Annotated in this window: 50 protein-coding genes (1 of these 50 cut by a window edge); 15 read left to right on the top strand and 35 right to left on the bottom strand. The window is 65.9% G+C overall.

Going from position 1 to position 56,695, the window contains the following annotated elements:
- From AC3A6B_RS27560 to AC3A6B_RS27600, 9 genes are all read right to left on the bottom strand, one after another.
- A partial coding sequence (locus AC3A6B_RS27560) for a transposase (protein ID WP_487839817.1) occupies positions 1 to 618 on the bottom strand: 618 nt, incomplete at its 3' end.
- 76 nt (positions 619 to 694) lie between these two features.
- Positions 695 to 1,507, bottom strand: coding sequence for a 4-hydroxy-tetrahydrodipicolinate reductase (gene dapB / locus AC3A6B_RS27565; protein ID WP_487839818.1), 813 nt, complete (start codon positions 1,505 to 1,507; stop codon positions 695 to 697).
- Positions 1,508 to 1,890: 383 nt separating this feature from the next.
- On the bottom strand, positions 1,891 to 3,243 hold the full coding sequence (locus AC3A6B_RS27570) for a TolC family outer membrane protein (RefSeq protein ID WP_487839819.1): 1,353 nt from the start codon (positions 3,241 to 3,243) through the stop codon (positions 1,891 to 1,893).
- Positions 3,244 to 3,260: 17 nt separating this feature from the next.
- A complete protein-coding gene (locus AC3A6B_RS27575) occupies positions 3,261 to 6,320 on the bottom strand; it encodes an efflux RND transporter permease subunit (protein WP_487839820.1) in 3,060 nt (1,019 codons plus the stop codon).
- Positions 6,317 to 7,426 carry an efflux RND transporter periplasmic adaptor subunit gene (locus AC3A6B_RS27580; RefSeq protein ID WP_487839821.1) on the bottom strand — a complete coding sequence of 370 codons (1,110 nt, stop codon included), beginning with the start codon at positions 7,424 to 7,426 and terminating at the stop codon, positions 6,317 to 6,319. Before AC3A6B_RS27580 ends, AC3A6B_RS27575 begins: the two co-directional genes overlap by 4 nt.
- Positions 7,413 to 7,898, bottom strand: a complete 486-nt coding sequence (locus tag AC3A6B_RS27585; RefSeq protein ID WP_487839822.1) for a hypothetical protein — start codon at positions 7,896 to 7,898, stop codon at positions 7,413 to 7,415. Before AC3A6B_RS27585 ends, AC3A6B_RS27580 begins: the two co-directional genes overlap by 14 nt.
- 44 nt (positions 7,899 to 7,942) lie before the next feature.
- Positions 7,943 to 8,392, bottom strand: a complete 450-nt coding sequence (locus tag AC3A6B_RS27590) for a hypothetical protein (RefSeq protein WP_487839823.1) — start codon at positions 8,390 to 8,392, stop codon at positions 7,943 to 7,945.
- Positions 8,389 to 8,574, bottom strand: a complete 186-nt coding sequence (locus AC3A6B_RS27595) for a hypothetical protein (protein WP_487839824.1) — start codon at positions 8,572 to 8,574, stop codon at positions 8,389 to 8,391. The genes AC3A6B_RS27590 and AC3A6B_RS27595 overlap by 4 nt, the downstream gene beginning before the upstream one ends.
- Before the next feature lie 48 nt (positions 8,575 to 8,622).
- On the bottom strand, positions 8,623 to 11,844 hold the full coding sequence (locus AC3A6B_RS27600) for an AfsR/SARP family transcriptional regulator (protein WP_487839825.1): 3,222 nt from the start codon (positions 11,842 to 11,844) through the stop codon (positions 8,623 to 8,625).
- Positions 11,845 to 12,290: 446 nt separating this feature from the next.
- Between AC3A6B_RS27600 and AC3A6B_RS27605 the strand changes: the two genes are divergently transcribed.
- Positions 12,291 to 13,406 (top strand): AraC family transcriptional regulator, encoded by a 1,116-nt coding sequence (locus AC3A6B_RS27605; protein ID WP_487839826.1) that lies wholly within the window; start codon positions 12,291 to 12,293, stop codon positions 13,404 to 13,406.
- Here AC3A6B_RS27605 and AC3A6B_RS27610 read toward each other — a convergent pair.
- The 6 genes from AC3A6B_RS27610 to AC3A6B_RS27635 all read right to left on the bottom strand — a co-directional run bounded on the left by AC3A6B_RS27610 (position 13,366) and on the right by AC3A6B_RS27635 (position 20,203).
- Positions 13,366 to 14,346 (bottom strand): D-2-hydroxyacid dehydrogenase family protein, encoded by a 981-nt coding sequence (locus AC3A6B_RS27610; RefSeq protein ID WP_487839827.1) that lies wholly within the window; start codon positions 14,344 to 14,346, stop codon positions 13,366 to 13,368. The genes AC3A6B_RS27605 and AC3A6B_RS27610 overlap by 41 nt on opposite strands.
- A 64-nt stretch (positions 14,347 to 14,410) precedes the next feature.
- Complete coding sequence (locus AC3A6B_RS27615; protein ID WP_487839828.1) at positions 14,411 to 15,778, bottom strand: vanadium-dependent haloperoxidase; 1,368 nt, start codon at positions 15,776 to 15,778, stop codon at positions 14,411 to 14,413.
- Between the two features lie 635 nt (positions 15,779 to 16,413).
- On the bottom strand, positions 16,414 to 16,974 hold the full coding sequence (locus tag AC3A6B_RS27620) for a nucleotidyltransferase family protein (RefSeq protein WP_487839829.1): 561 nt from the start codon (positions 16,972 to 16,974) through the stop codon (positions 16,414 to 16,416).
- 106 nt (positions 16,975 to 17,080) lie between these two features.
- Positions 17,081 to 17,308, bottom strand: a complete 228-nt coding sequence (locus AC3A6B_RS27625) for a hypothetical protein (RefSeq protein ID WP_487839830.1) — start codon at positions 17,306 to 17,308, stop codon at positions 17,081 to 17,083.
- 240 nt (positions 17,309 to 17,548) lie between these two features.
- On the bottom strand, positions 17,549 to 18,031 hold the full coding sequence (locus AC3A6B_RS27630) for a hypothetical protein (RefSeq protein ID WP_487839831.1): 483 nt from the start codon (positions 18,029 to 18,031) through the stop codon (positions 17,549 to 17,551).
- 60 nt (positions 18,032 to 18,091) lie between these two features.
- Complete coding sequence (locus tag AC3A6B_RS27635; protein ID WP_487839832.1) at positions 18,092 to 20,203, bottom strand: carboxypeptidase regulatory-like domain-containing protein; 2,112 nt, start codon at positions 20,201 to 20,203, stop codon at positions 18,092 to 18,094.
- 141 nt (positions 20,204 to 20,344) lie between these two features.
- On the opposite strand from AC3A6B_RS27635, the gene AC3A6B_RS27640 reads away from it, so the two are divergent.
- The 3 genes from AC3A6B_RS27640 to AC3A6B_RS27650 all read left to right on the top strand — a co-directional run bounded on the left by AC3A6B_RS27640 (position 20,345) and on the right by AC3A6B_RS27650 (position 24,083).
- The gene (locus AC3A6B_RS27640) at positions 20,345 to 21,067 is read left to right on the top strand and encodes a LuxR C-terminal-related transcriptional regulator (RefSeq protein WP_487839833.1); all 723 of its coding nucleotides are present in this window, start codon (positions 20,345 to 20,347) and stop codon (positions 21,065 to 21,067) included.
- 50 nt (positions 21,068 to 21,117) lie between these two features.
- Positions 21,118 to 22,911 (top strand): sensor histidine kinase, encoded by a 1,794-nt coding sequence (locus AC3A6B_RS27645; RefSeq protein WP_487839834.1) that lies wholly within the window; start codon positions 21,118 to 21,120, stop codon positions 22,909 to 22,911.
- 200 nt (positions 22,912 to 23,111) lie between these two features.
- Entirely contained in the window at positions 23,112 to 24,083 is a 972-nt protein-coding gene (locus AC3A6B_RS27650) for a class I SAM-dependent methyltransferase (RefSeq protein WP_487839835.1), read from the top strand.
- Between the two features lie 70 nt (positions 24,084 to 24,153).
- Here AC3A6B_RS27650 and AC3A6B_RS27655 read toward each other — a convergent pair whose 3' ends face one another.
- The 3 genes from AC3A6B_RS27655 to AC3A6B_RS27665 all read right to left on the bottom strand — a co-directional run bounded on the left by AC3A6B_RS27655 (position 24,154) and on the right by AC3A6B_RS27665 (position 26,547).
- Positions 24,154 to 24,963, bottom strand: a complete 810-nt coding sequence (locus tag AC3A6B_RS27655) for a DUF3943 domain-containing protein (RefSeq protein WP_487839836.1) — start codon at positions 24,961 to 24,963, stop codon at positions 24,154 to 24,156.
- Positions 24,964 to 25,025: 62 nt separating this feature from the next.
- Complete coding sequence (locus AC3A6B_RS27660) at positions 25,026 to 25,391, bottom strand: hypothetical protein (protein ID WP_487839837.1); 366 nt, start codon at positions 25,389 to 25,391, stop codon at positions 25,026 to 25,028.
- Between the two features lie 250 nt (positions 25,392 to 25,641).
- A complete protein-coding gene (locus AC3A6B_RS27665) occupies positions 25,642 to 26,547 on the bottom strand; it encodes a LysR family transcriptional regulator (protein ID WP_487839838.1) in 906 nt (301 codons plus the stop codon).
- Between the two features lie 312 nt (positions 26,548 to 26,859).
- On the opposite strand from AC3A6B_RS27665, the gene paoA reads away from it, so the two are divergent.
- The 7 genes from paoA (at position 26,860) to AC3A6B_RS27700 (ending at position 33,225) form a co-directional block, all read left to right on the top strand.
- Positions 26,860 to 27,501, top strand: coding sequence for an aldehyde dehydrogenase iron-sulfur subunit PaoA (gene paoA / locus AC3A6B_RS27670; RefSeq protein ID WP_487839839.1), 642 nt, complete (start codon positions 26,860 to 26,862; stop codon positions 27,499 to 27,501).
- Positions 27,498 to 28,448 carry an FAD binding domain-containing protein gene (locus tag AC3A6B_RS27675; RefSeq protein WP_487839840.1) on the top strand — a complete coding sequence of 317 codons (951 nt, stop codon included), beginning with the start codon at positions 27,498 to 27,500 and terminating at the stop codon, positions 28,446 to 28,448. Before paoA ends, AC3A6B_RS27675 begins: the two co-directional genes overlap by 4 nt.
- A 2-nt stretch (positions 28,449 to 28,450) precedes the next feature.
- Positions 28,451 to 30,661: an aldehyde oxidoreductase molybdenum-binding subunit PaoC gene (paoC, locus tag AC3A6B_RS27680; RefSeq protein ID WP_487839841.1), complete on the top strand. Its 2,211-nt coding sequence runs from the start codon at positions 28,451 to 28,453 to the stop codon at positions 30,659 to 30,661.
- Positions 30,662 to 30,698: 37 nt separating this feature from the next.
- Positions 30,699 to 31,562 (top strand): alpha/beta fold hydrolase, encoded by an 864-nt coding sequence (locus tag AC3A6B_RS27685; RefSeq protein ID WP_487839842.1) that lies wholly within the window; start codon positions 30,699 to 30,701, stop codon positions 31,560 to 31,562.
- A gap of 56 nt (positions 31,563 to 31,618) precedes the next feature.
- Positions 31,619 to 32,656, top strand: coding sequence for a VWA domain-containing protein (locus tag AC3A6B_RS27690; RefSeq protein WP_487839843.1), 1,038 nt, complete (start codon positions 31,619 to 31,621; stop codon positions 32,654 to 32,656).
- 67 nt (positions 32,657 to 32,723) lie between these two features.
- A complete protein-coding gene (locus AC3A6B_RS27695; protein ID WP_487839844.1) occupies positions 32,724 to 33,014 on the top strand; it encodes a DUF1330 domain-containing protein in 291 nt (96 codons plus the stop codon).
- A 61-nt stretch (positions 33,015 to 33,075) separates the two neighbouring features.
- Complete coding sequence (locus tag AC3A6B_RS27700; protein ID WP_487839845.1) at positions 33,076 to 33,225, top strand: hypothetical protein; 150 nt, start codon at positions 33,076 to 33,078, stop codon at positions 33,223 to 33,225.
- A 2-nt stretch (positions 33,226 to 33,227) separates the two neighbouring features.
- Here the strand turns inward: AC3A6B_RS27700 and AC3A6B_RS27705 are convergent, their stop codons facing one another.
- The 14 genes from AC3A6B_RS27705 to AC3A6B_RS27770 form a co-directional block, all read right to left on the bottom strand.
- Positions 33,228 to 34,592 (bottom strand): cytochrome b, encoded by a 1,365-nt coding sequence (locus tag AC3A6B_RS27705; RefSeq protein WP_487839846.1) that lies wholly within the window; start codon positions 34,590 to 34,592, stop codon positions 33,228 to 33,230.
- A 35-nt stretch (positions 34,593 to 34,627) separates the two neighbouring features.
- Entirely contained in the window at positions 34,628 to 35,107 is a 480-nt protein-coding gene (locus AC3A6B_RS27710; RefSeq protein ID WP_487839847.1) for a carboxymuconolactone decarboxylase family protein, read from the bottom strand.
- A 139-nt stretch (positions 35,108 to 35,246) separates the two neighbouring features.
- The gene (locus AC3A6B_RS27715; protein WP_487839848.1) at positions 35,247 to 36,266 is read right to left on the bottom strand and encodes a TetR/AcrR family transcriptional regulator C-terminal domain-containing protein; all 1,020 of its coding nucleotides are present in this window, start codon (positions 36,264 to 36,266) and stop codon (positions 35,247 to 35,249) included.
- Positions 36,247 to 36,885 (bottom strand): TetR/AcrR family transcriptional regulator C-terminal domain-containing protein, encoded by a 639-nt coding sequence (locus tag AC3A6B_RS27720; RefSeq protein ID WP_487839849.1) that lies wholly within the window; start codon positions 36,883 to 36,885, stop codon positions 36,247 to 36,249. Before AC3A6B_RS27720 ends, AC3A6B_RS27715 begins: the two co-directional genes overlap by 20 nt.
- A 16-nt stretch (positions 36,886 to 36,901) precedes the next feature.
- Entirely contained in the window at positions 36,902 to 37,909 is a 1,008-nt protein-coding gene (locus AC3A6B_RS27725) for an HlyD family secretion protein (protein WP_487839850.1), read from the bottom strand.
- A gap of 57 nt (positions 37,910 to 37,966) precedes the next feature.
- The gene (locus AC3A6B_RS27730) at positions 37,967 to 39,532 is read right to left on the bottom strand and encodes an MFS transporter (RefSeq protein ID WP_487839851.1); all 1,566 of its coding nucleotides are present in this window, start codon (positions 39,530 to 39,532) and stop codon (positions 37,967 to 37,969) included.
- A complete protein-coding gene (locus tag AC3A6B_RS27735) occupies positions 39,529 to 41,025 on the bottom strand; it encodes an efflux transporter outer membrane subunit (protein ID WP_487839852.1) in 1,497 nt (498 codons plus the stop codon). The genes AC3A6B_RS27730 and AC3A6B_RS27735 overlap by 4 nt, the downstream gene beginning before the upstream one ends.
- Positions 41,026 to 41,046: 21 nt before the next feature.
- The gene (locus AC3A6B_RS27740; RefSeq protein ID WP_487839853.1) at positions 41,047 to 41,910 is read right to left on the bottom strand and encodes a hypothetical protein; all 864 of its coding nucleotides are present in this window, start codon (positions 41,908 to 41,910) and stop codon (positions 41,047 to 41,049) included.
- The gene (locus AC3A6B_RS27745; protein WP_487839854.1) at positions 41,904 to 42,512 is read right to left on the bottom strand and encodes a peroxiredoxin-like family protein; all 609 of its coding nucleotides are present in this window, start codon (positions 42,510 to 42,512) and stop codon (positions 41,904 to 41,906) included. Before AC3A6B_RS27745 ends, AC3A6B_RS27740 begins: the two co-directional genes overlap by 7 nt.
- 198 nt (positions 42,513 to 42,710) lie before the next feature.
- Positions 42,711 to 43,121 (bottom strand): cupin domain-containing protein, encoded by a 411-nt coding sequence (locus AC3A6B_RS27750; protein ID WP_487839855.1) that lies wholly within the window; start codon positions 43,119 to 43,121, stop codon positions 42,711 to 42,713.
- A gap of 233 nt (positions 43,122 to 43,354) precedes the next feature.
- Entirely contained in the window at positions 43,355 to 43,579 is a 225-nt protein-coding gene (locus tag AC3A6B_RS27755; RefSeq protein WP_487839856.1) for a hypothetical protein, read from the bottom strand.
- 275 nt (positions 43,580 to 43,854) lie between these two features.
- The gene (locus AC3A6B_RS27760) at positions 43,855 to 44,355 is read right to left on the bottom strand and encodes an Ohr family peroxiredoxin (protein ID WP_487839857.1); all 501 of its coding nucleotides are present in this window, start codon (positions 44,353 to 44,355) and stop codon (positions 43,855 to 43,857) included.
- Positions 44,356 to 45,111: an SDR family oxidoreductase gene (locus AC3A6B_RS27765; protein WP_487839858.1), complete on the bottom strand. Its 756-nt coding sequence runs from the start codon at positions 45,109 to 45,111 to the stop codon at positions 44,356 to 44,358. It lies immediately after the preceding gene.
- 106 nt (positions 45,112 to 45,217) lie between these two features.
- Entirely contained in the window at positions 45,218 to 46,219 is a 1,002-nt protein-coding gene (locus AC3A6B_RS27770; RefSeq protein WP_487839859.1) for a LysR family transcriptional regulator, read from the bottom strand.
- Between the two features lie 381 nt (positions 46,220 to 46,600).
- Between AC3A6B_RS27770 and AC3A6B_RS27775 the strand changes: the two genes are divergently transcribed.
- The 3 genes from AC3A6B_RS27775 to AC3A6B_RS27785 all read left to right on the top strand — a co-directional run bounded on the left by AC3A6B_RS27775 (position 46,601) and on the right by AC3A6B_RS27785 (position 50,453).
- Positions 46,601 to 46,921: a hypothetical protein gene (locus AC3A6B_RS27775; protein WP_487839860.1), complete on the top strand. Its 321-nt coding sequence runs from the start codon at positions 46,601 to 46,603 to the stop codon at positions 46,919 to 46,921.
- A gap of 76 nt (positions 46,922 to 46,997) precedes the next feature.
- Positions 46,998 to 47,459, top strand: coding sequence for a nuclear transport factor 2 family protein (locus AC3A6B_RS27780; RefSeq protein ID WP_487839861.1), 462 nt, complete (start codon positions 46,998 to 47,000; stop codon positions 47,457 to 47,459).
- A gap of 39 nt (positions 47,460 to 47,498) precedes the next feature.
- A complete protein-coding gene (locus AC3A6B_RS27785; RefSeq protein WP_487839862.1) occupies positions 47,499 to 50,453 on the top strand; it encodes an ATP-binding protein in 2,955 nt (984 codons plus the stop codon).
- Here AC3A6B_RS27785 and AC3A6B_RS27790 read toward each other — a convergent pair.
- On the bottom strand, positions 50,422 to 53,304 hold the full coding sequence (locus AC3A6B_RS27790) for an ATP-binding protein (protein ID WP_487839863.1): 2,883 nt from the start codon (positions 53,302 to 53,304) through the stop codon (positions 50,422 to 50,424). The two genes, AC3A6B_RS27785 and AC3A6B_RS27790, sit on opposite strands and share 32 nt — an antisense overlap.
- A gap of 272 nt (positions 53,305 to 53,576) precedes the next feature.
- On the opposite strand from AC3A6B_RS27790, the gene AC3A6B_RS27795 reads away from it, so the two are divergent.
- A complete protein-coding gene (locus AC3A6B_RS27795; protein WP_487839887.1) occupies positions 53,577 to 54,611 on the top strand; it encodes an RNA methyltransferase in 1,035 nt (344 codons plus the stop codon).
- 22 nt (positions 54,612 to 54,633) lie between these two features.
- On the opposite strand, the gene AC3A6B_RS27800 is transcribed toward AC3A6B_RS27795, so the two are convergent.
- Complete coding sequence (locus tag AC3A6B_RS27800) at positions 54,634 to 55,593, bottom strand: Bug family tripartite tricarboxylate transporter substrate binding protein (RefSeq protein WP_487839864.1); 960 nt, start codon at positions 55,591 to 55,593, stop codon at positions 54,634 to 54,636.
- Between the two features lie 157 nt (positions 55,594 to 55,750).
- Positions 55,751 to 56,695, bottom strand: partial view of a CaiB/BaiF CoA transferase family protein gene (locus AC3A6B_RS27805; protein ID WP_487839865.1) — the 3' portion only. It continues 264 nt past the right edge of the window; the window shows 945 of its 1,209 coding nt (coding positions 265-1,209); the start codon falls outside the window, past its right edge — the gene reads right to left on this strand; it ends in the stop codon at positions 55,751 to 55,753.

Here is a 56,695-nt window from a genome sequence, read left to right on the forward strand (position 1 = left end):
CGGCGGCACCTGCGCGCAGTGACGCTCCCACCAGTGCGCCCACTCGCGCCCGCCGATGATGATCTTCGGGCGCAGGTTGTGCAGCACCAGCAGCGAGCCGATGCGGTTGGTGTGCGCGATGCGCTCTCGCGCCAGTCGCTCCAGCTCGCGGTGCAGCCGGCGCGCGTCTTCGTCCTCGGGCGTGGGCTCGTGCAGCACCGACCACACGCGGGCTTCGCCCGCGTGATAACGCAGCAGCATCGCCAGCAGCTTGTCGCCATCGAGCCGGTCGGTCTTGGCTCGCCTGGCGCGTCGGTTGACCTCGATGCTGGCAGAGTCGACCACGATGCTGTCGATGCCTTGCCCGACCAGCCAGCGATGCAGCCACCAGCCATCTCGTCCTGCCTCGTAGCAGGTGTGCACCTTCACTTGTGCTCCGAGCTTGCAGCGCTCCTTGGCCTTGCGCAGGCAGTCAACAACCGCGGTCGTGTCGCCGGCATCTACCGTGTATCGGCTCGCGCTGTGGCGCCCATCGCCGGTGGTCAGTTTCCACTTCTTGTCGCCCAACTCGAAGCTTATGTACAGGGCGCCCTGAATCGCCGTATTCTTGCCTCGTAGGACTGTCTGGGTCGTCGTCATTTCCGTCTCCTTTGCCTAGAAGTTGGAAATCCCGTTTTAGCTAAACGGGGGTGACTCGGGTAGTCCTACATAGCATCTAGAGTTCCATGACCTTGTCCAGCCCGCGCAACACGCCAATGTGCCCTGCCACCTTGCGGATTGCCAACAGGGCTCCGTCGACATAGGGCTCCGCGCTGCTGCCGGCTTCATGCCGCAGGTGCAGGCGCTGGTCTTTCATCCCGAAGATGGCTTCGATCCCGAGGACGAAGCCGGGCACGCGCACCGCGTGCACCTGCACGCCGTTCACGGTCGCGCCGCGCACTCCGCCCGGGCCGTTGACCTTGTCGAGCGGCACGCCAAGCGCAGGCTGCCGCACGTTGCCAAGGCGAAGCGCCAGCTCGCGCCCGGTGCCGGAGGGCGCGTCGGGCTTCGAATCCTTCGCATAGTCGATGAGCTCGAAGTGCGGGATGTAGCGCGCCGCCAGTTCCGCAAAGCGCTGCAGCAGCACGGCAGTCAGGGCGAAGTTGCCGCAGGCCAGCACCCCTCGCTTCGCATCATGCGCGGCGGCGTCGATCCGGGCGTAGTCTTCGTCGCTCAAGCCCGAGCTGCCGATCACCACATGCGCGCCTTTTGCCAGCGCCGAAAGGATGTTGGCCTGGACGGTGGCGATATCGTGCGGCTTCGAGTACTCCACATAGACATCACAGCCTGTCGCCTGCGCCAGTGCGTCCGTGGCAGTGGCGGAGACCAAGCCCGAGAGTTCGGGAACTTTGAGCACCTCGCTTAAGGACCGGCCTGCGCTTCGCTGCCCGACCGCGCCGACGAGCTGCATATCGGCCTGTTGCGCGATGCCTCGCGCCAGTGCCGCGCCGGCCCAGCCGCTGGCGCCGGAAAGAATCACTCGTTGCATCGCTGCTTCCTGCGTTCAAGATGTTGAAGGCCGCACCGATGCGGCCTCTGTGTTGCGGACGATACGCCATGGACTGATGAAGGGCATCGAGGCCATGCGCGCCCCGAGATCTTCGGCGCAAGGCAGGCCGCCGGCAGTCGGCCCAGGAGCCAAATCCGTGCCGTCGCCGCGTCAGCTCCTTTCATCCATCGGCCTCGCGTTGCGCTGCATGTTCCCGCTCGGTGGCCGGCGATGGCGCAAGTGCATACGACGCGCGGTCCGAGGGTTGCGGCGGCAGCCCCGCGCAGCCCGCCGCCAGCACTGCGGCGAGCTCGAGCAGCCATCTGCAAAGCGACCCGCAAGCACGGCCGGCTCCGTGCGAGGAGACAACGCGATATCCATGATCAATCTCCCGGTGCAAGGTAGGTGTTGAGCTCGCGCAGGTGGTCTTCGCGCAACTCCCCGGCCGCCGACGCGAGCCGGATGCGGCCCAGAAGGTAGTCGTTGGTGGCCTGCGCGAGGTCGAGCTCGGCTGCGAAGAGCCGCTGCTGCGCGTCGAGCACGTCCACCTCGGTGCGGCTGCCGACGTCGCGGCCCAGCGTGGTGGCTTCGAGCGCGGTGCGCGCCGACAGCACCGACTGCTCCAGCGCGGCGATGCGCGCTACGCCGGTCTTCACTGCGAGGAAGGCGTCCTGGACCTGCAGGCGCGCGTCGCGCTGCGCCGAGCTCAGTTCCTGCTCGGCCTGGTTTTTCCTGGCGATGGACTCGCGCTGGCGGGAAGTGATTGCGCCGCCCGTGAAGAGCGGGATGTTCAGCTGCACGCCGATGGCCGCGCCGCGGGCGCTGTCCGGCGAGACCGCGGGCGAGAGGCTGCCGTTCTGGCCCTGCCGGCTCAGGCTTGCCACCAGGTCCACCGTCGGACGAGCGCTGAGCGTGTACTTGCCGATCTCTGCGTCGGCGATCGCCAGCTCGCCGTGCTTGATCAGCACGCGGGTGTTGCGGTCCAGCCCTTTCGACTGCCAGGCCTGCAGGCTGTCGGGCTGCGGCGGCACCGGCGCGAAGCCGCGGCGAAGCGCGGCCAGTCCTTCGGCCGGCGCGCCGGTCAGCTCGCGGTACTGCGCTTGCCGCAGCGCCAGCGTGCTCTGCGCCGAGACTTCGCGCGCCAGCACGCTGTCGTAGCGCGCCTGCGCTTCCTGCAGGTCGGTGATCTTGCCGCGCCCGACGTCGAAGCGGGCCTGGGCGCGGTCGCGCTGCATCTCGACCGCGGTCTTCTCGGCCTGCGCGACGCGCAGGGATTCGCGCGCCAGCAGCACGTTGAAATACGTTTCGGCGACGCGCTGAACCAGCTCCTGCTGCGCATCGCGATGGCTGACCTCGGCCAGCTCGGTTTGCTGGTGCAGCTGTTTGCTGTCGGCCTTGGCCTTGGCGTTGTAGAGCGGCTGCACCAGTTGCACCGCCACCTGGCGGACGTTGCCCGAGGTGTCGGACTGGCTCGTGCCGGCGGCCGTGCTGACCGTCGACTTCTCGCTGACGCGCGTGAGGCCGGCCGTGAGCGAGACCTGCGGCTTGAAGAGTGCGCTGCCCTGCACCGCCTTCTCGCGGCCGGCGAGTACCGCCTGGTCGGCGGCGCGGATGGCGGGGTCGACGGACAGCGCCTTCTCGTACGAGCCGATCAGGTCGAGCGCGAAGCTGGCGCCCGCGAGGCATGCGAGGCTCGCGGCGACGGCGGCCTTCATGGACATGGTGATCCTGTTCATCGTCATTCTCCGAGGGGTCATGCAGCCAGCGGCCGCTTCGCGCCGTACCAGCTGGCGTAGAGGGCGGGCAGGAAGAGAAGGGTGAGCAGGGTCGCGACGAACAGCCCGCCCATGATCGACCAGGCCATCGGGCCCCAGAACACCGAGTGCGTGAGCGGCACCATCGCGAGGATGGCCGCCAGCGCGGTGAGGACGATCGGCCGCATGCGGCGCACCGCCGATTCGACGATCGCGTTCCACAGCGGCACGCCCGCCTGCACGTCGTGGTCGATCTGCACCACCAGGATCACCGAGTTGCGGATGATCATCCCGGCCAGCGCGATCACGCCCAGCATCGCGACGAAGCCGAAGGGGATGCGGCAGGCGGCGAGCGTCAGCGACACACCGATCATTCCGAGCGGCGCGGTGAGCAGCACCAACGCCATCTTCTTGATGTCCTGCAGCTGCAGCATCAGCAGCAGCAGCACGGCGGCGAGCATCAGCGGCATCACCGCGAAGATCGAGGCCTGCGACTTGCCGCTCGATTCGAAGGCGCCGCCGACGTCGATGCCGTAGCCCAGCGGCAGGCTTTTCGCCAGCTCGTCGAGCTTGGGCTTGAGCGCGAGCGTGACGTCCGGTGCTTCCGCGCCGGCCACGTCGGCGCGCACGGTGAGCGTGGGCACGCGGTTGCGCCGCCACAGCACGCTGTCCTCGCTGTCGAGCGAGAGCCGCGCCACCTGCGAGACCGGCACGAACCTGCCTTCGCGCAGGTAGATCTTCGCGTCCTTCAGGTTGTTGAGGTCGGTGCGCTCGGGTGCGATCAGGCGCGCGACCACGTCGATGTCCTTGTCGCCCTCGCGGTACTGCGTGATGCTGATGCCCGACAGCGAGCCCTGCAGCGCGCTCTTGATCTGCCGCGAGCTGATGCCGAGCGCGCGCGCCTTGTCCTGGTCGACATCCACGCGCACACGCTTGAGCCGCTCGCCCCAGTCCTGGTTGACGCGCCGCACATGCGGCTCGGCGCGCAGGATCGCGCCCACCTGCTCGGCGATGGCGCGTACCTGCTGCGGGTCCTGCCCGAACACGCGGAACTGCAGCGGATAGCCGACCGGCGGCCCGTTCTCCAACCGGTTGACCCGGCCGCGCACCAGCGGGAAGCCGGCATCGAAGAGCTGCTGGATCTTGGCCAGCACGCGCTCGCGCGCCTCCCCGCCCTTGGTCATCACCATCAGCTCGCCGAGGTTGAGATTGGGTGTCTGCACGTCGAGCGGCAGGTAGAAGCGCGGGCTGCCGTTGCCGACATAGCTGGTGACCGCGACCACGTCGGGGTCGTTCCGCAGCTGCTCTTCGAGCGCCTCGACCTCGCGCTGGCTGGCCTCGAAGGTGGCGGCCTGCGGCAGCCACAGGTCGACCATCAGCTCGGGCCGGTCGGAGGCCGGGAAGAACTGCTTGGGCACCAGGCCGAAGAGCGCGATCGAGCCGGCGAAGAGCAGCGCCGTGACGCCGATCACCCACCGGCGGTGCGCGAGGCAGAGCTCGACGAGGCGCCGGAAGCGCAGGTAGAAGCCGCGCCGGTAGATCGCGTCCTCATCGGCGGCATGTGCCGCGCCGTGGTGCTCGCGCAGCAGCTTGAATCCTATGTAGGGCGTGAACAGCACCGCGACCACCCACGACAGGATGAGCGAGATGCCGACCACCTGGAACAGCGAGAACACGTACTCGCCCGCGCCCGACCTGGCGAAGCCCACCGGCAGGAAGCCGGCCGCGGTGATCAGCGTGCCGGTGAGCATCGGGAAGGCGGTGGCGGTGTAGGCGTAGGTGGCGGCGCGGAACTTGTCCCAGCCCTGCTCCAGCTTGAGCGCCATCATCTCGACGGCGATGATCGCGTCGTCCACCAAGAGGCCTAGCGCGATGATCAGCGCGCCCAGCGAGATGCGCTGCAGCTCGATGCCCAGGACGTACATGACGAGGAAGGTCAGCGCCAGCACCAGCGGAATGCTGAGCGCCACCACCAGGCCGGTGCGCAGTCCGAGCGAGAAGAAGCTCACCACCAGCACGATGGCCACGGCCTCCAGCAGGCTCTTCTTGAACTCGTGCACCGACTCAGCGACCACGCGCGGCTGGTCGGACACGGCATGGATCTGCACGCCCACCGGCAGGCTGGCCTGGATGCGCTCCACGGTGGCCGTGAGTTGCTCTCCGAGCCGGATCACGTCGCCGCCCTTGCGCATGCTGACCGCGAGGCCGACGGCCTCCTGGCCATTGAAGCGCATCTTGGAGGTGGCCGGGTCGACCAGGCCGCGCCGCACCTCGGCGATGTCGCCGAGGCGGAACATGCGCTCGCCGGCGCGGATCCCCATGTTGCGGATGCTGTCGACCGAGTCGAACTCGCCGCTGACCGTGAGGCGCAGCTGCTCGGTCGCGGTCAGCACGGTGCCGGCCGCCTCGACCGTGTTGGCCGCCGCCAGCGTGGAAGCGATCAGCGCCGGGTCGATGCCCAGCGAGGCCAGCTTGGCGTTCGATGCCTCGACATGGATCTTCGGGTCCTGCACGCCCGCGAGCTCGACCTTGTTGACGTCGGCCACGCGCAGGAACTCGTTGCGCGCCGCGTCGGCGAAGTCGCGCAGGTCCTCGGCGCCGAAGCCGTCGCCGGTGATGGCGTAGAGGTTGCCGAAGGTGTCGCCGAACTCGTCGTTGAAGAAGGGGCCGCGCACGCCCTGCGGCAGGGTGTACTGGATGTCGCCGAGCTTCTTGCGCACCTGGTACCAGACCTGCGGCACCGCGGCCGGCGGCGTCGCCTCGCGCAGGTTGACCTTGATCTGCGTCACGCCGGGCTTGGCGTAGCTGCTGATGTAGTCGATCTCGGCCACTTCCTGCAGCTTCTTCTCGAGCTTGTCGGTCACCTGCTCGGCCATCTGCTGCGCCGAGCTGCCCGGCCAGGAGGCCTGCACCACCATGGTCTTGACGGTGAACTCGGGGTCTTCCTTCTGCCCGAGCTTGCCGTAGGCGAGGACGCCGCCGAGGCCGAGCATCATCAGCAGGAAGGCGATCATCTGCGGGTGGCGCAGCGCCCATTCGGAGAGGTTGATCCTGCTCATGGCTGCACCCCCTGCGCGGCGACCATCTTCACCTTCTGTCCGGCATGAAGCATGTGCACGCCCGCGGTGACCACCGTCTCGCCCCCCGCGAGCCCGGCGGCAACCTGCACATGGTCGTCCTGCGCGCTGCCGAGTTCGACGGCGCGCGCGGCGACCTGCGAAGTCTTGGCGTCGACCACCCAGACCTGGGCATGCCCGTCCTTGTGAAGGATGGCGCCGAGCGGCAGGCGGATGGCCGACTTGCCCTCGACATCGGGCGTGAACACCGAGGCCGTCATGCCCAGCATCAGCGCGCTGTCGGCGTCCTTCACCGAGATGCGCGCCGAGTAGGTGCGCGTCACGCTGTCGGTGTCGGGCGCCAGCTCGCGCAGCGCGCCCTGGTAGCGCTTGCCGGGCCGGGCCCAGACGGACACCTGGAGGTTCTTCGCGCGGCGCAGCTCGTCGACGCGCGATTCGGGCACGCTCACCAGCACCTCGCGCTCGCCATCGGCGGCCACGGTGACGACCTGCTGGCCGGCGGAGACCACCTGGCCGGCCTCGGCGTGGATCGCGGCGACCACGCCGTCGCGGTCGGCGAAGAGCTCGGTGTAGCCGCGCTGGTTGACGCGGATCTGCTGTTGCGCCAGCGCCGACCTGAGCTGCGACTCCGACTCTGCAAGTGCCAGGCGCTGCTGGTCGACCTCGGCCTGCGAGGCGAACTTGCGCGCCAGCAGTTGCTCGGTGCGCTGCAGGTCGACGCGGTTTTGCGCCACGCGGCTCTTCGCCGCGTCGGTGCTGGCCACCGCGGCGACCACTTGCAGCGCCTCCTGCGCCGGGTCGAGGCGCATCAGCGGCTGTCCGCGCCGGACATGGCTGCCGACCTCGACCAGGCGGGCGACGATGCGGCCCGAAGCCTGGAAGCCCAGCTTGCTTTCGTAGCGCGCATGGACCTGGCCCGAGTACGTGGCGCCGACCGAGCCGCTCGTCGCGCCGGCCACCACGCTGCGCACCGGGCGGATTTCTTCATGGGCCGGCTCGGCCTTGCGGACGCATCCGGCGATCAGCAGGGCGCCGGCCAGCAGCAGCAGCGGGGCGGCGCCCGGCTTCATGCGTTCAGCGAAGGACATAGCCCCGCCCCTCCATGCAGGCCTTGAAAGCGCGGTCGTACCCTGCCTTCTGCTGGGCGCGCACGGCCTGTTGCTGCTGCGCGGCCTGCGCCGCCTTGATGCGCTCGCGCACCGCGATGCCGACCATGCCCGCCGCTGCGCCATGCGCCGGGTCGTGGTCGGTGGCCGCGGCGAGGGTGGCGCCGCCGGCGGCGCCTCGCAGGAGCCCGCCCGGCGGCATGCCTGCACCCGGCGCCGCGGCCTGCTGCGCCTGCGCGGGATCGAAGCCGGTCTGGCCGCGGGCCCAGCCGTAGCAGGCGTACTTGTCCTGGTCCTGCTGCTTGGCGCTCTGCCCCTTGGCGGGGTAGATCACCGGCGTGGCCGAGCCGGCCGCGTGGGCAGGCGCAAGGCCGCCGGCAAGGAAGATCAGCGAGGCCGCGTGGGCCGCGATGCGCGCGCCGAAGGAAGAGGAGGAGGTGATGGTGTTGCTCATGGGGATGTCTCTCTGTCGAGGTGGTTGGGGGAAACGGAAGGGGTTCAGAGCCCGAGCTGGAGCCGGAACGCCAGGCTCGCGAGCCACAGCGTCGCAATGAAGGCGTGCAGGTAGAAGCCGGCGCCGCTGGTGGTCAGCGGGTTCCAGCGCGAGGGCGTGGGGAAGGGGCGGAAGCGCAGCGCCTGCGCCAGCTCGTTGCCGCGATCGCGCAGGCCGTGCCAGTACGAAGTGGCGCGGAATTCCATCACCAGGAAGGCCAGGCTCACGACGAGCCCGCCGGTCTTCAGGATCTCGGCGCGCGCGAAGCTCACGCGCACGGCGTTCGACGAGAGCGCGGTGATGATGCTGCCGGTGGTGCCCAGGAGCAGCGCGAGCTGGTAGAAGCGCAGCGTCGCGTAGAGCCGCATGAAGTCGCAGACGCTCTTGTATTCCTCGGCCGGGTCGCTGGAGACCGGCGCCGGCTGAGGCGCGGTGAGACTTTCGCCCGCCTTCATGGCGCGCTCCGGCGGCGCACGGCGCGCCGCGCGAAGGGCTTGCGGCCGCTCAGCACCTCGCACAACTCGGCCAGCGACTGGAACGGTGCGATCCGGCTGCTGCGGACATCCTCGACCACGCCGGCCACGACGGCCGCGTCCTGGCGGTAGACGCGGATCAGGTAACTGCGTATCTCTCTCACGGTGACTCCTTTCTCGATGGGGAGTCAGCGTAAGAAGAGGCCGGCTATTTATTGGCTACTTATTCGCGGATCGGCGGCGTCCAGGCGCAAGCTTCGATAGAGCTTCTCCGTCCCAGCCGACGGCGGCAGGCTGAGCGTGACCGACAGCGTCTGCTTCAGCCGGCGGTAGGCGCTGACCGCTTCGGGCAGGCGGTCGAGCCGGTGGTAGCAGCGCATCAGTCCCTGGTAGAAGGGCTCGACCACGCTGTCGGCATCGAGCCCGCGCAGGTACCAGGCGACGGCTTCCTCGTCGCGGTGCGCGGCTTCGAGCCGGCCGGCATGGCCGGCGACGGCCTGGATGAACTTGCCGCGCAGCCGCTCGCGCAGCGCCACCGGCCAGCTCTCGCCTTCCTCCTCGGGCAGGAAGGCGCCGCGGTAGAGCGCCAGCGCCTGCGCGATAGCGGCATCGTCGCCGCTCGCGGCCTCGCGCGCTGCCGCGAGCGCGCGCTCGAAAGCCCAGGCATCGACCCACACGCAGGCGCGGTCCAGCGACAGCTGGCCGCCCTGCTGCACGACCGCATCGCCTTCGCCCAGCAGATCGCGCAGGCGACGGACCGCGGCGCCGAGCGAGCGCGCGGCGGCGTCGCCCGTTTCGTCGGGCCAGAAGGTGTCGATGAGCGCGCTCTCCGGCGCGCTGCCGCCGCGCGCGACGATGGCCTTCAGGAGCGCGAGGGTTTTCTTCGGCGCCTTGCGGCCGAACTCGATCGGCCGGTCGTCGACCAGCAGCTCGAAGCCGCCCAGCGTGCGGATCCGGATCGGCCAGGGCCACCCTGCGATCTCCTCGGCCGGCGGCGCGATGCGCCAGCGGCGCACGAGATGGCGCGCGAACCCGGGCTCGAGGCCGTCCTCGAGCGCCAGTTCCAGCAATATGGGCTTGCGCGTCACCACGCGATGCACATAGGCCGCGCGCGTGCGATCGGCAGCGCCGAGCGCGAGCCCTTCGGCCAGCTTCGAAGAGGCGAGCGCCGTATCGCCCTGAACATGGGCGATGTAGGCCTCTTCGAGCAGGAGCTGGGCGTCCATTGCCTCCAGGTAGCTGCCGCGCGACAGGCGGCGCGCGCTCGCGACGATGTCCTGCGCGCGCTCGAACTGGCCGGCATCGGCGAAGGCGCTGGTGAACAGCACCGGAAACACCGCCTGGAAGTAGGCTGCGCCGACGCGGTCGACCGCCTTCAGGCCCTGCTGCGCGTGGTCGAGTGCGGCCTGTACCTCGCCCTTCAGCTGCGCGAGCATCGTCCGCGCGACGCAGAAGTTCATCTCGGCGTCGGGGTTTCCGCGCGCCGGGTGGACCTCCATGCGCGCGAGCCGGGCCTGCGCCTCGCCGGTGCGGCGGAAGCTGAGGTCCAGGTAGGCGCGGAACTGCAGGGCGGCGAACTCGGCATGGGCCAGGCCTTCGCCGCGCGCCAGGTCCTCGGCGCGCTGGAAGCGTGCGGCTGCCGCTTCGTAATTCGCCTGCCGGAGGTCGTGCATGGCCCGGAAAACGAACCAGAAGGCGCGGTTGAGCGCGCTCGCGGGCAGCGCCTCGACTGCAGCATCGACCTTGGCCGCGAGCTGCATCGCGAGCTCATGCTCGGCCGCGTTGTGGAAGTAGGTGATGAGGTGCGTGGCCGTGGTCAGCCGCTGGTTCCAGTCGATCGCGGCATCGTCGATCAGCCCCAGCAGCTTCGGCCCCAGGCGCCGCACCGCCGGATGCCCCGGCCGGCAGAAGGCGAGCGCTGCGTGCAGCGCCGACATGCTCAGGAGTTCCACCGCCGCGGTGGGAAAGCGCAGGTCTTCGCGCATCAAGGGTTCGAGCCGGTCGACCCAGGGCGTGATCTCCGACCAGCCCAGGCGCGCATGCCACAGCGTCTGCACGATCGCGGCGCCGCAGGCGAGCTGGCCGACCACGTCGGCCTCCTCGGCGAAGCGCCGGTGGTGCGCCTGGAAGACCTGCAGCGCGCGCTCGGGCGCGGCCGCCATCAGCGCACGGCCTTCCCAGTAGCCCAGCCAGGGGTCGCCCTCGCGCGCGGCCTCGGGCATGCGGCCGATCCATCCAAGCACGGTCTGGCGCCGGCCTTGTTCGAGAAGGCCCTCGGCGTGCACGGCCACGAGGCCGGCATAGGCGTCCCAGTCGGCTGCCTCGGCGAACAGCGCCTGCGCCTGCTCCCAGTGACCCGCGGCGTCGAGCAGGCGGCCGGCGCGGCGGCTGATGTCGCGGATCGCGGCTGCTTCCATGCTCTCACGCGCCTGGTGCTGCAAGAAGGTGCGGAACAGCGCGTGGAACTGGAAGACGTAGGTTGCCGCCGGCGCAGCGACGCGCCGCCGGTCGGTGAACAGGTGCCGCTTGTAGAGGTGGTCGAGCAGGCGGCCCGCGTCTGGGAGGCCGGTCAGGTTCTCGGCCAGCTCGACTGTGATCAGCGGCAGGAAGGCCAGCTGCATCAGCGCCCGGCGATGCTCAGGCACAGTGCCGTCGAAAACCCGCTGCGCGAAGTAGCCGAACACATGTTGCAGCGATTCGGACTCGTCTTCCTCATCCTGGCCGACATGCCCGCGGGTGCGCGTCAAGAGAAGGGTGAGGCCCGCGGCCCAGCCATGCGAGCGCTCGTGCAGCGCCTCGATCGCGGCGTCGCTCGTGATGCCCCGCTTGCGCGCAATGGCCTTGGTTTCGGCGAGGCTCAGCCGCAGCTGCTCGCCGTCGAGCACGGCGAGCGCGTCGGCGGCCAGGAGCGGCGCATAGTCCGCGGGCGGCTCGAGGCGGCTGATGACGACGATGTTGACGCCCTCGGGCACCTGTTCCATGCCCTCCGCCATCACCCGGTGGAAGGCGCAGGCCTCGGGCACCTCCTGGAAATTGTCCAACACCAGCAGCGCGTCGGGCCCGAGGCTGTCGAAGAGCTCGCGGAAGAAGCGCCGCGCGAAACCGCGCAGGTCCTGCAGGTACTCGGGTGTCAGCAGCGGCAGCCGCTCGGGCGCCTTGAGCGCGCCGGCGCCAGTGGCCGCGAGCCGCAGGTGGTAGATGAAGGAGGCGGGGTCGGCATCGGCGGCATCCAGCTGATACCAGATGCAGGCGCGCTTGCGGGCTTCGAGGTGGCTCGCGAGCAGGGTGGTCTTGCCGGCGCCGGGCTGTGCGCTGAGCCAGACGACCGGTCGCCGCAAGGCCTTATCGAGCAGGCCGAAGAGGCGCGTGCGCGCCAGCACATCGTGCAGCCGGGGCCGCGAGATCTTGGCAAGGGCTACCTGTTTGCCGGACATGCGCTCTACCTCGCGCGCATGATACGGCGCGCCGGCACCAGAATGATGTGGAGTCTTCACTTGCTCCACGGTCGGCGAGTGCCTCAGAGAACCGCCCTCAGAAGACTCAGCGGCCGTCTGATCACGCCGGGAGACGCTTGCGCGTCGTCTGCCCTATTCGGTGCCAGTCGGTCCTCAGCCCTGGGCGCACGCGTTCGCCCTCGGCCATTCGGGGGATTCCCTCGATTTCTTCACTGCGTATTCTTGAGGAGCAATGGCTCGCTCGCGGATGGGAGCTGATGCAGGCGAGCGACCCGGCCGCGGCGTGCGTTTTCAGCCGGGCGAGCATCTAGCTGCTCAGGTGCACAACTCAAGATTCATCCCGATGGAGGGCAACGGCACTGGCGATGGGTCGAAGATTCTGCCGCAGTGGCTTCGGCCATTCTCGAATTCACTTCGAAGCCGGCATGTCAGTGGAGATCACGATGAATGAGACGAATGGTCGGCACGCGGAAGCTCCGGTCCGAATATCCGGCCAACCGCCGGCGGCCGATGCACTGTCGGACGTGCTCAGCCAGGTTCGACTGACGGGCGCCATGTTCCTCAACATGGAGCTGTCGGCCCCATGGCTGACCGAATCGCCCCCTTCGCATGTGCTTGCCCAGGTATTGATGCCTGAGGCCGAATTCCTGATCGAGTATCACCTGATCGTCGGTGGCAGCTGCTGGATCAAGCTTCTCGACGAGGCTCCCGTCAGACTGGAGGCTGGCGATGTCGTGATGTTTCCGCACGGCGATCCGCACCTGATGGGCAGTGAGCTGAAAGGCGAAGCGATATCGGCGCAGAACCTCGTCACCCCGGAACTCGGACTTCTGCCGCGTCGGCACTACGGCGGCGGCGGCGCGATCACCAAGGTCGTGTGCGGCTATCTCGCGCTCGACCGCAGTGTTTGTGCCTCGCTGTTCGCCTCGCTGCCGCGCCTGCTTCGTGTCAGCGCGCGCGACGGCGACGTCAGCGACTGGATCCGCAGCTACGTCCGGCTGAGCATGGGGGGGCGCAGTGCCGAGCGATTGGGAGGCGCGTCGGTGTTGGCAAAACTGTCGGAGCTGCTGTTCGTCGAGACGATCCGGCGCTTTGTGGAGAGCCTGCCGCCCGAGCAGGCCGGGTGGCTCGCCGGAGCGCGTGATCCATTCGTCGGGCGGGCGCTTGCGCTGCTGCATTCGAACCCCGCCAGGCCATGGACCGTGGAATCGCTGGCCCAGCAGGTGGGACTGTCGCGCTCCTCCCTCTCGGACCGCTTTCTACACTTCATCGGACAACCGCCGATCCAGTACCTCACGCGGTGGAGGATCAGTCTCGCGGCCCAGCGACTGCGCAGCACGAACAAGAGCTTGTTCGCGATCGCCGATGAAGTCGGCTACGAGTCAGAGGCTGCGTTCAACCGGGCATTCAAGCGCCACTTCGGCTTGCCGCCTGCAGCATGGCGCAAGAAAGCAGCATCGCCGCGCGTCGATGCCGAGTCGCCGACACCGGCTTTGCTTCTCATCGACGCCGACTCAGGACCTCAGGGTTCACCACGTTGATCGGGTTGCCGCCGGCGTACGCAACGATCTGGTCGAAGACGTCGGTGAACTGGACTTCGTACTCATCGCGCGACACGTAGCCGATGTGAGGCGTGCAGATCACGTTGTCCAGTTGCAGCAGCGGATGGCACGGATCCAGCACCGGTTCTTCTTCGTAGACGTCGACCGCAGCGCCGCCGGGCCGGCCGGCCTTCAAGGCGGCGACCAGCGCCCCCGGCGCGATCAGGGCGGCGCGGCTGGTGTTGACCAGCAGCGCCGAAGGCTTCATGCGCGCCAGGTCCTCGGCCCCGACGATGCCGCGTGTGCGGTCGACCAGGCGCAGATGCAGGCTCACGACATCGCATCGGCCGAAGAAATCGGCCTGACTCTCGGCCACGCGATGGCCGTCCGCCCGTGCGCGGGTCAGCGAGGCTTCACTCGACCAGATCAGCACCTCCATGCCGAACGCCCTCGCGTAACGGGCAACCTCGCTGCCGATGCGGCCGTATCCGAAGACGCCCAGGGTCTTGCCTCGCAGCGTGGTGCCCACGCCGATCTGCCAGCGTCCGGCCTTCATTGCGGCCACCTGCTGGGGGATCTGGCGCGCCGCGGCAAGCACGAGCGCCCAGGTCAGCTCCGCTGCGGCGTAGGAGGGCGTGCCGGCATGCTGGCTCGACGACACCACGATGCCAAACCGGGTGCAGGCATCGACATCGATATGGGGATACACGCTGCGCTGGCTGATCAGGCGCAGCTTCGGCAAGCGCGCGAGCAGCGGTGCGCGGATCTGGGTGCGCTCGCGAATCAGCACCAGCGCCTCGGTGTCCTGCAAGCGCTGCGAGAGCCCTTCGTCGTCCTGCACGTGGTCGTTCCAGACGGTGACCTGATGGCCCTCGAGCTTGCGGAAGCACTCCAGGGTGCGCAGCGTGTCGAAGTAGTCGTCGAGGATGGTGATCCGCATGGCTGGGCTCCAATCGATGGCTGACGGTTCGCCGGCGACGCGCGATGCGCTCGAGCGCAAGAGGTTAGCAGCTCGTCGTGCAGAGCTTCGCCTGCACCAACTGCTCGTCGGCGGGCCGCGTGAACGTCTCCACGACATGGCGGCCGATGTTGCGGCCGAGCTTCAGGCCCTCGTTGGTCGCGAAGCGGAAGTGCAGCCCGGCGCGCACGCGGGAGTCGGCGTTCTCCTGCGCGGCCTGGCTGAAGCTCTTGAATTCGCGCACAGGGTTCGTGGGCAGCGCCGACGACGATGCAAAGCTGAAGCGGACGTCGTCGCGACCGAAGGCATGCGCCAGCACCGTGGCCGCAGCGGCGCCGAGTGCGCTGTGGGTCGACGGATAGTCCTGCACCGGCGGTGTCGGCAGCATCGGGGTGAAGGCGGCATCCGCCTCGGTGTGTGCATTGCCGTCCTCGGCGCCAAGCCGAATTGCCGTCACCGGGCGCCAGAGGTTGTAGTGCATCTTGGAGTCCCAACCCGCCACGTAAGCGTCGGCCATGGCCACGTTGAGCATCGCGAAAGTGCGTGCGCGCTCCACCAGACGCTGCTTGTTCTTGCGAGCCACCGTGCGGGCGATGCGGTTCCAGCCGATGTCCGAGAACTCGTACCAGAACGCCGCGTAGTGCGTTTCGTCCGGCGTGCGCCTGGCGTCCTTTCGATCGCTGCCGACACGCTGGACCTCCTGATACGCCCTGGCGTATTCGTCGCTGTGGAGCGCGGGCGGCGCCGGCACTCGGAACTGGCTCGGCGAAGTCAGTGCGAACGGCTTGATCTTGCGCCAGTGCGGGCTGAACAGAAGATCGAAGCCCGGCGTGAAGCGATACTCGCCGGGCTTCGAACCCGGTTGGTACGGCTCGCTCGCTGCGCTTCCGTCATCTGTGCGGCGCGACAGCACCTGCTGCGCCGCGGCCTTGCCCACTGCCGCGCCGACAGCGGTCGATTCGCCGATACCCGCATCAACGAGCGAGGCCTCGAGTGCCGCCGCCAGCAGCCCGTCCTGCTGCTTCGGGTAGATCGCTGCCAGGACATCGTGGGCGGCATGGGCCGCGGCCACTGCGGCGTCCGCTTCCTTCTGCGCACGGCTCTGCGCGGGTGCCGAAAAGGATCGGGTGCTCGCCGCCTCATGCATCGCCAAGTGCATCATGGCAAGCGCCCGGGACGCGGCGAGCGGATTCTGGTAGCCGTCGGCGGCCTTGATGACCTGGTACGCGGTGGCGTTCCAGTCGATGACCACTTGATCGCAGTGATCGGCGCACCACGAGATCGCGCGATGTTCGGAAAGCCGGGTGGCGGCAAGCGCGGAGCCTGTGGCCGCAAGCGCGGAAACTGCAGCCAGGCCGATGGCGATCGACATGGCCAGTTTGCGCCGCTGCGAGAGATTGAAACGGTTGGACATGGAAAGCTTCCTTTCGTTGACGGACTGATCTCAGACATGCGGCGGCACGCGCTGCGGCGATGAGATCGCCTGCAGCCGCCTTGGCTACATCGCTTGGCTTCACTGATCGGCTCACGAGTCACGCTCGCAGAAATGAACTCGCGCGTGGCCGCGATCGAGAAGATCAGAATGTCGAGCGACGAGTCGCGGGCCCTGCCAATCGCCGCCGCATCCTGGATTCGATTCCCTCAGTGCAGGGCTGCAGTTTGAAAGTGACGATGCGTGCGGTAAATGATCGACACGCTGAGTCTGTTGATCGAGCGTCCAGGCCGCGCACCAAATGCAAGTCGCAGGCCGCGCGAGCGATCCGATTTCACGCAGCGTCTCGACATCCAGCAGCCCGCACGACACTTTTCTGGCTGGGCGCTCAGGGTCGTCCAGCGCCCTGTTGCAGGCAAGTACGGCCTCGCGAGTTGCCGCTTCACGATGATGTCAACGCACGTTTTGCGAGCAAGGCCCCAATGGTGGTCTTCCCGGCTCCGCCGGAGCCAACGAGGTGAACAATGGCTGTCATTGGCTGCGCACGATGCCCGGCTCAAAGTTAGGCGCCGGCCGGACCCGAGCGCTGTCGCCCCGGAGCTATCGAAATGAGTTGCCTACGGGACGATAGTGAGCCAGGGCCAGCGCGCTTTGTAGTCGTGCGCCTTGCGACGGAACAGGTCCGGAATTGGGTGGCGAGGATTCATTCGCAGGACCCCGGAAGCCAAATCGTCCAAACCGTCGGGTGCGTATAGCTTTCGACTGGTCATGTCGATACCAACGCAGGTGCAGGAAATGAGGTAGCGGTCAATTCCATCGCGAGTGGACGTGAGCTGCGGATATCGAACTCCAAAGCGCTGTTCGTACCAAAGATGCACCCGCGCTTGATTTCTGACCTCAACGTTGACACCGAGGTCAGCGACGCTTCGCTGGACGAGATTTATGACCGCGTCTTCGGCTTCCCACGACAAATCGGTGTCGTCGAAATAGAAGACGTCGTAGTCTTTTACGCCCCATTCTTCTCGCTGTCCTGACAAGGAGTTCCACGTGGCTTGAAAAAGGCAGCCGGCCGTCAGAAAGCATTGGCTCAAACCGAGATGTGGCAAACGAGAAGCAAGTTCCGCGTTCACAGGATTTCTCAGGGCGGCATCGATGAAATGGATTGATGTCAGCTTCATCGTGCTAAGAGCTTGTGGGGCCGCATTCTGCCCAAGTTTCGAAAGACCACTTCTGCCCGAGCTTGCGTGCACACGGGCCCCCTGCTCATCGGCGGCTTGCTCGACATCAGCTCGGGCGCTCAGCGACGATATGGGTTGTGTGGACGGCGGTCGTAACGGTCGGGCACGCCATCGCGGTCGCTGTCCCGGCGTGCGTGGCGGTAGTAGGCACGGCGGTCATGCCGATAGGAGTCGGCGCGGTGGTCATGACGGTGGTGATGGCCATGCCGTGTGACGTGATGCGGCGGGGGCGGCGGAACAACGACCACGTGAGGGCGATGGCCGCGGTCTCCATGGTGCGGCTGTGCTTGAGCAGGAGCGCTCAATGCGGCCAATGCGACCACGGCTGCAGCGCCGACAGCGAAAAACATCTTCTTCATGGCAGCTCCTTCGAGCAGTTGTTTTCAGGAGCTCCGATACTGAGCGCGAAATGTGAAGGACAGGTAAGGCCGGAGCGAAATTTCGATGAACGTTCTGCGGGCCATCCTGACGCGTTCAGGAGCTGCTCTGTTCGCCCTGGTGGGCTTCAACGAGTTCAACTCAAATCAGCGTCGAAGGAATGGCTGCACTTAGGGCAGGCGATCTGCACATGTGTACCGAGTGGAGCACGCAACCGCTGCGAACACGTCGGGCAAGGCAAGACAAGCAGTTCGCCCGCGGGGGCGTCCAGCTTGAACTGCTCTTTGGCAAGCCGTCTCAGCTCCATCAAGGGCCCCTGTACTTCGTACCGGAACTGCGCCTTTGCCGTTTCGGCGATGGCGAGGTACTTGGCAACGATCCTTCTGAACCGCCAGGACCCATCTACCGGCAGGGCTTTGAGTCGCTCGACGACATAGCTCAAAGCAATGTCGTGATCCGTCGGCCGATAGTGCGCCAACGTCGCCCCAATTTCCTGCACGCGCTGGTTCAACCGCTCGTCGTACGGAACACGGTATTCCAGCACAAGTAACCGCACGGCGGCAGCGGTGGTCCTTCCACGGCGCCAGCCCTGCAGCAACGAGTTGAACAATCCAGTCATAGCATCCTCATCAAAGAAAAACAGCCCCGAGCGGGGCTGTTTTGGAAGCCGCCGCGGCTGCTACTGGAGCTTGTAGAACCCGATCTTCTTGCTGATCTCGACCTGGCGCGCATTGCGGGCCCAGAGTTCGACAGTGTTGATCGATGTGCCCTCGGCGTATTGCTGGCCGAAGGTGTTGTCGCAATGCTTGTCGCTGATGCCTTGCGTCGAGCAGAACACCATCCCCCTGCGCGCCGAACTCGCCACGCCGGCGCTGTCGTTGAATCGCGCGCCCGGCTGGCCGGCGGTGGTGCTGCCGAAGGGCGCACGACCGTACACGGCCAACGAGGTCGGCGCCAGCGCGCCCTGCGGCACGGTCCAGGCGTCCAGCTGACCGTCGGTGCTGAAGTCGACGTTGTTCGGGTCGTTCTGGCTGGGCGCGCCGAAGATGCTGGCGCCGTTGGTCGCGATGTCGGTATCAGCGAGCAACTCGGCACGCATCGTCGCCGTGATGTTCGCAAAGGCGAGCTGCCGGATCTCGGCGACCGACTGCGCGCGGGCCAGGGTGCGGTACTTCTGCGTCGCGATGCTGGCGTTGCTGGTGTCGAAGAACTCCAGCGTCCACACGCTTTGGTTCTGCAGCGCCGCGATTTGCGCGTCGGTGTACTGTGTGCCCACGAAATAGAGGCCGAGCTCCTTGTCGGCCGGGTTGCCGGCAGTGGCCGTGTTCTGGTAGGCGCCGGCGAGCCGAACGATCGGGCTGCCGCTCGGCGTCACGCCGTCGTCCTTCATCACCACCAGGTATGACAAGCCCGACTGCGGCACGAAGGTGCGCACCACGCCGTCGGGCGCGGTCACCAGCACCTTGCTGAAGATCGGGTTGCCGCTGCCGTCGGTCCTGTTGTCGATGTTGATGTTGTAGCCGGTGGTGTAGGAGCTGAAGTTCGGCGTAGTGATCAGGTCGCGGTGCTCCGAGAAGGGGCGCACGCTGGCGCTGTAGTCGTAGCCGTTGCCTGCGAGCTTGAGCGTGCCGCCGACATTGCGCGCAATGAGGGTGTCGCTCTCGGTATTGCCGGCCGTGTCGGTCCAGCGGTAGCTGAACACCAGGTCGCCGTTGGCGCGCACGAACTCGAAGTTGCCGCGGTCCCATACCAGGCCGGTGGGGCCGGGCCTGAACAGGCTGTTGAATGCGCCCCGGTTGCTGGCGTTGCGGCCCACGGTGTTGCCGTTGCTGTAGTAGGTGGACGGGTCGTCGCCGACAAACAGCGTGCGGCAGGCCGGCGCAATCACGTCGGCCGGACCGCCTGTGACGGGGGCCGTGTCGTTCGGCGCGTTGACCCGCTGCGACAGCGGGAGCGCATAGCAAGCCGTGAGGCGCGCGAAAAGGTCAGCTACCGTCGCCGGCGAGGGCGTATTCGTCAACGCGCTGGCTTCGATGGCGGGCAGCACCGGAGTGGTGGCGCTGCCGGTGCTGTAGCTGATGGACAGCGGCGAGCTGCCATCGGCCGAGGGCGTGGCCTTGACCGTGATTTCGATGTTGGCGGCGGTGCCGTCGGGCAGCACGCTGACCGAGATCGAATCGAGCACCTTGTCCTGGCCGGTGCCGTCGGCCGCGAAGCTGCCCGAGATCGGGTCGATCGCCCCCTGGCCCAGAGCCGACAACAGCGGGGCGATGGCGGCTACCAGTTCGTCGGTCTGCTTCTTGATGGTGTCGGCCGTCACAGCGCTGGGATGAGTCTGGATCGCACCGGCCAGGCTGGCGGGGTTGCCGTCGGGCGAGAGCTCGGCCACGATGATGGTGGTCAGCGGAGTCACGTTGGCGGTGCCGCCGGTCGCGCTGGCCGTGGTGCTGTAGAAGGTCTGGTCGTCGCGCACGGCCTTGATGACCAGCGGTGCCTTGGTGCTGGCCGGCAAGGTGCAGGCATAGGCGCCGGCGCTGTCGGTCTGGGTGGTGCAGACCGTGGCCCCGGTCTGGTCGACCACGGTGATCGTGGCGCCGCTGAACGCCGCGCCGGTGGCGGCCACGCCGCTGAGTTTGGCAGCCGTCGTGGTGCCGCCGGTGTCGGTGCTGCCCGTGCCGCCGGCGGCGATCGGGAATCCTCCTCCACCTCCTCCGCCGCCTCCGCAGGCGGCCAGCGAGAGCACCAGTGCCGCGGCGCAGCCGGCACGGATCCTGGGGGAAATGGATGTCATGAAAAGAACTCCTCGTGGTTTTGGGTTGTTTGACAAGCGCTTGCGTGAAAAGAAGCGACGCGAGTGTCGAGGCAGGGTCTGCGAGAGCGCATCCCATGAACGAGTGAGGCGAGGGCGGCCTGCGGCGGGTTCTGTGGCTTTATGCTCACCGCCATGCAAACAGAGGGATCCGAGGCGGCGACGGCGAGCCGTTGGAACGTGCTGGTGGTCGAGGACGATCGCAATGCGCGCGCGTTCTTCGAGGCCAGCGTGCGGCGTTGCCCCCAACTGCGCTGGCTGGACGGCCTGGGCACGCTGCGCGAAGCGCTGGCCTGGCTGGCCGACACCGACGAGATCCCCGACGTCCTGCTGGCCGACCTGGGCCTGCCCGACGGCAGCGGGCTGGACGTGATCCGCACCGCAGTAGCGCGCTTTCCGGAATGCGAGCCGCTGGTGGTTTCCGTGTTCGGCGACGAGGACAACGTGCTCGCCAGCATCGAGGCCGGGGCCGTGGGCTACATCCACAAGGACGCCGCGCCCGAGGACATCGCCCACACGATCCTGGAAATGAAGGCGGGCGCTTCGCCGATCTCGCCGATGATCGCGCGCCGCGTGCTGGCCAAATACCGCAGCCTGCGGCTCGGGCGCGACGTCCCGCAGCCGGCGCTGCCGGAAGCGCCGCCCCTGCTCTCGGCGCGCGAGCAGGAGGTGCTGTCGCTGATCGCACGCGGCTTCTCCTATGCCGAGATCGCGCGCCTTCACGGCCTGAGCGTGCACACCGTTCAGACGCACATCAAGAATCTCTACGGCAAGCTCGCGGTGCATTCGAAGAACGAAGCGGTCTTCGAAGCCATGCGCCTCGGGCTGCTGCGCCACCCGGGCTGAGCGTGGCGATGCGGGCCTGGCTGAGTCGGGGTGTCCATTGGGGCTTGGCGATGTTGCTCTGGCTCGCCTTGCCGTGCGCCTTCGCGGACCAGAAGCTGCTCACCTTGAACAGCGGCACGGTGACGACCACCGTGGACGGCCTCACGCAGGTCGAGCCGCTGCGCTTGCCCTACCACTGGGACCGACAACAGGCAGGGCGGCCCGGCGTCGCGAGCTTCGAGCTGCCTTTCACGCTCGACAGGGTGCCCGAGGGGCCGTGGGGAATTTTCATCGCCCGCATCGGCACTTCCTTCGAGATCCAGCTCAACGGCGAACTGCTGCAGGTCAACGGGAGCCTGACGCGCAGCGATGGCGGCGACTACGCCAAGGTCCCGCGCTTCATCGCCGTGCCGGCCAAGCTGCTGCGACCCGGCGACAACCTGCTGCAGATCCGCATCCGCGCCGATACCGGCCGCCGCGCCGGCCTGGCCCCGCTTGTCCTCGGGCCGGCCAGCACGGTTCGGGGTGAGCTGTTCGCCGACGCCTACGCCTCGCGCTTCACCGGTTCGGTGCTGCTGTCGGCCTTCAGCATGGTGGTGGGCGTCACGGCGTTCGCACTCTGGCTGACGCAGCCGGCCACCAGCGCGGGCGTGGGCGAGCGCCGCGAGGGGATGTATCTCTGGGCCGCCGTGGCCGAGTTCTGCTGGGCGCTGCGGGTGGGGGACGGCGCGATCGCCAACCCGCCGCTGCCCTGGATCGCCTGGGGCATGCTGATGACCGCGTGCTATTCAGGCTGGGCCGCTTCGGCCATGCTGTTCTGCCACCACGTGGCCGGCTGGCACCGTGATGCCAGCCTGCGCTGGATGTGGCGCGCGATGGCGGTGATGGTGCTGGGTTCGGTCGCTGCAACCTGGCTTTCGCTGTCGCGCGGCGAGCCCTGGTGGCTGACAGGATGGCTGTCGATAGAGATCGTGGGCATTGCGCTCTACATCGGCGGGTTCGTGCTGGCGACGGTGAAAAGGCCCAACAGGGCACGGGTGCTCCTGTCCAGCGTGGCGGTGCTCGCCGTGCTGATCGGCGTGCGCGATTGGCTGGTGATCCGGGTGAGCAATTCCTATGGCGACACGACCTGGATACGCTACACCTCGGTCCTTTTCGGCATCGCGCTGCTGGCGATCGTGGTCAGCCGCTTTCGCGCCGCCAGCGAACAGGCGCGCGACCTGCTCGCCACGCTCAGCGCCAAGGTGGCCGACCGCGAGCGCGAACTGGCGCTGACCTACGGGCGGCTCGAGCAGGCTGCACGCGAGCAGGCCACCATACGCGAGCGACAGCGCATCCTGCGCGACATGCACGATGGCGTAGGAACGCACATCAGCTCGGCCATCCGCCAGCTGCAGGCGGGGGAGGGCAGCCAAGCCGAGCTGCTGCGTACGCTGCGCGATTCGCTCGACCAGCTCAAGCTCACCATCGATTCGATTCACCTGCCCGACGGCGACGTGGGCGCGCTGCTGGCGGCCCTGCGCTATCGCCTGGCGCCGCGTTTCGACGCCTCGGGCATCGCCCTGGAATGGGCGGTCGACGAGCTCGTGCCGGTCGAGCGCCTCGACGCGCAGGCCATGCGCCATCTGCAGTTCCTGCTGTTCGAGGCGATCTCCAACGTGCTGCAGCATGCGCAGGCCACGGTGCTGCGCATCGAGGCGGCAATGCTGGGCACGGCGGTCCGGCTCTGCGTGATCGACGACGGCCGCGGCTACGACGTCGCGCGCGCCCCGCGGTCGCTCCACGAGCGCGCCAAAGCGATGGGAGTCCAGCTCGTGCTCGAAAGCCGCCCGGGTCGCACGGTCGTTCAGCTCGACATGGCGTGACTGGCGGGAGCGGCGAGTGGCCGGCGCGTTCGCGGCGGGGCCAGGTAAGCAAAAAACAACAGATGTACGACTTTGTGCAGTGCAGCACAAAACGCGCCCCGACGTCTAAACTGACCTTTGTTGCCTCTCGAGCGTGTACGGGCTGTTCGACGTGCGAGATCAGCTTGCGGCGCACGCCCCCTTGTGGACGCCGCCTTGGCTTGGCAACGGACCCGACCAGCGCGCGCGGCGTAATTCGCGCGCGTCTTGCAGTCGCTCTGAACCACCTCACCAACTTCAAAGGTCATCCAATGGGTATTGGTTTGCACGAGTTCAACTTTTTGCGCTACTCGAAGCAGCAACGAGATTTCGACCGGACGGTGACGCTCGGGAGGCAGGAACTGCATGTTCCTGAATCGACCGTACGGGATGCACTTGCACTGAGTTCTGAATATAAGAACGACAAGTATTGCGATCGACTTTTGAGAGACCAGTTTGGTGCTGGTCACGTTGACTCTATTGATGTTTCCGAGTACGAAGATGCATCAATTGTCCACGACATGAATTTGCCCTTGCCTGAGCATGTCGCACAACGCTATGACACCGTCATCGACGGCGGCTGCCTGGAGCACATCTACAACGTACCGCAGGCGCTGCTGAACTGCTCCAAGTTTTGCAGGCCTGGAGCCCAGATATTGCATATGCTCCCAGCTAGCAATTGCTGCGGCCATGGTTTCTGGCAGTTCTCTCCAGAACTGTTTTTTTCGCTTTATTCCAAAAAGAACGGATATAGCGATACGGAAGTATTCCTCGCGGATCTGTCAAAGACGTCTAAATGGTTCCGAGTTAAACCCCCTGGCTCCGGCGAACGGATCAATGTACATTCGATTTCTGAGACATATGTGCTTGTCAGAACGGTATTGAGGGAAAGTGGCTTTAGTCATTCGGGAGTTCAGCAAAGTGACTATGTATTTGAATGGGAAAACTGTGGTCCGCCACCCGAAACTGCCCGCGCGCCGGGCCCCAGGGGCGGGATTGCTCGATTTCTAAAGGGTTTTCCTGCTTTGCACAAAGTGGCCGCTTGGGCATATCACTTGTACCGACCTGCGGATTCGATGTTGCAACTCAGTTTGCATAATCCACATTTAGAGGAATTGCCGGTATCGTCCTTAACCAATCGTGCGACGCATTGAGTTCAATCTGGTGCGCGCGGAAGCATTGGCAAGCAGGCCCTGCCTTCCAACGATCAAAAAAGTTCGATCGCTACCAGCGCACCTGCAGTTGCAGGCCCCAGCTCACCGCTCTCGGGCTGGTGCGGTGCGGCCCTGGCCAGCTGCCCCGGCCTTCGGCGAGCGCTGCCACCGCCGTAGGTCCTGACGGGCCGATCGGCCGGATCGGCGCCAGGCTGATCTGGGTTTCGAGGCCGAAGATCCGATCGGTCAGGCCATTGAGCGCGCCCAGAGGGTCGGTGAGGACCAGTGCGACCTTGTCCATGGTGTCGGGCTCGCCCGGCTTCGCCTTGATCGACTCGCGGATGGGCGAGAACACGTACTCCCCGAGCAGCCAGCCCGCTAGCGGCGTGATGACGAGGTCCTGGTAGGAGACGGGCTCGAACAGGGCCTCGGCGCCGAATTCGTAGACCACCGAGAGCAAGGCGGAGTAGCCCAGGGACTGCCAGCGGTCCAGGCCGCGCTCCCGGGCCCGGATGTAGTACGCCGCACCCCAATAGGGATGGAGCACGTAGTTGACGAAATGATCGTCCTTGTCCCAGGCCGGGTTCGTGACGTTGTCGCGCCACTTGCCGTAGCTCGCGCCGCTGCGGTCGAAACGCGTCTGCTCGGCCGGCATCGCGTTGAGCACGGCGACCGTGGCGGCCTGATAACCCACGAAGTACCAGGTGTCGCGCCGCAGGCCTTCCCAGTCCGCGCGTGCGATGACGGGGGGCTCCGGCGCGGCCGGGAGTTCGAGGGTCTCATCCGCGGTCTCGGCGGGGGCGCAGGAAACCGACCTCGCAAGCCATGTCGATAGCGCGAGAACGGCAAGAACGGCGAAAGCGAAGGGGCTTCGCGACATTCAGGATTCAGCACGAAGTATGGCAGTCGCGCGTGGAGGACAGCGACCCGCGACGCTTCAGGTTAGCAGGCGAGCGGGTCTTGTTCGGCGTACTCCCGGTCGAGCAGGGAGCCGGTCGCCTTGAACCAGCAGATCGAGTCGTGCGCGGCGACGACCGCCAGCTTGATCTGCTCGGACGCACCCGGGTCGGCCAAAGCCGCCCACTTGGCGCTATCGGCCGCCTGCTCAAGCTCGAATACGGCCTCGCGTTGGCCGGGGGCAGGGTCGCCTTCCACCGCGGACCGCGTTTTCGCAAACTTCCGCCGAAACTCCGCAACGACCGCCACCAGAACTGGACATGCTATGCCGTCAGCCGCTAGCGTGGCTTCAGCCGCGGTCAATCGGCTGTCGAGCTGGGAGCAGACCTGTTTCGAAATCGTTGTCGTCATGATGCTCTCCCAGTCAGGCCGGCTGCCCACTGAAAAACACCCTACGGCCTTTCTGCGCGGTTCTCCCGCCGCCACGTGCTCGCGGCCGGGCGCTGTGCCGGGAACGGTGCGTGCGTTTTGGCTGTTGGCCTATAAATTGTAGTCAGGCAGTTCGACCCCGCAAGGAGCAGGCCGCCGCGCTCGTGGCTGGCGCCTCCGGCCAGTTGCGCAGCGCAGGACACACCGGACGGCACGGCATGGCCCAGCGCATCTATGGATTGCTTTGTCGCTCAAACCGCAAGGCCTGGAGCACCAAGGAAAAGGCCGGGGAAGTCTGTCGCCGGCTAGGGTAGTACAAGTGATAGCCCGAAAAGAACGGGCACCAGTCTTCCAAGACGCGCACAAGACGACCGGCTTCAATGTGGTCGGCAACCTCGTCTTCTGGAAGCAACGTGATGCCAAGGCCCGCGAGCGCGGCGTCGACCTGCGGCGGGGACGTATTGAATATCAACGGTCCGTCCACCCGGACGTTCACTTGCTTGCCCTTGCGCGCGAAGTCCCAGACGTAGAGTCCGCCGGACGTTGGCATGCGCTGGTTGATGCAGCGATGTGCCATGAGGTCATGCGGGGTCTTCGGGGCCGGGCGCGATGCGAAGTATTCAGGTGACGCGACCACTGCCATGCGCAACCGCGGGCCAATGGGCACAGCGATCATGTCCTTGTCGATGGTGTTGCCCAGGCGTACCCCTGCGTCGAAGCGGTCGGCCACGATGTCGCGAAAGCCGTAGTTCATGTCGAACTCCAGCTTGATATCCGGGTACTGTTGCAGCAGCGGTGCGAGCTTTGGCAGCAGAACCGAATGCAGGATGCTGTCACCACAGGTGATTCGAACAGTGCCCGCCGGCTTGTCGCGAAGCTCGGTGAGAGCGTCGAGCTCCTCCTCTATCTCGTCAAAGCGACGACCGATCGCATGCATCAATCGCTCGCCTGCGGACGTCGGCGAGACGCTGCGGGTCGTGCGCATGAGCAGACGGATTCGCAGCCTTTCCTCCAAGCCGCGAATGGATTGACTCAAGGCGGACTGCGTGACTCCCAGCACGGCGGCAGCGCGGGTGAAGCTGCCCTCCCGTGCGACGGTGACGAAGGCCAGCAGGTCATTGAGATTGCGTCTTGCCATACGGTTCTGCACCCAATCCAGTAGCAGAGCTAATAAATGTTTTAAGTATTCATTATCTAGTCAGGATCGACCTGCGTCAGCAAACTGCCATGCCACGGGGCGGCGCATCCGCGACCTGCCGATCACTCCGCAGAAGCTGCTTTTGAAAGCAAGGCGACGTGCAATCGCTCTTCGTCGTCGCCAGGCCTTCGCGCCGGCGATTCCGCTGGCGCTGGCCGGCTGACTCACGTGCAGCCGGTGCAAAAGAATCCGCCTCCCGCGTCTGCAAACAGTGCTCATCAACGCAACGGAAACTTTTCTTCAGGAGCTGACATGGACAGTCCCACGACCCCCTTGATCTCGCGACGCGACGCACTCATCGTCGGCGCCGCAGCCGCCGCGGCGGTTTCGTCTTCTGCGCCCGCCGAGGCGGCGCAGCCTGCGCCCTCGGCAGCGGCTGTACCCCGAATGAAGCTCTCACTGAACGTCAACGGGCAAGTTCATTCGCTCGAGCTCGATACGCGGACGAGCCTGCTCGATGCGCTGCGCGAACACCTGCATCTGACCGGCACCAAGAAAGGCTGCGACCACGGCCAGTGCGGCGCCTGTACGGTCATCGCCGACGGAAGGCGGATCAATTCCTGCCTGACGCTCGCCGTCATGCACGAGGGCGCGCAGGTCACGACCATCGAAGGACTGGGCACGCCGCAGCGCATGCACCCGATGCAGGCCGCGTTCGTCAAGCACGACGGCTACCAGTGCGGCTACTGCACGCCCGGCCAGATCTGTTCGGCCGTCTCGGTCCTCGACGAAATCAAGCGCGGGGTCCCGAGCCACGTGAGCGCGGATCTCACGGCGCGTCCTCTTCTGTCGGCCGAAGAGCTGCGCGAGCGCATGAGCGGCAACATCTGCCGCTGCGGCGCCTACTCCAACATCGTCGATGCCATCACCGAAGTGGCGGGGAGCAGATCATGAAGCCGTTTACCTACGAGCGGGCGCACTCTCCGGCGCAGGCTGCGGCGGCTGTCGCCCGCAGCCCGGGTGCCAAGTTCATCGCCGGCGGCACCAACCTGCTGGACCTGATGAAGCTGCAGATCGAAGCGCCGACGCACCTGGTCGACGTGAACGGTCTGGCCCTGGACAAGATCGAACCGTCGCCCGACGGCGGCTTGCGCATCGGCGCCCTGGTGCGCAACACCGACCTGGCCGCCGACGAGCGTGTGCGACGCGACTACGGCGTGCTGTCCCGCGCGCTGCTGGCGGGCGCCTCCGGCCAACTGCGCAACAAGGCAACGACGGCAGGCAACCTGCTGCAGCGCACGCGCTGTCCCTATTTCTATGACACGGACCAGCCCTGCAACAAACGCCAGCCTGGGAGCGGTTGCAGCGCCATCGGCGGTGTCACTCGCCAGCATGCGGTGGTCGGCGCGAGCAAGGCCTGCATTGCGACGCATCCGAGCGACATGGCCGTCGCGATGCGCGTGCTCGACGCGACGGTCGAGACGGTACGCCCCGATGGCCGCACGCGCGTGATCCCGATCGCCGATTTCCATCGACTGCCCGGCGACACTCCGCATATCGAGACGGCGCTGGAGCGGGACGAATTGATCACCACCGTCACGCTCCCGCGGCCTGTCGGCGGCACGCAGATCTACCGGAAGGTCCGTGACCGGGCTTCCTATGCCTTCGCGCTGGTTTCCGTCGCGGCGATCGTGCAGCGCGATGGCTCGGGCCGGGTGGCGCTGGGCGGCGTGGCCCACAAGCCGTGGCGCCTCGAGGCTGCGGAGGCCGCGATGCCGCAGGGCGCCAAGGCGGTGACGGCGCAGCTGCTGGCCGGCGCGCAGCCGTCCCACGAGAACGCGTTCAAGTTGCCGTTGGCCGAGCGCACGCTGGCGGCCGCCCTGGTGCAAGCGAGGAGCTGATCATGAAATTCGACACACCCGCAACGACCAATCCCATCGACCAGCTCAAGGTCATCGGCAAGCCGACCGACCGGATCGATGGACCGGTGAAGACCACGGGCTCGGCACGCTACGCCTATGAACGCAACGCCGAGGCGCCCAATGCCGCCTACGGGTACGTGGTGGGCGCCGGCATCGCGAAAGGCCGCATCGCCTCGATGGACCTGAGTGCCGCCCGCGCGGCACCGGGCGTCCTGGCCATCGTCACGGCGCGCAATGCCGGCAAGCTCGGCAAGGGCGACTTCAATACGGCCAAGCTCCTGGGCGGGCCGGAGATCGATCACTACCATCAGGCGGTCGCGCTCGTCGTGGCCAATACCTTCGAGCAGGCGCGCGCCGCGGCGCAGCTGGTGCGCATCGAGTACACGCGCTCGCCGGGGCGCTTCGACCTGGCCGCGGAGAAGGATGCGGCGCAGCTGCCCAAAGCGAATCCCTTCTCCGGCGAGCCGGAAACGAAGACGGGCGACTTCACCGGCGCCTACGCCGCGGCCCCCGTGCAGCTCGATGCCACCTACACCACGCCCGACGAGTCGCACGCGATGATGGAGCCGCATGCCTCCGTCGCGGCCTGGAAGGGCGAGAAGCTCACCATCTGGACATCGAACCAGATGATCGCCTGGGGCGTCGGCGATGTCGCCAAGACGCTGGGCATCCCGAAAGCGAATGTGCGCCTGGTCTCGCCCTTCATCGGCGGCGGCTTTGGCGGCAAGCTGTTTGTGCGCGCGGATGCGTTGCTTGCCGCGCTCGGCGCGCGGGCGGCGCGGCGGCCCGTGAAGGTGGCGCTGCCGCGCCCCTTGATGATGAACAACACCACGCACCGGCCGGCAACCATCCAGCGCATTCGCATCGCTGCCACGCGGGACGGCAAGATCACCGCCATCGCCCACGAAGGCTGGTCCGGCGATCTGCCGGGCGGGCAGGCGGAGACCGCGGTCAACCAGACCCGGCTGCTGTACGCCGGTGCGAACCGCCTGACGACCACGCGGCTGGCCGTGCTGGACTTGCCCGAAGGCAACGCCATGCGCGCACCCGGCGAGGCGCCGGGCATGATGGCGCTGGAAATCGCCATGGACGAGATGGCGGAGAAGCTGGGGCTCGACCCGATCGAGTTTCGCGTGCGGAACGACACGCAGGTCGATCCAGAGAAGCCGGAGCGCCCATATTCCCAGCGCAAATTGATCGAATGCCTGCGCACCGGAGCCGAGCGCTTCGAATGGAGCAAGCGCAACGCAAGACCGGGGCAGCAGCGTGACGGACGCTGGCTCGTGGGCATGGGGGTCGCCGCGGCATTCCGCAACAACCTCTTGATGAAGTCGGCCGCGCGTGTGCACCTGGACAATCGGGGCATGGTCACGGTGGAGACCGACATGACCGACATCGGAACCGGGTCGTACACGATCATTGCGCAGACTGCTGCCGAAACGATGGGGGTGCCCCTCAACAGGGTGCTCGTGCGCCTCGGCGACTCGGCATATCCCGTTTCGGCCGGCTCCGGCGGGCAGTGGGGCGCCAACAATTCGACTTCTGGTGTCTTTGCCGCGTGCATGAAGCTGCGCGAGGCCGTGCTGAAGAAGCTCGGCATCGCCTCGGGCGACGCGGAGTTCTCGGACGGCATGGTGCGCGCCGGCGAGCGCGCGGTGCCGCTTGCGGAAGCGGCCGGCGCGAATGGCCTGGTTGCCGAAGACGGTATCGAGTACGGCGACCTCGACAAGAAGTACCAGCAGTCCACCTTCGGCGCCCATTTCGTGGAGGTCGGTGTCGACGCCGCCACCGGCGAGATCCGCGTTCGGCGCATGCTTGCAGTTTGTGCCGCCGGGCGTATCCTGAATCCCAAGTCCGCCCGCAGCCAGGTGATCGGTGCCATGACGATGGGCGTCGGAGGAGCCTTGATGGAGGATCTGGCGCTCGACAAGCGGCATGGCTTTTTCGTCAACCACGACCTGGCGGGCTACGAGGTGCCGGTGCATGCCGACATCCCCCATCAGGAGGTGATCTTCATGGATGAGACGGACCCGATCTCGTCGCCGATGAAGGCCAAGGGGGTAGGGGAGCTCGGCATGTGCGGTGTCGCCGCCGCGGTGGCCAACGCCGTCTACAACGCGACCGGCATCCGGGTACGGAACTATCCGATCACGCTCGACAAGTTGCTGGATCGCTTGCCGCCCGTGACGTGAGCCGAAGCAGGGCGGCCGTGGAATAGGAGCCTGTGCAATGAAAGAACCGGAACTGGTGCGACTTGACATTGAAGGCGCCGACATGGCGGTCCGCCTGGCCGGTGATCGAGAGAAGCCGGCGCTTCTCCTGATTCACGGCTTTCCAAGCTCTTCGGCATCGTTTAGGAACGTGATCAGCACCCTCGCGCAGGACTGCTTCGTCATCGCCCCGGATCTTCCGGGGTTCGGAGGCTCCGAGCCGGTCGAGCGGCCTTCCTTCTCGCGCTTCGCGGACGTGATGACCCACCTGCTCACACGGCTCGGCGTCGAGTCCTTCCACCTCTATCTGCACGACTTCGGTGCGGCGGCAGGGTTCTATCTCGCCACACGCGCGCCACAACGGATTCGCGGCCTCATCATCCAGAATGCCAATGCGCATGAGAGCGGGATGGGACCGCAATGGTCCGCGACGCGCGCCTATTGGGACCATCCCACGCCGGAGCGCGAAGCCGAGGCGACCGCGCATCTGACTTTCGAGGGGACGCGCGACCAATACGTGGGCGGGGTGCCCAAGGACATCGCCGAGCGCGTCGAGTCCCGACTGTGGGAGGAGGACTGGCGGATCATGTCGCTCGCCGGCCGGCTCGAGATGCAGCGAACCCTGCTGCTCGACTATCGCAGCCATTTCGCGCGCTTCGGCGAAATTGCCGCCTATCTCCATCGCCGGCAGCCCCCGGCGCTCATGCTGTGGGGTCGGCACGATATCTTCTTCGACCTCAAGGAGACCCTCTCCTGGATGCAGGCGCTCCCGCGCATGGAGGCGCACATCCTCGACGGCCCGCATTTTCTGCTCGAGACCCATCCGGCCGAATGCGCGGCGCTGATGCGCGCCTTTATCAGGCGTCTGGAAGTACTGCATTAGCGGCTCTTCGCACACCGACCAAAGAGCCGAGTCGCACCGAAACCGCACGACGACCCATGTTCTTTCTCTGGCCCGAGTACCTCTGGTTCCTGCTCGCGCTTGCATTGCTGCCGGCGGCGTACGTCTGGCTGCTGAACCGCCCGGGCAGGGCGGCCCTGCGCTACAGCAGCCTGGGCGTGGTGCGCGAGGCGGCGGCCGGCCGGCAATGGCGACGGCACCTGCCGCCCGCGCTGCTCCTGCTGGCCTGCTCGGGGTTGCTGATCGCCGCGGCGCGTCCCGTGGCGCAGGTGTCGCTGCCCTGGGCACAGTCATCGATCATGCTGGCCATGGACGTGTCGCTCAGCATGCGGGTCGCGGACGTCAAGCCGACCCGCCTGGTGGCCGCGCAGCAAGCGGCCAAGCTGTTCCTGCGGGACCTGCCCAAGGAGATCGAAGTCGGGCTCGTCACGTTTGCAGGGAGCGCCCAGGTCACCCAGCGCGCGACGCTGGACCGCGCGTCCGTGATCGCGGGCATCGACGGCTTCCAGATGCAGATGGGCACGGCGGTGGGCAATGCCATCGTGCTGTGCCTGGCGGAGTTGTTTCCGGATCATGGCATCGATCTTGGCGACGTGAACTTCGGCAGCAAGCCGCAGGGGCGCAGCCTGGACGACAAGGCGAAGCCGCCGCCGCAGCCTTTCACGCCGGTGGCGCCGGGCTCGTACGATTCCGCCGCGATCATCCTGCTGAGCGATGGCCGTCGAACCACCGGCGTCGACACGCTGGCGGCGGCGAAGATGGCCGCGGATCGCGGTGTCCGCATCCACGTGGTGGGGCTGGGGACGGTGGACGGCGACGCTTCAACGCCGGAGGGCATGGCCATCTACATGAAGCTGGACGAGCCGACCCTTCGCGAAGTGGCGCGGATGACCGGCGGCGAGTACCACCATGCCGGCACGGCCGAGAAGCTGCGCAGCGTCTACGAAAACCTCGGCTCTCGCCTGCAGGTGCTGACACGGGAAACCGAGCTCGCCGGTGTGCTGGCGCTCGTCTCTGCATTGGTTGCGATGACGGCGGCAGTGCTGTCGCTGCTCTGGTTCGGGCGAATCGCCTGAGCGCTCCGGGCTCCTGCCTGGCGGTCGCGAGGCTATATTGTTCACTCAGCAACAGAGAGAAATCACCATGGCAAAAGCCTATTGGGTCAGCGCGTACCGCGCCGTCAAGGACGCCGACAAACTTGCGGCTTACGCGAAGCTGGCCGGCCCGGCGATCACCGCCGGCGGCGGGCGCTTTCTGGCACGCGGCCTGCCCGCCGAGGTCTACGAGTGCGGTCTGCCCCAACGCACCGTGTTGATCGAGTTCGACAGCGTCGAGCAAGCTACAGCCGTGCATGACAGCCCCGACTACCAAGCCGCGCTCGCCGCGCTAGGCGACGGTGCCGAACGGGATCTACGGATCATCGAAGGGGTCTGAGCAACCCTGGATGGTCAGGCGTGTGCGGAAGCAGCCGACGCTTGAACCGATCTTCGAACCTTTGATCAAGCCCCACTATGTGGTGCCGCCGCTGGAAGGATTGTGGTGGGGCGACGATCCCAGGCGCTTCATCACGCGCGAAAAGGAGGCGATCCTGCGCCAGCCGGTGAAGTTCATGCAGGTCGCCAGGCGGATCACCGTGTTCGCATGAAATCAATGCGTGTACACGACCCGCTCCGGGACCGCCTTGCTGCGTCCCAGGCGGCTCCACCACGGCATCGTCAGGAAGAAGCCGTAGTAGACGATGGTTCCCGCCTGTGAAGCGTAGTTGCCGAGCGCCGAAGGAGCCCTCGACCCGAAATAGCCGAGTGCGAAAAATGACGCAATGAAAACGCCGTACACGTACTTGTGCCAGGCAGGTCGGTAGCGCATCGACTTGACGGGAGCGTGATCGAGCCATGGCAGGAAGAACAGGATGAACACCGAGCTGCCCATCACGACAACGCCCCAGAACCTGGCGTCCAGGGTCTTGAGCAGAAAGACCGCGATGGCTGCGGCGACCAGGAGCAATGCCTTGGCGAGATGACCCATGCGTCCCTTGACGAGTGCGAAAGCCGCGGCGATTCCGATGATGGCGCACAGGAGGTTGACCATCGAATCCGTCGTCGCGCGCAGCATCGAGTAGAACGGCGTGAAGTACCAGACAGGGGCGATGTGCGGGGGCGTCTTGAGCGAATCGGCGGGGATGAAGTTGGCATGCTCGAGGAAGTAGCCACCGGCCTCGGGCGCGAAGAACACGACGGCGCAGAAACACAAGAGAAATATGGAAGTGCCCCAGAGTCCGTGCGTCGTGTGGTAGGGGTGTGAGGGGATCCCATCCAAAGGATGGCCATCGGCGCCGCGATGCGCCTTGATCTCGATGCCGTCCGGATTGTTCGAGCCGACCTCGTGGAGTGCCATCAGGTGCGCCGCGACAAGGCCGAGCAGCGCAAGCGGCACGGCGATCACGTGCAAGGCGAAGAAACGATTGAGCGTGGCGTCGCCTACGACGTAGTCTCCACGAATCAGCAGCGCAAGGTCAGGTCCGGCAAAGGGGATGGCGGCGAACAGGTTGATGATCACCTGCGCGCCCCAGTAGCTCATCTGGCCCCATGGCAGCAGGTAGCCCATGAAGGCCTCGGCCATCAGGCACAGGAAGATGCAGCAACCGAAGATCCAGACCAGCTCCCGCGGCTTGCGGTAGCTGCCGTACATGAGGCTGCGGAACATGTGCAGGTAAACGACGACGAAGAACGCGCTGGCCCCGGTCGAATGCATATAGCGGACGAGCCAGCCCCAAGGCACGTCGCGCATGATGTACTCGACGGAGGCGAAGGCCAGCGCTGCATCCGGCTTGTAGTGCATGACCAGGAAGATCCCGGTCACGATCTGGATGGCGAGCGTCAGCAGGGCGAAAGCGCCGAACAGGTACCAGAAGTTCAGGTTCTTGGGCGCGTAGTAGCTTGCCCACTGCTCGTGCCAAAGGCGGCTCAGGGGAAAGCGCTGGTCGACCCACTGAAGCCATGCCTTGCCGAGCATCTCGCGAGACTCCGAGCGCGCCGCCTTCAGGGTGCTCAGGCGAGCTTGGCCTTGTCGAGGCCGAACGCCTTGTCGGACGATCCGGGCACGGTCCGGAACGCGACGTTCACGCGGTTCCAGGCGTTGATGACCATCACGCTGAAGCTCAGGTCCGAAAGCTCCTTCTCGGACAGCTGCGTGCGCACGCGGTCGTAGATATCGTCGGGCACACCCTGCTCGGGGAGCCGGGTGAGGACCTCGGTCCATGCGAGCGCGGCGCGCTCGCGTGGGATGAACAAGGTCGACTCGCGCCAGGCGGCGAGATGGTGCAGGCGCAGTTCGCGCTCGCCGTGGATCCTGGCCTGCTTGATGTGCATGTCGAGGCAGTACGCGCAGCCATTCAGCTGCGATGCACGGATCGCGACGAGGTCGCGGATCGACTGCTCGACGGCGCCGTCATCCACGAGGAGATTGAACTCGACCAGCTTCTTGAAGAGCGCAGGCGATTGCTGGACGTAATTGACACGTTGCGTCATGGTGGTGATCCTCAGACCTCAGTGCGGCTGAGGAACCCGTTTGCGAAGACCGCGATGGAGAACAAATCGTAGGTTTGTGCCTTCACGTGCGGTAGATCCGTGAAGGGCCGCGCGGTGTTGTGCAGCGCGCACCAATCGGCTAGGTCCCGACACGCAAGACCTGCAATCTGCCAGCCGGACAAGCTCCTCGCAGAAACATCGCCACGACGGACGTGGCATGGACGTGAATCTCCACCGGATTGGGCGAAGCTCGCAATCCGAAGACGACCTCCAGCAGCAGGTCCCCCCGGAGCATCGCCACGAACCGGCGCGCGGCAAGTGAGCAATCGTCGATCTTGATTTCACCGCGGCGCTTTGCATCCTCCAGCACTTCGCAGATGCGATCCATCGCCCGCTTCGGACCGAATGTCCAGTAGGCGGCCGCGGCATCCTTGAATCGCTCGGAATCGGAGACGGCCGCCTTGTACAGGCTGATGGCCGACGACGACATCATGGCGGTCATGACGCCGATTCCAAGACCCAGCAGTACTTCATCGAGCGGCTCCTCGTTTCGCCTTGGGAGCAACTTCAACGTCTTGTCGGCAATCCTGTTCGCCACGGACTGGAAGTGGTCGCACAGGAACTGCGACAGTTCGATAGTCTCCGCTTCGGCTTCAGCCATGAGTCGCCGATAGAGTCCATCTGGTGTCCACGTCCAGTACGACCGGCCGAGCAGATATGAAACCAGCACCGCGCAGTTCGACCAGCCGCGCGCCTGGCTGCCTTGTCCGGGAATCGCCTCGCGCACCTTGAGAATGTTGCCGACAGCGCCCCAGCGCAGGAACTTGATGGCTTCGTCGAGCGTCAGGACATTGACCATCATCCGCGTCCACCACGGTTCCAGAAGAAGCCATGTGTCGTCGTCGACGAGTCGCATCGCGAAGACGTGCTTGTGCTTGGCATTGGTGAAGCGATGCCACCATTGCCGTTGCAGTCCCGGCACGAAGCAGACGAACCAATGGCCTTCGTGAACCGTGATCGGCGAACCGTCGGCGTCTATCTCGATGGCCAGTTCGTCCGGTACGCCGGGGATGTGCGAACGACCATCGGTGGTTCCGCGCGGAACGGGATCCCAGTTCGACCCCAGGGCCTTGAGCATCCTAGAGAGCTGCGTGCGCATTTTTGGCTCCCGTGTGAATACCGGCACAGAACAGGTCGACGATGTGCGAGACATCGCCCTGTTCGTATGACAGTTCCTTCGACACGTCGGAAGGGAAGGTGTCGGAAAGATCGAAGCTGGCTCTGAGCAGCGCCAGGAAGTGACTTGCCAGAGCGTGGCAGTCTTCTTCCTGGACGATGCCGGCCGTTTGGGCAGCCTTGAAGAAGCGGGCCAATCCGGCCATCAACAAGCCCGGGCCGTGCTGGTAGAAGTCGCGGCCGATCCCGGTGTTCCGGATGACTTCCGTGAGCGCGATTCGATAGAGATTCTTCAGCTGCGAGGCCGAGTGCACATTCGTGACTCGATGGCCAAAGGCAACAAGCTTCTGCCGGAAAGACGCCGCCGTCGTGAAACCCTCGAGCGGCTCCAGCATCGAGGCTGCGAGCATCTCCGCCAGGGCGATGACGAGGCCGTCATTGCCGCCGAACGCGTCGGCGACCTCCTGGGAACCGAGATCGGTCGCGGCGATGACCGCCTCGATGCTCCTGATGCCGCTGTCCGCAGCCCGAAGGGCATCGGCCACTTCACTCAGGATGGTGTATCGCCGGTTCGCGGCGGCCGCTTGCAGGGTGATGGACATGGAGGCGCCTTTCGGTTCATTGGTCTTGAAATCCTTCGCGCCGTACACCGATATGGATCCTCGGAGTCACGGACATGCCAACTCGCAGCTTCGCCGCCGCGGATTGGCCGGGAACGATGCGGATGCGAACAGGAAGCCGCTGCACGATCTTCGTGAAGTTGCCCGTGGCGTTGTGGGGCGCAACGGCGGAGTAGCTGACGCCGCTGGCCGGGCCCAGGCTTTCCACCACGCCTTTCAGCACCTCGCCCGGCAAGGCATCCACTTCGATGTCCACGGCGTGGCCAGCCTCCACGCGCGCAAGTTGCGTTTCGCGGAAGTTGGCGGCGATGTAGACGGCGTCGAGCGGCACGATGGCCAGCAACGGCTTGCCCGCACTCACGAAGGCCCCGACGCGCACCGACCTCTGCCCGATGGTCCCGTCGACCGGCGCAGTGATGCGCGTATAGGAAAGCCTGAGTTCTGCGGCGGCTTGCGCAGACTGCGACTGGGAAAGAGCCGCCTTCGCCTTCTCCAGATCGGCCCTGAGAACGCCGATCTGCTGACGGGCGGCCTGCAGTCCCGCCAAGTCCTTCTCTCGTGCGGCCAACTGGATGCTCAACTGCGCTTCGGCCTGCTGCAACGCCTGCACGGTGCCTGATCCATCCGCGGCCAGGTTGCGATAGCGCGCCTGGTTCGTCCTGGCCAGCTTGAACGAGGCTTCGTTGGCCTCCACGGCGGCCTGTGCCTGGCGAATCGCGCTTTCCTGCAGGATGAGGCGCGCCTGCAGGCCGGTGATCGTGGCCTGGGCGCCTTCGACCTGCGCCTTCGCAGCGTTCACGGCAACCGCGAAATCACGCTCGTCGATGGTGGCGAGCAAGTCGCCTGCCTGGACGGGCTGGTTGTCTTCGATCAAGATCTTGTCCACCGTGCCCGACACCTGGGGCGCCACGGTGGTGAAGTCTGCTTGCACGTAGGCATCGTCGGTGGACTGGGTGGATGCGCTGGATGCGGGGCGATCGAGATAGAGCGCGCCGCCGATCAGCACTGCGAGCAGCAGTGCGGCACCGATGATCTTGGCTGTTTTCGGTAATGCCATGGCAGTTCATCCGTTGGAAGAAGTTGCAGATGCAGCGCCCAGGTCAGGCGCAGGGATATGGGTCAGCCGCAGCACGAGAGGAATCATCAGCAGAGCCAGGACGCCGAGAACGCGGTAGGCATCGGCGATCGACAGCACCAGCGACTGCTGGGCGACCATGCCCATCAATTGGGAAGGCTCCGGCGGATTCGGGAGGGCGTTGCTGACCAGACCCGCATGGTCCAGCAGCATTTCTGCATGGAAGCGGGCACGCACCGTCGTGAACTGCCCGACCACGGCGGCGCCCACCAGGGAGCCGAAAGCGCGCAATGCGTTGATCGTGCCGGAGAGGTAGGGCCCTTCCTCCGGCTGCACGACGCTCGTCATCAGGAAGAGCATGGACACCACGGCCATCGGTTGGCCGATGGCTTGCAAGGCCTGTGCGACGGCGAACTCTTCCCAGATCCAGTCCGCCGTCAACCGCGATCCGGCGAGGCATGCCAGTGCGATCAGGGCCAGCCCGAGCGCGAACACCAGGCGTGCATCGACCCACCGCTGATACAGGAACAGGGCCACCACCGATCCCAGCACCAGTTGCGGCAAGGCCACGATCAAGCCGATCGGTGCCGTCTGCATGGAGCGGTAGCCCTGCACTTGCGCCAGGTAGCTCGCAGGCAGCAGCGAGCCGGACAGCAGAAGCACCAGCAACAGGACGAAAAGGGTGCAACCCAGTCCGAGATTGCGGCGCCCCAGCATCTGCAGCTTGAGGAAGGGCGAGCGGTGATACCACTCAGTCAGCAGGTAGACGAACAGAAGGACGAACCCGCCCAGCAGCGCAACCGTGATCAACGGCGAGTTGAACCAATCCAGGCGCACGCCCTGGTCGAGCGCGGCGGTGATCAGGCACAGGGCCGGTACGCCGATGGCCATGCCGATCCAGTTGGCCTGCCTGAAACGGTCCATCTGGATCGCTTCGCGTGACAGTCCCCAGTTCACGAGCAGTCCTGCGACGACAGCCCCCGGCACGATCTGCCAATACACCCAGCGCCAGTCGGCGATGCCATCCGTCCATTGCCCTGCCAGCCAGATCGCGAGATTGGGCGCAAAGGTGGCGGTCATCGCATAGAGTGCCAGTCCATGCAGGCGAATCTTTGGCGGCAGGAACTTCAGGGCCGCCATCATCAGGATCGGGATCAGGGTGCCGCTGCTGATGCCTTGCAGGAAGCGCAGGCCCAGCAGCAGGTTCAAGTCCTCGACGAACGGCAGCAGCACGGCCAGCGCCGTGCAAGTGCCGAGCATCCACAGGTGAAAACGGCGCACGGACAGGGTGACGGCGAACCAGGCCGCAAACGGCATTGCGATCAGTTCGCCGGCGGTATAGGCGGTGGAGAGCCAGGACGCATCGTCCAGGCCGAAGCCGAGTGCGCCACGCACATCGGCCAGCGCCAATGCGCCGACGCGATTGTTCAGTCCTGCCATCATCGCGGCCAGGAAGATGCCGACCAGTCCGCCCATGGGCCGCAGGGAGGACTTGGCGGGGGCAGCCCCGGCAATGGGCGCGCCGGGCCGAGCCGGCAAGGTGGTGCTCATCATGGCCCGGCCTCGGCTTGGGCAGGCCGCGACGCGAGCTCGAGTTTTGCTGGGTTCCAGCCACCGCCGAGCGACTTGTAGAGGTTCACGAGGGTGAGCGCTGCGCCTGTCGCGCTGCCATTGAGACTGGTCTGGCTGGCCAGCAGGTTGCGCTGCGCAGTCAGCACGCTCAGGTAGTCGGCAGCGCCCTCCTGATAGCCGCGCTCGGCAACCCGCAGCGCCTCCATGCTCTGCTCATAGGAGATCAGCAGTTCGGCGTGCTGATGCTGCTGGGCAGCCCAGGCATCCAGCGCGTTGTCCACCTCGTGCCAGGCGCGCAGCACCGTCTGCCGGTACGCGAGGGCTGCCGTCTTCTGCCGCGCCTCGTTCAGCGCCAGGCGCTGGGTCAGCCTGCCGCCCTGGAAGATGGGGAGGAGAACCGTCGGTCCCACGGAAAAGAATCGCGAGTCCCAACTGCCGAGGTCGCCGAATTCGAAGGCTTCAACGCCTACTCGGCCTTTCAGGCCGATGCGCGGATAGAAGTCGGCCTTCGCCACTCCGATGGCCGCCGTGGCGGCATGGAGCTCCGCCTCGGCGCGCAGGATGTCCGGCCGCCTGCGTGCCAGCTCGGACGAGACGCCCACGGGCACATCGATCGGCAGCGCAGGCAGGGGCATGGCGTTGCGCAGTTGCACATCGAGCGTGCGTGGCGCTGCGCCCAGCAACAACGCCAGCGCGTTCATCTGGACGTTGCGACGCTGGATCAGTTCCGGAACCAGCGCCTTGACCGCGGCCAATTGCGCGCGCGCGGAAGAGGTCTCGAAGCGCGTGGCGACCCCATTGCGCTCACGGCTTTCGGCCAGGCCGAGCGTACGTTCGGCGACGAGGCGATTCTGTTGTGCGATGTCCAGCTGTGCCTGCGTGCCGCGCAACTGCAAATAAGTTCGCGCCACTTCGGCAGACAAGGTCACGCGCGTCGCTTCGCGGTCGTACACGGCGGCGTCCACAGTTGCCTCTGCCCCCTCGCGCGCACGCCGAACGCGTCCCCATAGATCGATCTCCCAACTGGCATCGAAGCCAAGCTGCCAGAAGTCATTGGGCGTCGTAGGTGCACCCAAGGCGGCGAACTTGCCGTGTTCACTGAGTGCCTCACGTGAGTAGCTGGCGCTGCCTCCCACACTGGGCAGCAGATCTGCCGAAGCGATGCCCAGTTGCGCGCGGCTTTGCTCGATGCGGGTGGAGGCGACCTGCAGATCGAGATTGGCAGCTTGCGCACGCGATTGCAGCTCGGCCAGCAGTGCGTCATTGAACAGCGTCCACCATTGCAAGGGGACGTCCGAATCGGAAGGCTGGATGGCGCCGGGGGAATCCGCCCTCGGAGTCAATGCGATCTCGTGCAGCCCGCTCTCAGGCCTTGCAAACTCCGGACCCACCGCGCAGCCGGACAACAGCAGGGCAACGCATGACGCCGCGCCCGCACACTGCCGGACTCGAGCAAGTATCGGGTGCGAGGCCATTGCAGACTTCCCTCAAAGCTCTCAGGCGCCGAGCCAGAACGCGAGGTTGCGAACGTACTGCTGGGTCGAGCGCAGCGCCTCGGGAAACCTGGCCATTCCGTCGCTGGCGGGCTCGCTCACGAATGACGGACTGCCGGCCGTGGGGTCCCAGTTGTAGTCGGCAAAGTGGTGAAAGGTCGATTGCGCGATCGCTCGTCCACCCTGCTCGGAGCGTTCGAAGGCGACGGCCAGGTTGAACCGCCGGCCGGACACCGAGCTTTCTCCCTCCATGACGACCTGCGCACTCGAATCGTGGGGCGGAGCGCTGACGGCGCCTTCGTGCGGGTGCGACGGCAGGTACTGAACGATGCCGGTTGGCGACTGCTTGTCCAGCATCACCGGGTGAATGCTTCCGACGGGCCTGACGCGCTGAAAATCGCCGTTGGCGCCCGAGTGGTAGTTGGGCCAGGAGATGTTTGCCGCGAACGGGTTGTCAAGACAATGGCGGGCCTCGTCCGGTTCGCAGTTGCGGCTGTGAAAGTGATGTGCGGCCCCGACGCCGCCCAGGTTGCAGAGTGAGCTTCCCAGGTCCATGTGGTCACGTGTGACCATGAGCGTTCCACCCTGAAGCCGGAAACGGCGGATGCCCTCGCAATCCTCGGGTGTCAGGCCATCGCCGACATCGACGGCGAAGAGCCAGAGCTGATCGACATCCGATTCATGCAGGTTCGACAGCACGGGATCCGGCTGGCCGCGTTTCGTGCGGTTGCGAGCCGTCACCCGGAAGGCGAGCTGGCCATCCTCGTCCCGCAGGCTCGACAAGAAAGCCTTCAAGCGACTGAAACGCTCGACGTTCCAATCGTCGTGATCGCCTTCGATCGTGGTCTGCAGCAATATGTTCAGCATGGGTGAGTATTCCTTCCGGCGTCTTCGACGACCGCGATGACGCTCTGCGGATCGATGCGCTCGCGATAGTCCATCTCGACGTGGGCGAACCGGATCTTTCCTGTCCGGTCGATCACGTAGGTCGCGGGAATCGGCAATACCCACTGGGCGTTGCCGTTCAGCACGGGGATGTCGGTACCCGCCGACGCATACAGATCGATCAATTCGGGCGGCAGCGTGAAGGCGATGCCGAAGCCATTGGCGGCATCCAGGCTCGAGTCGCTGAGCACCGTGTACGCGAGCGCGTTGCTCTCGATCGTGTCGAGTGAATGGTCCGGCGTCTGGGGCGATATCGCGACCAGTGCGGCGCCCAGTCGCTTCAACTCACCCGCATGCTGTTGCCATGCGTGCAGTTGAAGATTGCAATAGCTGCACCATCCACCGCGATAGAAGATCACGACGAGCGGCCCGCTCTGCCACAGGTCGGGCAGTTTCACCGGCGCGCCCGATGCATAGCGCAAGCTCACATCGGGGGCCATGTCGCCCGCTCGCTTGGCGCGCTCGCAGACACCCATCGCTCGAAGAATGTCAGCGGCGTCGCTGATGGCTGTGATTGGCGTCATGGTTCAGCTCCGTACGAAGGAAAAAGGAGCGCCTCCCACCCGTCGCGTCGTCGTGTAGCTGGTCGGATTTGCGCGGGGACACCGCGCCGACGTGAGGCTGTCCCGTGCACGAACGGGTGGAAAGTGCACGCCTCATTACAGCCGCCTCGGCGATCTGACACCCGTCGTCTTCGTTGCGATGGGTGGGAAGCAAAACGGTCACTTCACAGGCAGAAAGAAATCGACGCCCTTGTTCTTCACCAGCATGACGAGGAACTTCGCGGGCTTGGTCTTGCTGGCATTGCGGCCGACGGTGTGGATGTCGTCTGGGCCTTCGTAGAAGGTCTCGCCGGCCTTCAATGTCACTTCCTTGCCGCCTTTGACGCCCATCACGATGGAGCCCTCGAGCACGTAGACGAAGGCGTGCGCATCGTGGCGGTGGATGGGATCGGCGCCGCCGGGCGGGTAGTCCACGGTGATCGCCAGGACCTCCTTGCCGGGAATGTCCGAGAGCGCCTTGGTCATCAGCTGCTTGACGACGATGTCGTGCGCTGAGTGCGGCGCGCCGGCCTGTTGCGCGGGCGCTCCCAGCGGAGCGATCAGCAATGCCGCGATGATGTGTCTTGCCATTCTTCTCATGGGTTCGCCCCTCTCGTGTCCGAAGACTCAGGTTCACCACAGTGCGGCTGTGGAGCCCGTTTGCAACGATTCGCTATGGAGCAAATCGTAGGATTCGAGGGCCTTCAGCGGTAGGCATGTACACAGGATCACGATGTTGTCCCGGAGGCACCAATGTGCTCATTGCGGTTCCTCGGATTGAATGGATGCGGCGGCCGATGCGGTAGGCATGGCTCGGATGCTTGCTAAAGCGAATAGGGCGCACCCGCGCTCTCATACGGGGTGATGGGCGTCATATCGAACGGCTCCTGAGGCGGCGGCATCGCCAGGTCCAAAGGGGCGGGCGAGATCGCAGGCGAAGCGGGCCGGTCCGGCGCGGGCGGCTCGGCAGCGCTGATCGGCTGCATCGCGTAGAGCCCGGCCGAAGTTGCGAGGCTGGCAAGCAGGGCAGTCAGAAAATGTTTCGTCATGGTGGTCCCGACCTTTCCGTGGATGTGTGCGTCACGTCATTGCGCGCACCCAAATCCTAGGTTTGCACCGGCTGATGCAGTAGCCCTGTGGAGGGGATCACCGCGTTGCCTGCCGATCACCAATCACGCGATCCAGGCGGGCCGGCATTCATGCGGCCGCGGGAAAAACGCTGAGGCAGTGGAGGTCGAGCGCGCGGATCCGCGCGGTCATGAAGTGGACGAGAACGCGGAGGCGCGACGGCAGGTGCTGCCGTCGCGATGGCCGGCGAGGGGCGTCACGATGCGAGTGCCACCGTGCTCTGCATTCCCTGCTGCGCCAGCTTGGTGTACGGGCAGGCGCGTTCGGCATGGCGCACGAGCTCCTCCGCGACATGCTTCTCCACGCCGTCGAGATGGGCCCGGACGTCGGCCGTCAGCATGAACAGGCCATCGACCGGATCCCGTCCGAAGGCCACGCTGACCCGTACCACCACGTCCCGGACGGGGATCCCCAATCGATTAGCCAAGAGGCAGAGCACTCCATGGAAGCAGGCGGCATAGCCTGCCGCGAACAGTTGCTCCGGGTTGGTGCCGCCGCCGGGGCCGTCCAGTTCGGGCGGAAGCCGCAGCGACACAGCGAGATTGCCGTCGTCGGACCGCACCTCGCCGGACGCGCGTCCGTGTTTCGCCTCGCCGCCGCTGGCCGTCACCGTGGTGGTGTATAGCGGAAGGAAATCCGGCCCATGGAACTTGTCCAGCAACTCGACCGGCGGTGGCTTCAACGGGGAGGATGGCATTCAGCGTGGCGCCTTCGGCAGTGCGAACCAGGCATCGAAGCCGAGCTTGCCGATGCGCGGGTTGTCGCCGGGCACAAGCGTGTCGTCCTTGAGCTCGGCGCCGAAGTAGCGCGCATGCACGTCTGCCACGACGGTGCGCGGGTCGTTGGTCTTCGAAAGGTAGCGCTGGACAAGCTCCGATAGGCGCACGCGTTCCGGCCCGGCGATCTCGATCACGCCGTTCTGGGGTGCGCCCACCGTAAAGTCAGCCATCGCGGCGGCCACGTCATCCGATGCGATCGGCTGCACGAAGGCCGGGGACAGGTGCACCGTCTTTCCGTCGGTTCCCGACTGCGCGATCCCGCCCAGGAATTCGAAGAACTGTGTGGAATGGACGATGGTGTAGGGAATCTTCGATTCCCGGATGAGTTTCTCCTGCGCGATCTTGCCGCGGAAGTAGCCGCTCTCGGCGAGGCGATCGGTGCCCACGACGGAGAGCGCAACGTGGTGCTTGACGCCCGCTTTCTCTTCGGCGGCCAGCAGATTGCGGCCGGAGGTCTGGAAGAACTCGAGGACGGCCTTGTCCTCGAAGGACGGCGAGTTGGCGACGTCCACGACGACCTGGGTACCGGCGAGCACTTCGGCCAGGCCCTCGCCCGTGATGGTGTTGACGCCCGAGGCGGGCGAGGCGGCGATGGCTTCGTGGCCGAGCGCGCGCAGGTTGTTGACGAGCTTGCTGCCGATGAGGCCGGTGCCTCCGATGACGACGATTTTCATGATGGATCTTTCAGTGGCCCCGCGGGGCGTTGGGTTGGAAGCGCTGGAACAGATCGTAGATTTGGGCGTGCGCCGGCGGTAGGCCCGCAGGGGGGCGCACGGTGTTTCATGGCGAGCACCAATCGGTCAGGCACTGAAGGTCCGCCGCCCGGATCCTGGTCGTCATGAAGTCGATGAAGACGCGCATGCGCGAAGGCATATGCTGCCTGCTCAGGTAGCAGATGTAGTGACCTCGGTCATCGGGTGCATGCCGAGCCAGGCAAGGAACGAGCGCGCCGGACCGGAGTGAGTCGCAGATCAGATAGCCCGCCATCTGGGCGATGCCATGACCGTCGAGCGCAGCCTTCAACACCAGGTCGGGGTCGTTGTAGGTCATCTTTGCTTGCGGCAGGAATTTGCGGGCTTGCCCGTCCGCCTTGAACTCCCACTCGCAGATCCGGCCCGACGAAACGCGGAGGTTGATGCATTGGTGATCGACCAGGTCTTCGATCGTCTGGGGCAGTCCGTGGGCGTCCTGGTATTTGCGGGAGGCGCAGACCAGCATCTGCATGGGGATGATCTGCTTCGCGATGATCTGGGCGTCTTCCATGCGGCCGTTGCGAAACGCGATGTCCACACGGTCCGATATGAAGTCGGTCGGCTTGTCGTCGAGAAGCAGGTCGATCGATACCTCAGGGTAGGCGGCCCGAAACTCGCCGAGCAGCGGTGCCACCACCTTCCGGCCGAAGCCAATTGCCGAGCTGATGCGAAGATGCCCGCGGGGTGGTCCCTCCCGAAGGTCTCGCATCTCTTCGACGGCCTGAACGATTCGATCGACCCCGGTGTGGCAGTTGGCGTAGAAGAGGTCGCCTTCGCGGGTCAGGGTGGTGCTCCGCGTGGTCCGAAGGAAAAGCCGGACGTTCAGCTGGTCTTCCAGCTTCTGGACGCTGCGGCTCACCGCGGAGCGGCCGATACCCAGGCGATCCCCGGCCCGGGCGAAGCTGCCTTCCGTGACCACTGCAATGAAAGCGACGACCCCCGCATAGCTCGTGGCAAAGCTGGACGCCAGCGGGTCCGCGCGCGGTGTGAGCGGGGTGGGCGAAGGATAGAGGAGCGTAGAGGAGGGCATGGGAGCTTCGATGTCGCAGTAAACCGTTGCGCCTACTCTGCTCGCCCAGGCGCGCGAAGACCAGTTATTGAGTGTCAAGGTTCGTTATGACCAGCTTCGCAAGCCATTGATTGGTGGCCGCCCGGCAACACCGTGCGCCAAATTGGTGAAATGGCTGAGGCCGCACGCCGAAAGCCGGGAGTCGAGATCTTCTCGGGCTTTGCCGCCGCTACGACTCGATGTAGCGGTTGTTGACTTCCTGGAAACATCGAGATGTAGGCGAGCTACCTTCCGACAGTGCTTTCAGCCTTCTAGCATTTGCCTCAGAGCATCGCTTCTTGAAGAAGCTTCGGTCCAGAGAAGCATGACCACCGTCCACCGCATCGACCACGAGGTGAGCAAATGAACCGGCTGATCCTTGAGCAAGAAACCATCGCCTATCGCGGAAGCGGCGGCGTCAGTGCCGACAACAGGCACTTCGGCTTCCGTCCTGCCTTTCGCAACACGGAAACGGGTCGCGTCTATCCGTCGCGATTCGCCGATGGGCGGCTGGCCCCGATTCACATGATCGACGGATTGCCCGATGAAGTGGTTGTTGCGAGGTCCGCGGCAGGCAAGGCGATTTCGGTCAAGGATTCAGTGCAGTCCGGATTCACCTTGAACGGCTGCTTCTATGACCGGGACGAGGCTGCAAGGCGTGTGGCTGCCATCCGGTCGTCTTAACAAGGCTTGACAAAGCCTAACGTGCACCCGGCGCAGCGCTTGCCGATGATGGCATGCGACGTCCTGGAGGATCCTCATGACTCTATCGCGCGGGGCGCCCACGGCGGCGGCGCCTGCTGGCTTACCCCCTTCTGTTGCAACTTACATCGCTGCGACCAACGCCTTCGACGCGGACGCATTGATCGCCTGCTTTGCGGAAGGCGCGCTTGTCAACGATCAGTTGCGCGACTACTGGGGCATCGACGCCATCAAGGGGTGGGCCGAGCGGGAGATCATCGGAGACAAGGTGACTATGAAGGTCGTCAAGGTTGTCGAGCACTTCGGGGATGTGATCGTTACTGCCAACGTGGACGGTGACTACGACAAGACGGGCCTGCCCGGTCCCCTGGTTCTCGCGTTCCACTTTGTCGTGCGCGCAGGCAAGATAGCTCGGTTGATCATCCTCAACAATCGAACTGCAGATTCTTCCCCGGAAATTAGAAGCCTTCGCGCCGCGCTCGCCTCTCACCGGCCACCGGATACAGCGCCAGAGGAGTGAATGTCAAGCCGATTTACTGCCCCTCAGGAGTACCCGAGAATGTGGCTTGACTCCCTTTGCGAGGCCCAGGCGATGACAACACCGACGACGGACAACGCCGAGCGTGCCGGCCAGGACGGGTGGGTTGCCTCGTTCGGTCCGTTCCGGCTGTCCGCGGCGGCGAGGCTCCTCGACAAGGACGGCGTCCCCGTGCATCTTGGAGGGCGAGCGCTCAGTCTGTTGATTGCTCTCGTCGGTTCCGCGGGCCAAGTCATCGGCAAGAAGGAACTCATCGCGCGCGTCTGGCCCGACGTCGTGGTCGACGATGGCAGTCTCAGAGTCCACATGGTCGCAGTACGCAAGGCCTTGGGCGACGGGCAGTCGGGTGCAAGATACGTGACGAACGTCACCGGCCAAGGCTACTGTTTCGTAGCCCCCGTCACGCGCTTGCAAGCACCTGCACCTTCAGCGGGGACGGCTGCGCGCTCCGATTTGCCGAACGGCCTTCCGGCGCGGCTGATGCACCTTGTGGGCCGCGACGCCGCCGTGCAGGTGATCCAGGCGGATCTGCTGCAGAAACGATTTGTGACCATCGTCGGGCCCGGGGGGATCGGCAAGACGACGGTCGCCGTTTCGGTGGTTCACGCCATGCTCCCCGCGTTCGGGGGCGCCGCCCGCTTCATCGATCTCGCACCGGTGAGCGAGGACGCCTACGTGGCCAGCACGCTCGCGGCGACACTGGGTCTTCTGGCTCATTCCGGCGACGCTGCGTCGGGCATTGTCGACTTCCTGCGTGACAAGCGCATGTTGCTTGTCCTGGACAGTTGCGAGCACGTCATCGGCGCAGTGGCTGAACTGGCGGAGCGGATCTTCAAGGAGGCCCCGCAGATTCATGTCCTGGCCACCAGCCGCGAGGCTTTGCGCGTCGAGGGCGAGCAAGTTCATCAACTGCTCCCACTCGCTTGCCCGCCTGCCGGCGACGCGCTGAAGGCCGAGGAAGCACTTGCCTATGCCGCGGTACAACTGTTCGTGAACCGCGCAGCAGCCGGCGCCACCAGGTTCGAACTGGCCGACGCCGACGCGCCCGCCGTGGCCAAGATCTGCCGCGAACTCGACGGCATCGCCCTGGCCATCGAGTTGGCTGCCGGGCGACTCGATGCATACGGCGTTCAAGGCATCGCAGCCTTGCTCAACAAGAGCATCACGGTGTTGTGGCACGGCCGCCGCACTGCGGTGCCGCGGCACCAGACGATGAGCGCTGCACTGGAATGGAGCTACAACCTCTTGACGGACCTCGAGCGTTCGGTGCTGCGCCGTCTTTCGGTGTTCGTTGGAGTCTTCTCTCTCGAAGCCGCGCAAGTCGTAGCCGGCCAGTCCGACGCGGACGAAGGCGATGTCGTGGAAGCCATCGCCAATCTGGTCGCGAAATCGCTGCTGGCTGGCGAAGCCGGTGGCAGGGCCATGCACTATCGGCTGCTGGACAGTACGCGGGTCTACGCGTTGAGAAAGTTGATCGAATGCGGCGAGTCCGCTGCAGTCGCCTCACGCCACGCCTCTTACTACCGTGCCGTTCTTGAGCGTGCGGCCCTGCCTGGAGCTGACGCCGAGAAGGACAAGACCCTGGCACAGCATGCGGAGATGCTCGGCAACGTACGCGCCGCGCTGGACTGGAGCCTGTCCGATGGCGGCGACGTGGAAATCGGCACTGCGCTTGCCGCAGCGGCAGCGCCGCTCTTGTTGGAGATGGCGCCGTTGAGCGAATGCCGCGCCTGGATGGAAAAAGCAACTGCTTCGCTCAGCGATGCCATGCGAGGCACGCGCCGCGAGATGGAACTGCAGGCGTCGCTCGGCCAGTCGCTCATGTTCACCAGCGGCAACAGCGAGGAAGTGAGACGCGCGTTCTCACGCGGCCTCGAGCTGGCGGAAGCGCTCGAGGACCTCCCATTCCGGTTGCGACTGCTCGGTGGACTCGGCACTTTCCTGCTCAGGACGGGAGACTTCAGAGGCGCACTCGAGCATGCCCGCCTTGCCGAATCCGTCGCAAGAAGGATGGACGACCCCGTGGCGCTGGGAACGGCTGATTCGATGCTGGGCGTGGCGCTGGACCTGACCGGCGACACCATCGAGGCCGAGAAGCGTTGGGAGGCTGCACTCAAGGGTGCCGCCGAAGCGCATCGCACCCGCACCATGCGCCTCGGCTTCAACCACCGCGTCCATGCACTGTGCGGCCAGGCACGATGCCACTGGCTTCGAGGCGAATGCGACCATGCGGCGGCCGTGGCCCAATATGCGATCGAGCAGGCTGAAATGCTGAATCACCCCGTCACGCTGTCCATCGCGCTGATCTGGGCCGGGTCCGTTTTTCTCTGGAGGGGAGACTGGTTGCGGGAGCAGGAAGTCATCGACCAGCTGCTCGCGCACGCCACGAAGCATGCGCTGTCGCCTTATGTGGCGGTCGCCATGGGGTTGAGGGGCGAGCTGCAGGTCAAGCGCGGAAGGCCCGATGTCGGAGTGAACCTGCTGCGCGCCAGCCTGCAAGCCGTTCAGGCCAATCGCTACGAAATGCGGACCGGAGCATTCATCAATGCGTTGGCCGAAGGGCTGAGCAGCCTGCAGCAACATGCAGCCGCCCTGACGGCCATCGAGGAAGCAACCGCTCTCATCGAGCGGCACGGTGGCTATCTCCATATGCCGGAGACGCTGCGCTTGAAAGGTGAGATCCTGGCGAGCACTCCCGGCACCGATTCGCGACTGGCAGAGCAGTGCTTTCTTGGCGCGATTCAATGGTCGCAGCGCCAGTCGGCGTTGTCATGGGAGTTGCGAGCAGCGAACAGTCTCGCACGCCTCTGGTTGAACCAAGGCCGGATCGATTCGGCGAGGCTGCTGCTTGCGCCGATCCATGGCAGGTTCACCGAAGGCCATGACACGGACGACCTCGTCACCGCGAGGGCTCTCTTGGCGAAGGTGGATCATCCGGCCGGCGCTACTCGCAGGGTCTCGCGGCGGAGCCCATGAACTCATCCATCTCCTTCAGCAACTGTGCGGCTGCCTTGAGATCACGCGTCTCGAAGCCCTCGGTGAACGAGCGATAGACGCCGGCGAGAATCTCATGAGCTGCCTCATGGCGGCCTTGGCTTGTTCGAAGCCGCGCAAGCGATGTGGCCGTTCGCAGCTCCCAACCCGATGCGTTCTGGCGCCGGGCGCACTCCAGCGAACGCATGAGGCAGTCTTCGGCTTGCGACTCATCCTTGTCGGGCATCGAGAGAAGCACAGCGGCCTGAAGCCGGAGCAACTCGGGCAACTCCAGCGCCTCTTCCCCGTCTTGCGTTTCGGCGATCGCGTCGGCGATGACGGCGAGTGCCTCGTCGAGCTGTCCGCTTATCCTGAGTCCATCTGCGAGTGCGTATGCAGCTCGCTTGACCAGAATAGCGTGCTTCTCGGCCTTCATGGCCTTCAAGGCGTCGCGCAGGAGCGCCGTACCCCGATCGGTCTCTCCGAGATGGACGAGCAGTTCGCCCTTCAAGGCAAGCCCGGTTGCGTGAAACGACAGCAACGCCTGCCAGTTCGTGTGCTGCATCAGCTTCCCGAGTGCACCCTCCGCAGCGCTCCAATCGCCGCACCAGAGGAACACCGGCGTGGCGTAGAGGAGGGAGAAGCAGACGTCGACCGATCTTCCGGAAGCGGCCGCCTCGCCGATCGCCTCTCTCGCGACCGCCATCGCACGATCCGGACGGCCGGCGAGCCACAGGACGCGGGCATACGGCACCAGCGCTCGAACGCGGTAATCGAGCCCGAACAGGTGCAGATTGCGGGGTCCGGCGCGCCCGAATCCATTCTGGAAGTCGCGCTCCGCGGCCCGTTGATTGCCGAGGAAGTGCTGCGATGCCCCTCGCGTCCAGTCGGCCACCACCATGTACGAAACGTCTGCCGATGTCCGGGCCGCAGAACTCAACGCTTCCGCCACGGCGAGCGAGCCTCGGAAGTCTCCCGCGCGAACCAGAAGGATGTGCAACCCCACCATCAGCCGCAGATGATGCGAGGTTTCACCGAGCTTGTGCGCGATCTCCAGGCCGCGGGTGATGGCGGCGCGCACCTCGTCGCCGGTTCCTCCCGTCCACATCGCCGCTGTCGCGAGCGTTTCCTGCAGAACCATCTCTTTTCTGGTTCCCCGATCGGCATCCTCGAGCAGTGACAGCGCCTTCGTGCTCCATCTGCGGCACTCGGTCAGCAAGAGGAGTTGCAGAAGCACAGGGGTGGCAGCTGCCGCCAGATCGATTCCGAGGACCGCGTGGCGCGGTTGCGATTCGCGATCGCCGAAGCACCAGTCGAGCGCCGCCCGCACATTCCCCAGGTGATCGCCGAGAGCGAGCGCGCGGGGGGCGCGGTGCGGATCGATGCCTTCGCCGGAAACGGAACCCAGGAGCAGCGAAAAATACCTGGCGTGGCGCTGGGCGGTGGCTTCCAGTTCGCCGCTCTGTTCCAGCTTTTCGGCAGCGTAGTCTCGGGTGGTCTCGAGGAGGCGATAGCGTACGGCCCGATCGTGGGCAGCCACCGCCGACACAAGGGATTTCGCGACCAGATCGCCGACATGGATGACGACCTGGTCCTCGTCGAGTGCTCTCCCGCACGCGACGGCCTGAGCGGCCTCGAGGGTGAACGTGCCGACGAAGACGGACAGTCGTCGCAGCACCACCTGCTCACTTTCGGAAAGGAGGTCGTGACTCCAGTCGAGCGTTGCGTGAAGTGTCTGATGTCGGAGCAGGGCGGTGCGCCTTCCGGGCCAATCCAGACCGAAGCGGCTGTTCAGCAGGCTGGCGATGCCCTCGACGCCATAAGCACCCACTCGGCCTGCAGCGAACTCGATGGCGAGTGCGATGCCATCCAGCCTGCTGCAAATGCCGGCCACGATCGGCGCGTTCGCATCGACGAGCTCGAAGCTGCTGCCGCTGGCAGCGACGCACTCCGTAAAGAGCTTGACGGCCGGGAAGGTTTGCGCTTCAACGGCATTCAGGCTCGGATCGAACGGCGGGCACTCGAGAGGGGGCAGCAGGTAGGTGTACTCGCCGTCGACTCGCAGCGCCTCGCGGCTGGTCGCCAGGATGTGAATCTCGGGTGCTTCGCGGAAGATCTGTTCGGCAAGCGCGGCTGAAGCTCCGATGACATGCTCGCAGTTGTCCAGCACGAGGAGCATTCGTGCCCCCCGGAGGGATTCCCTCAGGCTCGGCAACGCGTCCTCGGTCTGGATCGTGAGGCCGAGCGTCGATGCGACGGTGGAAGCCACGTGCGCCGGGTCTGAGAGGGCGCCCAAGTTGACGAAGCACACCGCTTCGGGGAACTCTTGAAGCATGGCGTGGGCGACAGCCACGGCTACCGTCGTCTTGCCCATGCCCCCGGGCCCGACGATCGTCAAGAAGCGATGCGCGATCAGGTCTGCGGCGACGGCGCGAACCGCTTCGTCGCGTCCGACCATCCGCCCAAGGACCGGCGGCAGGGCAGGCGTTTGCAGGCTGGCCCGCTCCGGGGAGAGGAGGGCCGAGTCTGCACGATGGGGCTGGGCCTGACGACTGACCGGGGCCACGAAGCAGTAGCCTCGGCCCCGGACATTCGCAATGTACCGGTCGGTCCCTTCGCCATCGCCCAGTGCCTTGCGCAAACCGGTGATGTGCGTCCTGAGGCTGCCGGAGTCCACCACCAGGTCTCGCCACACGCGCGAGATCAACTCCCTGTGACCGACGATCTCGCCAGCATGCTCGACGAGCACGATCAGAATATCGAGGGCCCGGCTACTCAACGGGAACGGAATGCCGTCCTTCTCGACCTTGCGCGCGGCGGGAAACAGCCGAAACGGTCCGAATGAGGCGCTCATGCCGCCTGGGGACCCATGCGAAAAGCTCGATGCTGCAACATCGAGCCCGGCAGCGCGAGCAGGGGAAGTATCGATGGCTTCTCCGCGTGGTCATAGCCCGACAGGCGAGCCCCCGCCCGTCGTTGGGCTCAGGAAGTGACGGATGCCTTAATTATAGATTTGCGATATGCAGGGCAGTCAAATGAGGAGCCGGCATATGGGGCGCCTCGTACGCCGCACCTCCGGTGACCGCCGTGCACAATCTGCCGCATGTCGACTACGCTGGGCAGTGCATGCGAATCCACGAATTGAGGCAGCGACTGCGGGAAGCCGGAGCAGGCCCCAGCCACGAGCACCGGATCTTGCGGCTGTGGTCCCATGCGCTGCCCCGCGACAGCGGCAAGCGCCGACCGGCGAGCTTCTTCCCGTCGGCGCTGCTGGCAGCCCTGCCTTCCATCGAGGCTGAACTTGCGGGGCTGGCCCGCATCCACGCGGTGCACCCCGGCGCCGATGGTTCCGAGCGGCTGCTCGTCGCCCTCGCGGATGGTCAGACCGTGGAGAGCGTGTTGCTGCCTCGGGATGGTCTGTGCGTCTCGTCGCAGGTCGGGTGCGCCGTCGGATGCCGGTTCTGCATGACCGGTCGCGACGGATTGCTGCGCCAGCTGGGAAGTGCCGAAATCATTGCCCAGATCGCCCTCGCGCGCGTTCGCAGGCCGGTACGCAAGGTCGTGTTCATGGGCATGGGCGAACCGGCCCACAACCTGGACAACGTGATGGAGGCGATCGACCTGCTCGGTACGGTGGGCAACATCGGCCACAAGAACCTGGTGTTCTCCACCGTGGGCGATCCACGCGCGTTCGAGAGACTGCACCAGCAACGCGTCCGACCTGCGCTGGCGCTCTCGTTGCACACGACCAGGGCTGAGCTGCGCAGAAGGCTTCTTCCGCGCGCACCGAACATGACGCCCGAGGAGCTGGTCGCGGCCAGCGAACGCTATGCGCGAACCGCAGGCTACCCGATCCAGTACCAGTGGACGCTGCTGGAAGGCGTGAACGACGGGGAAGAGGAGATCGAAGGCATCGTCAGGCTGCTCTCAGGCAAGTACGGCGTGCTGAACATGATCCCCTTCAACGCGGTGGATGGCGCGGCCTTCGGTCGCCCGTCGAGGGAGCGCTGCGAACAGATGGCCCGCACGCTGCACCAGCGGGGCATTCTGACCAAGCTGCGCTATTCAGCCGGCCAGGATATCGACGGCGGGTGCGGTCAGCTGAGGGCGCGCGCGGCCGAAATACGGGTGCCGCTTCGAAGGGTCGAAGGCTGGCGCTAGGCCCGACTCGGGTCGCCCTCGCTTAGTGGACTTGCTTGGGCAGGTTCAGGCTCTGGAGCAGCGGGACCCAGCGATCGTGCTCCGCGCGCACGAACTTCGCCAGTTCCTCGGGCGTACCGCCGCGCGGCTCCATGCCGACGGCGCGGGCCTTGGTGACGAACTCCGGGTCGGCGATCACCTGGTTGACGGCCTTGTTCAGACGGTCGATCGCATCCTTCGGCGTGGCGGACGGCACCGAGAGCGAGTACCACAGCGTGGCTTCGAGGTCGTAGCCCATTTCCTTGAACGTCGGCGCCTCGGGCACCTGCGGCAGCCTGCGGCTGTCCATCACGCCCAGCACGCGGAGCTTGCCGCTGCGGATATGCGGCAAGGAGCCGGTGACGGACGTCCCGTGGATGTCGATCTGGCCGCCGAGCAGGGCCTGGACGGCGGGTGCATCGCCGTTGAAGGGGATATGGGTCGTGCTGATGCCGACGGTCTTCTCGAAGCTCATGGGAGCGAGGTTGGTCAGGATCGCCGCGCCCGGGGAGCCGCGGTTGATCTTGCCGGGATTGGCCTTGGCGTACGCGACCATCTCCTTGATGTTTTGGTACGGCAGGTCGGCCCGGCCGACGATGATCGCCGGCTGGTAGGCGATCTGCGTGACCGGCGCGAAGTCCTTGTTGGGATCGTAGGGCAGCTTCTCGTAGAGAACGGTGTTGTTCGCCAGGGTTCCCAGCGACGACACCAGCACGGTGAGCCCGTCCGGGCGCGACCTCGCCACGTAGTCTGCGGCGACGATCCCGCTGGCGCCGGGCTTGTTCTCCACGATGATCTGGGTCCCCCGCTTCGTCAGTTCGGCTGCAAGGATGCGCACGTACTGGTCGGTGCCGCCACCGGCGGCGAAGGGGACGACGATCTTGGTGGCCGTCTGCGCATGCGCCGAACCCAGCGCCACGACCAGTCCGAACAGCAGTCCCGGGATGAACTTTCGATAACTCACTTTGTCTCCTTTTTGCCCTCGGCGGGGCAGGTAAATCCTGAACTCAGTCTATGGCCGGGTGCAGCGCGCGGATGTGCAGGGAATGAAAAGCTGCTTTGTATGTCGTGCACGCGGGGCAGGCCTGCGCGGCCTATCCCGCGTCCATCCGTCGATCGCTTCATCGAATGACATTCACGACGCCGGCCTCGCGCAGTGCCGCGATTTCGGCATCGCTCAAGCCCGCCTCCCGCAGCAATTCCTCGGTGTGCGCGCCGTGTGCCGGTGCGGCCTGGGTCTGGAGGCGCGGCGTGTCGCACAGCTCGTAGGGCAGGCCGAAGCTGCGATAGCCGGGGCGGTCGCCGTTCGGCGCAGCCTCGATGACCATGCTGCTGGCCCGGAAGTCTTCTCCCGCAAGCGCGTCGCTGTAGCTGCGCACGACGCCCACCACGATGTTGTTGCACGTGAGCAGGTCGACGCACTCGCGCGTGCCGTAGCGCGACAGCCGTTCGCTCACGGCTTCCTTCATGGCCGGCCGGTTCGCGACGCGCAGCTCGTTGGTAAGGAAGCGCGCGTCCGTCGCCAGCTCGGGGCAGCCGATGGTCTCGCACAGGCGCACCCAGTGCGCCTGCACGTAGGCGGAGACCACGACCATGCCGTCGCGGGTGCGAAAGATGTCTGCCGCCGGGGCGCTCAGCGGCTGGCCGTCGCCGCTGCGGGTGGGCTCGACGCCGCGCGCCAGGTAGTCGCTCCAGTTCGGCAGCTGCAGGTTGAGCGCCACTTCCAGCAGCGAAATGCGGATGGTTTCGCCGATGCCGGTGCGCACGCGACGGAACAGCGCGGCCAGGATGGCCTGGGCCGCCACCTGCACGGTGGCCGTGTCGATGATGGTGGCGCCGACCTTCTGCGGCAGGCCCTGCGGCTCGCCGGTCACCGACATCAGGCCGCTTTCCGCCTGCGCCGCGATGTCGTAGCCGGGCCGATCGCGCGAAGGCGCGCCGGCGGGGAAGCCGCTGATCGAGACGTAGACCAGTGCAGGTTGCATCTCGCGCAGCGCATCGGCGCCCAGTCCGAGTGCCTCGGCGGCGCCTGGCCGCAGGTTCTGCACGACCACGTCGGCACGCGC

It is taken from the genome of Variovorax sp. Soil_C_33 (assembly GCF_057656935.1).

Coding starts and splice junctions, on each gene's coding strand:
- AC3A6B_RS27695 (WP_487839844.1), top strand. CDS start 32,724: ATGGCAAAAGCCTATTGGGTCAGCGCGTACCGCGCCGTCAAGGACGCC.
- AC3A6B_RS27740 (WP_487839853.1), bottom strand. CDS start 41,910: ATGCTGAACATATTGCTGCAGACCACGATCGAAGGCGATCACGACGAT.
- AC3A6B_RS27790 (WP_487839863.1), bottom strand. CDS start 53,304: ATGAGCGCCTCATTCGGACCGTTTCGGCTGTTTCCCGCCGCGCGCAAG.
- AC3A6B_RS27730 (WP_487839851.1), bottom strand. CDS start 39,532: ATGATGAGCACCACCTTGCCGGCTCGGCCCGGCGCGCCCATTGCCGGG.
- AC3A6B_RS27685 (WP_487839842.1), top strand. CDS start 30,699: ATGAAAGAACCGGAACTGGTGCGACTTGACATTGAAGGCGCCGACATG.
- AC3A6B_RS27770 (WP_487839859.1), bottom strand. CDS start 46,219: ATGCCCTCCTCTACGCTCCTCTATCCTTCGCCCACCCCGCTCACACCG.
- AC3A6B_RS27645 (WP_487839834.1), top strand. CDS start 21,118: ATGTTGCTCTGGCTCGCCTTGCCGTGCGCCTTCGCGGACCAGAAGCTG.
- AC3A6B_RS27585 (WP_487839822.1), bottom strand. CDS start 7,898: ATGAGCAACACCATCACCTCCTCCTCTTCCTTCGGCGCGCGCATCGCG.
- AC3A6B_RS27620 (WP_487839829.1), bottom strand. CDS start 16,974: ATGAAGCTGACATCAATCCATTTCATCGATGCCGCCCTGAGAAATCCT.
- AC3A6B_RS27690 (WP_487839843.1), top strand. CDS start 31,619: ATGTTCTTTCTCTGGCCCGAGTACCTCTGGTTCCTGCTCGCGCTTGCA.
- AC3A6B_RS27660 (WP_487839837.1), bottom strand. CDS start 25,391: ATGACGACAACGATTTCGAAACAGGTCTGCTCCCAGCTCGACAGCCGA.
- AC3A6B_RS27605 (WP_487839826.1), top strand. CDS start 12,291: ATGTCAGTGGAGATCACGATGAATGAGACGAATGGTCGGCACGCGGAA.
- AC3A6B_RS27745 (WP_487839854.1), bottom strand. CDS start 42,512: ATGACGCCAATCACAGCCATCAGCGACGCCGCTGACATTCTTCGAGCG.
- AC3A6B_RS27780 (WP_487839861.1), top strand. CDS start 46,998: ATGACTCTATCGCGCGGGGCGCCCACGGCGGCGGCGCCTGCTGGCTTA.
- AC3A6B_RS27715 (WP_487839848.1), bottom strand. CDS start 36,266: ATGCGCACGCAGCTCTCTAGGATGCTCAAGGCCCTGGGGTCGAACTGG.
- AC3A6B_RS27675 (WP_487839840.1), top strand. CDS start 27,498: ATGAAGCCGTTTACCTACGAGCGGGCGCACTCTCCGGCGCAGGCTGCG.
- AC3A6B_RS27665 (WP_487839838.1), bottom strand. CDS start 26,547: ATGGCAAGACGCAATCTCAATGACCTGCTGGCCTTCGTCACCGTCGCA.
- AC3A6B_RS27635 (WP_487839832.1), bottom strand. CDS start 20,203: ATGACATCCATTTCCCCCAGGATCCGTGCCGGCTGCGCCGCGGCACTG.
- AC3A6B_RS27710 (WP_487839847.1), bottom strand. CDS start 35,107: ATGACGCAACGTGTCAATTACGTCCAGCAATCGCCTGCGCTCTTCAAG.
- AC3A6B_RS27785 (WP_487839862.1), top strand. CDS start 47,499: ATGTGGCTTGACTCCCTTTGCGAGGCCCAGGCGATGACAACACCGACG.
- AC3A6B_RS27775 (WP_487839860.1), top strand. CDS start 46,601: ATGAACCGGCTGATCCTTGAGCAAGAAACCATCGCCTATCGCGGAAGC.
- AC3A6B_RS27760 (WP_487839857.1), bottom strand. CDS start 44,355: ATGCCATCCTCCCCGTTGAAGCCACCGCCGGTCGAGTTGCTGGACAAG.
- AC3A6B_RS27720 (WP_487839849.1), bottom strand. CDS start 36,885: ATGTCCATCACCCTGCAAGCGGCCGCCGCGAACCGGCGATACACCATC.
- AC3A6B_RS27600 (WP_487839825.1), bottom strand. CDS start 11,844: ATGTCCGGCAAACAGGTAGCCCTTGCCAAGATCTCGCGGCCCCGGCTG.
- AC3A6B_RS27625 (WP_487839830.1), bottom strand. CDS start 17,308: ATGGAGACCGCGGCCATCGCCCTCACGTGGTCGTTGTTCCGCCGCCCC.
- AC3A6B_RS27615 (WP_487839828.1), bottom strand. CDS start 15,778: ATGTCCAACCGTTTCAATCTCTCGCAGCGGCGCAAACTGGCCATGTCG.
- AC3A6B_RS27655 (WP_487839836.1), bottom strand. CDS start 24,963: ATGTCGCGAAGCCCCTTCGCTTTCGCCGTTCTTGCCGTTCTCGCGCTA.
- AC3A6B_RS27765 (WP_487839858.1), bottom strand. CDS start 45,111: ATGAAAATCGTCGTCATCGGAGGCACCGGCCTCATCGGCAGCAAGCTC.
- AC3A6B_RS27570 (WP_487839819.1), bottom strand. CDS start 3,243: ATGAACAGGATCACCATGTCCATGAAGGCCGCCGTCGCCGCGAGCCTC.
- paoA (WP_487839839.1), top strand. CDS start 26,860: ATGGACAGTCCCACGACCCCCTTGATCTCGCGACGCGACGCACTCATC.
- AC3A6B_RS27630 (WP_487839831.1), bottom strand. CDS start 18,031: ATGACTGGATTGTTCAACTCGTTGCTGCAGGGCTGGCGCCGTGGAAGG.
- AC3A6B_RS27575 (WP_487839820.1), bottom strand. CDS start 6,320: ATGAGCAGGATCAACCTCTCCGAATGGGCGCTGCGCCACCCGCAGATG.
- AC3A6B_RS27735 (WP_487839852.1), bottom strand. CDS start 41,025: ATGGCCTCGCACCCGATACTTGCTCGAGTCCGGCAGTGTGCGGGCGCG.
- AC3A6B_RS27580 (WP_487839821.1), bottom strand. CDS start 7,426: ATGTCCTTCGCTGAACGCATGAAGCCGGGCGCCGCCCCGCTGCTGCTG.
- paoC (WP_487839841.1), top strand. CDS start 28,451: ATGAAATTCGACACACCCGCAACGACCAATCCCATCGACCAGCTCAAG.
- dapB (WP_487839818.1), bottom strand. CDS start 1,507: ATGCAACGAGTGATTCTTTCCGGCGCCAGCGGCTGGGCCGGCGCGGCA.
- AC3A6B_RS27755 (WP_487839856.1), bottom strand. CDS start 43,579: ATGACGAAACATTTTCTGACTGCCCTGCTTGCCAGCCTCGCAACTTCG.
- AC3A6B_RS27750 (WP_487839855.1), bottom strand. CDS start 43,121: ATGGCAAGACACATCATCGCGGCATTGCTGATCGCTCCGCTGGGAGCG.
- AC3A6B_RS27795 (WP_487839887.1), top strand. CDS start 53,577: ATGCGAATCCACGAATTGAGGCAGCGACTGCGGGAAGCCGGAGCAGGC.
- AC3A6B_RS27640 (WP_487839833.1), top strand. CDS start 20,345: ATGCTCACCGCCATGCAAACAGAGGGATCCGAGGCGGCGACGGCGAGC.
- AC3A6B_RS27705 (WP_487839846.1), bottom strand. CDS start 34,592: ATGCTCGGCAAGGCATGGCTTCAGTGGGTCGACCAGCGCTTTCCCCTG.
- AC3A6B_RS27590 (WP_487839823.1), bottom strand. CDS start 8,392: ATGAAGGCGGGCGAAAGTCTCACCGCGCCTCAGCCGGCGCCGGTCTCC.
- AC3A6B_RS27610 (WP_487839827.1), bottom strand. CDS start 14,346: ATGCGGATCACCATCCTCGACGACTACTTCGACACGCTGCGCACCCTG.